Genomic DNA, 53308 nt, shown 5'->3' with positions numbered 1-53308 from the left:
CGGGCGACGGCCACCGCGCCGCCTCTGGTGCCGCGCAGCGCCCGGTGGATGCGCTCCAGCACGGCCACCGCGGGCAGGTCGTGGCCGTCCTGGAAGACCCGCACCGCCTCGCGGGAGGCGGCCGCGGCGGGCTCGCCGTGGCCGAGGCCGTCGCACAGCATCGCGGTCACGGTCGTACCGGACTCGACGTAGGCGAAGGCGTCGCCGCAGACGGCCTCCTCGCCGATCGGGCGGGTCAGCCCGCCGGCCAGCGGCTCCGGGGGCTCGGCAGCGGCGGCGGTGAAGCACATGCTGATCACGGTGCCGCGCCCCGGCAGCGTGTAGACCTCGTGCGCGGAGGCCATCCTGGCGATGCCGCCGAGGCCGAGGCCGAGCGTGCCGGTGGTGGAGTAGCCGTCGCGCGCGGCGCGGGTCAGGTCACGGATGCCGGGGCCCTTGTCCATGGCGATCACCTCGACGGCGGCCTGCGCCTCGGGGTGCGACCTGATCAGCATCGTGCCCTCGGCGGCGTGCTTGACCAGGTTGGACGCGGCCTCGCTGACGGCGACGGCCACCTTGCCGCGCTCGTGCTCGTCGAGACCGCACGACTCGGCCAGCGTGATCGCGATCCTGCGGACCGCGCCGATGGAGCTGGCGTCCTCCACGCGCACCCAGGTCTCGTCCCGCGAACGGATCATCTGGCCCACTTCACCACCGTCACCTGCGTGCCCTCGCCCGGCTTCGACCGCAGGTCGAACTCGTCGACCAGCCGCCGCGAGCCGCTGAGCCCGAGTCCGAGCCCGCCGCCGGTGCTCCAGCCGTCGGTGAGCGCCTGGTCCACGTCGGGGATGCCGGGGCCCTCGTCGGTGAACGACAGCCGCAGGCCGTCGCGCAGGCCGTTGCTGACCACCTCGATGCGCACGTGCCCGCCGCCCGCGTACGTGAGCGCGTTGCGGGCGAGCTCGCTGGCCGCGGTCACCAGCTTGGTCTGGTCCACCAGCGACAGCCCCACCTGCTGGGCGCTGGTGCGGACCTGCTGGCGCACGATGACCACGTCGCTGTTGCCCGCGATGGCGAGCTCGATGGCGGTCGTCACCCGGGCACCGCTGCGGCACTGGTCGCAGGGCCGGTCAGGCTGCTCTCCTTGAGCATCGCGACGCCCTTTTCCAGGTTGAGCGCGGTACGCACGCCGCCGAGCGAGAGCCCCAGCTCGACGAGCGTGATGGCGACCGCGGGGCGCATCCCGACGACGATGGTCTCGGCGTCCAGCATCCGGGAGATGGACGCGATGGTCGCGAGCATGCGGCCGATGAAGGAATCGACGATCTCCACGGCGGTGATGTCGATGATCACGCCGCGGGCCCGGTTCTGCACGATCGCGTCCGCCAGGTCCTCCTGCAGCATCAGGACGCTCTGGTCCTGCAGGTCGATCTGGATGGAGACGATCAGCAGGTCTTCGAGCTTGAGCACGGGGACACGATCCATCAGGCCCGCTCCAGCCCCACGACGACCTGCTTGTCGGCGCCTTGCTTGAGCTGCACGCCGCTGCGCCGCAGCGTGTACGCGAGCGCGTCGGCCAGCGTCGCCTTGGTGACGATGTCGCCGAACTCGATGCCGAGGGTGACGATGGTGTGGGCGATCTGCGGGCGGATGCCGGAGATGACGCACTCCGCGCCCATGAGCCGGGCGGCGACGACGGCCTTGAGCAAGTGCTGCGCGACCTGGGTGTCGACGGCGGGCACGCCGGTGATGTCGATGACGGCGTGCTCGGAGCCGGTGTCGACCAGCCCCTGCAGCAGCTTCTCCATGACGACCTGCGTACGGGCGGAGTCGAGGGTGCCGACCAGCGGCACGGCGAGGATGCCGTCCCACAGCTTGACCACCGGGGTGGACAGCTCCAGCAGCTGCTCGGCCTGATCGGAGATGATCCTCTCGCGGGCGTTGACGAACGTCTCGAACGTGAACAGCCCGAGGTCGTCGATGAGCCGCGACAGCCAGATGTAGCCGCGCAGCGCGGTGAAGTCCTCCTCGGTCTCCAGCGGCTCGTATGCGGCCTCCTTGAGCCCGAAGACGACGGAGGCGGTCTCAGAGGGCGTGAAGCCCTCCCTGGCCTGCGCTCTGGACAGGTCGGCGAGCAGGCCGCGCAGGTCGCTGGTGTCGCCGTCCCCGGCGAGCGAGTCGAGCAGCGCCTGGTAGATGTCGCGCAGCCGGCCGGCGAGCACGCCGCGGTCGGCCCGTCCGCCGACGGTGGTCACCGCGAGGTCGGTCCAGCGTTTGAGAATCGTCCGCTCCTGCTCGCGCAGGAGTTCGGCCATGCGGAGCCGGCCGGTGTCGGCGGAAGTGGTCAAGGTGTACTCCCCAAGGTGGGTGGATGAAGGTGGGGCGTGCGGTGAGCGGGGGCGGTCGGGGGTCATCGGGTTTTCCGCGGTGCACGTACGTGGTGCCGCGTAGAGGCCGTGGTGCCGCGTGGAGGCTCAGTCCAGGGCGGTGACGGCGTCCTCGACGGTGTCGTGGACGGAGAGCAGCCGGTCCAGGCTCATGATCTTGAAGGCGTGTGCGATGTCGGGTGCCAGCCCGGCCAGCGCCGCCTGCGCGCCCGCCTCCCTGGCTCGCTGGTGGGCGGCGACGAGGATCGAGACGCCGGTGGAGTCGCAGAACGCCAGCGCCGACAGATCGACCACCAGCGCGTCGCCGGGAGCGAGCGCCAGGTCGTCGACGGCCGCCTGCAGCCGGGGCGAGGTGTGGTGGTCGAGGTCGCCGGAGACGGTGAGGACGTGGAGGTGAGCCGAACGCGGCTGGTGGGTGACGGTGAGACCGGGCTCGTGCTGCACCAATGCTCCTGGAGGGCGGCGGGGGACGGATGATCCGGACCCGAGTCTCGCGACCCGGCCTGGAGCGATCTGCCCATTCTACGCACGGCCATACATGCCGCGGCCGTTCAAGTAGCACGGACGCAGAAGGGCCGGACCCGAGGGGTCCGGCCCTTTCATGCTCTCGACGAGCCGCGGCGTTCTCGTGGCCTGCTCAGAGGGTGGCCCTGGCGGAGGCCTTCCAGGTGTTGCAGGCGGCGGGGGAGCCGCTGTTGTAGCCACGGGTCATCCAGGCCGCCTGGGTGGGGCCGCGGCCGTGGTCGTTCTGCGGCCAGCCCTTGGCGCCGTTCTTCCTGAACCAGTCCACGGTGTAGTTCCACTCGCGCGAGCCGAAGTTCGGCTGGCCGCGCAGCGTGGACATGAAGACCGCGGAGAAGCACTCGGCCTGCAGCTCGGAGCGGCGGGACAGCGCGAGCTTCTGGGACTTGCTCGCACGGGCGGCGGCCGGCCAGTAGTAGCTCCAGATCCTGGAGATCTGCTGCACGTGGTGCCCGTACTCGTGGGCGATCAGCCGCGTGATGCCCAGCGGGAACGGCTGGCGGAGCTGCTGCTTGCTGATCCACATGTACATGGTGCGGTCAGCGGAGCAGTACACGGCCTCGGCGCCGGTGGTCCAGCGGCCGCAGGGCGTGTTCACCTTCCTGGTGACGATGCGCAGCCGCGGCTTGGAGAAGGGCATGCGCACCTTGCGGAACTGGGCGGCCCACGCCTTGTTCAGGCAGTTGGTCACGCGCGTCAGGAACCGCTTGTAGGCGGCGGTGCTGCCGCGGGGCAGGGACCCGGGCCGGCAGTTCACGTTGACGAAGCGCCCGGAGCGGTAGATCCGGTTGGCGGTCGCCAGCGACTTGTTGGCGAGCGCGGCGCTGCTCTGGGCGGCGCTGCTCTGGCCACCGGCCGGGGCCGGGACGGCCTGCGCGGGCGTCGGCGCCTGGGTCGCGGGGGCTGCGGAGGCCGAGGCGGATCCGGCCGTGACGAACACTTGCGAAGCCGTGGCCACGGTGAAGGCCAGGCCAGCGGCCGCGATGGCCGCGCGTTTGGAATGAGGAAGCTTGTTCATATGTGCCTAAAGACTAGGTCAAGTTTGGGCAGGTTGGGGCGGGATTGACAAAATTGGCACAAACGGATCGCCGAAACGCGTGTGACGGCTGAGGTTCGATCTTGGCCTGGAGCGCCCGCTCGCGTGGCCCCTGACGTGCTCGAAAGGCTCGGGCTTTACGCAAGGCGATAAACCGCTCATTGCGGGGGTGGCGGCGAGGGGGCGGGCTCCGGCCCGTCCCTTTGCCGTGCCCGCCGTTTCACCGCCCCCTTACCGGGCAGTCGGCGGCGGGAGGTGACCGCCATGCGGAAATACGGCGACAAGGGCGATGACGGGCGCGTGCCCGGAGGCGCCCCGCATCTGATCGGCGGCGGGCACCCCGGGACGCCCATGCAGGACGACGGGCCGACGTACGGGGTGGGCGCGGGCGGGCGTCCGCTGTGGAGCGAGCGCGACCGCGACGCCGAGCGCATCCGCGCGCTGCTGCGCAGGGCCGGCTGCGGCGGCTTCATCATCTCATCGGGCGAGGCGGGCCTGTTCCTGGTGACGTGCGTGGACCCGTACCCGGTGGCGGTGGGCAGGATCGGCACCGCCGTACGGGTGCTGACCAGAGCGGGCATGGCCGTCGCGCCGCGCGGGGCGGACACGCGGACGCTGCAGGTGCGGGTGACGACCTGACTTCCGGAGGAGGGATCAGGCTCCGGAGGAGTCGCGCCAGCGGCGCAGGATGGCCTCGTCGTCGCGGTCGCCGTGCCAGGAGGCCTTCTCGTCGATCGCGTGCGGCAGCCACTCCTGATAGTCGGGCGCCTCGGGGGTGATGTCGCGGGTGCCGTCGACGTGGGTGCCGTCGGGCAGCACGGTGGCCGCGGGGACGCGCAGGACGCCGCCGGCCAGCAGGATCGCGGTCATTGCGTCATCCCCTCCGTCCGCTGCGGCGCGTGTCGATCATCACGGTCTCGTACCCCAGCATAGCCGCCGGACTCCTCGCCGCCTCAGGCCGTCGCTCAGCCGATCCCGTACCGGCTGGCGAACCAGGTGTAGGCAAGCCGGGCGGTGTGCTCGTCGTCGAAGAGCTGGATCAGCCGCCGCGCCCGCCGTACCAGCACGCAGGCGAACGCCTCGGCGTACAGCTCGGTCACCGTCTCACGGTACGGCGGCGCCAGCCACCGCGCGCTCCTGGCGTGCAGCCCCATCCAGAACGGGCTCTGCGACGGCATGCCGTCCATGTCGTCGAGCGCGTGCCCCAGCTCGTGCGCCGCCACGCCCGCCGACGGCGACGGCACGCTGCCGACCCCGATGGCGCGCCTGGCCGGGTCGTAGACGCCGGCGCTGCGGTCCCACCAGCCCTGCTGGACCGGCAGCGAGGTGCCGCGTAAGTGCTCGAACCCCGGTAAGTCCGGCACCGACCCCGGCCCCACGATGATGCCGCCGTGCAGGTGATCGGCCAGCCGGTCGCCCAGGACGCGCGGCACCGCCGACAGCGTCATGATCGCCAGCAGCGTCTCGGCGGGCGGGAACGCGCCGGGATCCCAGGCCCGGCGGACGCGATCCTCGAGCGCGCCCACATGGAGCCAACCCGGCCGTCCCCTGCTCTGGCTGGCCACTCACGTCCCTGGTCATCGCTCTTGCACCGGCGCAGGGCGGACCGGCGGGGGAGCGACCCCGCCGGCACACCCGGCATGTGATCAAGAACCTTAGCCGTACGCGGCTCGCGCCGCATCTCCGGCGTCCTGGAACCCCGCCGCTCAGCGGGTGACGGAGCAGGCGTCGCGGTTGAGCGAGATCCGGGCGGGCAGCGAGGTGTCACCCGTGTGGCTGACGAGGTAACCCATGGTGACGCTCTCGCCCGGCTCGATGAGGGCGTTGTGACCGGCGTTCGCCGCGGTCACCATGTCGCCTCCCTGGGTGAGGTCGGTGTTCCAGTCGGAGACGATCGTCTGGCCCTGCGGGAGCGGGAAGCGCAGTGTCCAGCCGTCGATCGGCGTGTCGCCGGTGTTGGTGATCGTGAGGTCCACGGACATGCCGGTGCCCCACGCCCGCTTGGTGTACTCGACGTGGCAGGTCGGCTTCGCGCGCTCGAACGAGACGCGGTGCAGGCCGCCGGGCAGGTCGTTGACCACGTACAGCTCGCCCTCCGGCGTCGCGCCGAACGCGGTCACCTGCGTGGGCGTCTGGCCGATCTCGGCCTGGTCGTAGCCGCCCGAGCCGTCCTCGCGCAGCGCCCACACCGTGGACGAGCAGTAGTCGGTGGCGATATAGGTGCCGCCCACCAGGTCGGCGTACTGCCGGCCGCGGTACACCTGGCCGCCGATGACCGCGCAGCCGCCGGTGTACGGCGAGTACGTGAAGATCGGCTTGGTGTACGTGACGTCGTCGCGGCACTGCGTCTCGTCGAACACCTCCAGGCCCTCGTAGCAGGACCAGCCCAGGTTCGCCCCGGCCTGCGCGCCCGGCTTGATGTGGTTGATCTCCTCCCAGCGGCCCTGGCCGACGTCGGCGATCCACAGCGAGCCGTCCGCCCGGTCCACCGAGAAGCGCCACGGGTTGCGGCCGCCGTACATCCAGATCTCGCCGCGCGCGCCCGGCACGCCGGTGAACGGGTTGTCCTCCGGCACGCAGTAGGGCAGGTCGCCGCAGGTCCGGCTGACGTCGATGCGCAGGATCTTGCCGAGCAGCGTGTCCAGGCGCTGGCCGCTGTCGAACGGGTCGCCCGAGCCGCCGCCGTCGCCGATGCTCATGTAGAGCATGCCGTCGGTGCCGAACGTGATGTTGCCGCCGTTGTGATTGGTGTTCTCGGCGTGCTCCTGGGCCAGGAGGGGGTCGAGGGTGGCGTCGTCCATGTCGTACCTGGCGAGGGTGACCGCGCCGTCCGGCAGCGCCGTGTAGGCCAGGTACAGCTCGTGGCTGTCGGCGAAGTCGGGGGAGAGCGCGATGCCGAGCAGGCCGCGCTCGTTGCCCGACTCGTCAACCGATGAGGTGATGTCGATGATCGGGGTGGCGTCGAGGCCGGTGTCGGGATGGTAGACGCGTACGGTGCCGCGCTTCTCGGTGATGAACAGCCGGCCGGTGCCGTCGTCCGGCGCGACCAGGGCGGTGGGACGGTATAAGCCGAAGGCGACCTGCTCGGTGACGGTGTTGATCTCCTCGAGCGGCACCGTGGCGGCGGCGGCCGAGGCCGGGCGCTCCGGGGCCGAGGAGGCGGCGGTCGCCGGCGGGGCGCCGGCGGCGGTGAGGGACAGGGCGAGCAGCGCGGATGCCGCCCAGCGTTTTCCTGGCATGCGGGCTCCTGAGGCGGTGCTGTCGTGGGGAGCCGGTGGTTCCCCCGGGACCGGGCGCGTGCGGGGCCCGCGACGTCGCCGCACGGCGCGCGATCATGGCGGCAGCCTGGCGGGTCGCGCGCTCCGACGTGCCCTGACGGACCGTACAAGGTCATCGGGTGCCGTTACCAGGGTCGCGATCAAGCGGAACGGGCCCGCGCGGGCTCTGCCCGCTGACCAGCCGCGATGCGGATCGGCTCGGCGCAGGCCGATGAAACTTACATCGCGGCGGGGGGAGCGGTCATGCGGCTCAGGCACGTGCGGCCGGACGGCGGGACCGCGTACGTGCGGGCAGGTCGGCCAGGACCGCGTCCGCCGCTCGCCGTCCGGACACCAGGGCGCCCTGGAGTGAACCGGTGTCGCGGTGGTCGCCGCACACGTACAGGCCGTCGCGCAGGCGTACCGGCTTGCGCAGCGGATAGGGCGGCGGCATCGCGGGCAGCGCCGCCGGGATCCGGTACGTGGCCACGTGCTCCCAGCCGTCCGTACTGCCGTAGATCTCGGCGAGCCGCCGCCGCACGACAGGCTCGTCGGCGTCCAGGCCCAGCACGGAGGTGGACACGAGAGCGCGCCCGTCCATCGAGTACTCCGGGGCCGCGTCGGTGACGACCAGGGTGTCGGTGATGATGCCGGTGGCGTCCACGATCTGGGTCGGCTCGCCCATGGGGGAGCGGGGAGCGGCGTGGTAGAACGTCGTCACCGACCGCATCGGCGGCACCTCGATCTCGTCGAGCAGTCGCCCTGCCGCCTGCGGGTCCGCGGCCACGACCACGGCGGAGCCGCTGATCGTGGTGCCGTCCGCGAGCCGTACCCAGCTGTCCGACACCTCGACGACCTGCGCTCCGAGCGTGATCGTGCCGGGTGGCAGCCGGTCGGCGAGCCGGCGCGGGATCTCGCCCATGCCGAGTGCGGGCAGGCCGATGGTGCCGCGCGCGAACGACCGCCACAACAGGTGGAAGACCCGGCTGGACGTCTCAAGCTCGCGTTCGAGCAGCACGCCCGCGAGGAAGGGGCGCATCAGGCAGTCGATCATCTTCGGCGACATGCCCCAGGCGCGCAGCTCCTCGTCGGTACGCCGCTCGCGCGCGTCGCGCAGCACCTTGCCGGGCATGGCCAGGTCGCGGGCGGTGACGGCGGACAGCACGGCCTTGTCCTTGAGCGTGCCCACTCCCGCCATCAGCGCGCTGAACGCGTGCATGGGGTGCCGCCACGGCAGCATGACCCTGGCGCTCGCCCTGTGACCTCGCACGATCACGCCGGAGGAGAACGCCCGCAGGTCCAGCGCTTTGATGTCGAGCACGCGGCGGGCCTCGGGGTAGGAGCTGATGAACACCTGGTAGCCGCGGTCCAGGCGGAAGCCGTCCTTGACGTCCGTACGCACCCGTCCGCCGACTCCGTCGGACGCCTCCAGCACCCGTACCGGTACGCCCGCCTCGTGCAGGTGTACGGCGCAGGCGAGCCCGGCCATCCCGGCGCCGACGACGATGACGGGCTCGGTCGTTCCCCGTTCGCTGTCCATGCGCAGGCATCTGCCCGGCGAGGACCCGTACTAACGAATCTACAATGTAAAGGCGTCGGGTTGTTTATGCACCCCCTGACCACCGGACAAGAACACTGCACCGAAGGGTAGGGGCTTCCGACCTGCACGATCCTTTCCGCTCCGGCGGACGGGCGGCTCTCAGGGGAGGGGCTCGGCACCAGGCGGTGGCCGGCCCGTGGGAGCGGCCGGTGGGAGTGGCCGGCGCGAAGCGGTGCGGCGCCGAGCCGAGCGGTGCGAGCGAGCCGACCGGTGCGAGCGAGCCGACCGGTGCGAGCGAGCCGACCGGTGCGAGCGAGCCGACCGGTGCGAGCGAGCCGACCGGTGCGAGCGAGCCGACCGGTGCGGGCAGGTCGACCGGTGCGGCCGGAGTCAGCTGGAGCCGGCCGGAGGAGGCTGGAGCCGGCCGGAGCAGGCTGAAGGAGGCGGAGCCGGCAGGAGGCGGCTGGAGCGAGGCGGCTGGAGCGAGGCGGCCGGAGCGAGGCGGTGAGCCGGGGGCCGGTGGTCAGGCGGAGTGGGCGCGCTCGTGGGCCTCTTCGAGTGAGGCGCCTTCGAGGAGGGCCGCGATGCCGCTGGTGAAGCGGGGGCAGCCGGTGATGTCGTCGTGGGAGCAGGCCAGGCCGTGGGCGATGGCGGTGCGGGCGGCCTGGGCCTGGGCGATGCGGTGGTCGAGCTCGGCGAGCTTGCGCTGGTAGAGCTCGCGCCAGCCGGTGCCGTCGGAGGTGCGGGCGGCGAGGAAGGTGGCGATCTCGCGGAGCGTGAAACCGACGCCGCGCAGCAGCAGGACGAGGCCGACCAGCTCGACGGTGGACGGCGGGTAGCGGCGCCGGCCGGAGACGCGGGTGGGGGCGGGGAGCACGCCGAGGTCTTCCCAGTAGCGCAGCGCTGAGGTGGCGACGCCGGTGCGGCGCGCCAGCTCGCCGATCGTCAGGTGCTCGGCCATTTGACTTCAAGCGTACGTGAAGTCGTTGACTGCGGCTCATGAGGATGACGAAGGGTTCTCTGCAGGATCGGGTGGTCGCGGCGCTGGTGAGTCAGGCGCATCGGCCGCGTGGGGCGTTCGGGTGGCTGGAAGGGGCGCTGTTCGCGTACCGGCCGTCCAACAGGAAGCGGAACCGGTGGGCGGTGTCGCTGCTGGAGGTGCGGCCGGCGGATCGGGTGCTGGAGGTCGGGTTCGGGCCGGGGGTGGCGATCGCGGAGTTGGCGCGGCGCGCGGTTCGGGGGCGGGTGTTCGGGGTGGATCACTCGGCGACGATGGTGCGGATGGCGGCGTGGCGGAACGCGGCGGCGGTGCGTGCGGGGCGGGTCCGTCTCGTGGCGGCGTCAGTGGAGCGGTTGCCGGATTTCGGGGGTCCGCTGGATGTGATCCTCGCGGTGAACAGCGTGGGGTTCTGGCCTGAGCCGGTGGATCGGTTGCGTGAGCTGCGTGGGTTGTTGCGGCCTGGCGGGCGGATCGCGCTGGTGAGCCAGCCGCGCTGTCCGGGCGCGAGCCGGGAGACGACCGTGCGTGCGGCGAGGGAGCTGCGGGACCTGCTGGAGCGGGCGGGATTCGCGGGGTTCCGGGTCGAGACGCTTGAGCTGGATCCGCCGGTGGCGTGCGTGCTGGCGGTCAATCCTGGCTCGTCGGTGTCGTAAGCGGGTGTTGTGGATCGCCTGTGTGATCTTGTGGTGTCGTGATCGTGCTGGTCGCGGGCGGTGAGCGACGCAGCTCAGCCGGCCGCTGAGTGGCGGCTGTACCCATGCCAGAGGGCGGCTCCCGCGCAGATGAGGCCGAGCAGGAACGGATGGACGGCGCCGCGTTCGATGAGGCCGACGAGGATGTTGGCCCCGGAGATGAGGTCGGCGAAGTAGGCCACCATCGAGACCAGGCCGATCGCGCCGGCGGTGACCAGCGTCCGCCCGAGTTTCGGGGAGAGCCCGACGCGTTGGTGCATGCTCCCGAGCGCGATGGCCAGGACGTTGCCGCCGACGAAGCCTGCCAGGGCGCCCAAGGCGTGGAAGTCGCCGGTGCCGTCGTTCATCGCCTCGCCGGATCCGGGGAACAGGCCGAGCAGGACGCCGCCGGTGGCCAGCAGCGTCGCGGGGGCAAGCGCTGCCCAGCGGTGCCGGCCGCGTAGACCGCGCAGCACGGCCGCGCCGGCCAGAATCGTGATCCCGAACAGGAAGAAGCCGGTGTTCATCACCCATGCCAGCGGTGAGTACATGTACTGCCCGAACAGTGTCGAGGGCCCGTGGACTCCGAGGTTGCTGATGAAGTGGTAGGTGTAGCTGTAGGGCGGGTCGGTCCATGCCGCGGCGGCGATGAACTCGGCGAGTAAGAAGATCGTCGGCCCCGCGATGAGCAAGGCTCCCGCGGTTCGGTGCTCCCGAGGCCGGTGCGCGTGGGGGGTGAGCACTTCAAGTTTTGTGCCGTTCGCGGGGTCGTTTCGTGCGAGGTTCGAGAACGGGTTGATGTCGCCGGCCATGGTCATGGTCCTTTCGGTGCCGGCGCTGTGCGCCGGGGTCGGGGCGGGTTCGTGCCGAGTCGACGCAGCAGGGGGATCCGAGCCATCCGATAACTTCACTCGCACACTTACTACACCGAGACTACTTTTACTGTCAATGTAGTTGTAGTTCGGCACTAGTAGGATCTGGTCATGGTTGACGGAACGGCCATGGGACGGCGGGAACGCAAGAAGGCGGCGACGCGGGCGGCGATCCTGGACGCGGCAACGGCGCTGTTTCTCGAGCGCGGCTTCGACGGGGTCAGCGTTCGCGAGATCGCCGACAAGGCGGATGTCTCACCCAAGACGGTCTTCACGCATTTCCCGCAGAAGGAGGCGCTTGTCTTCAGCGACGAGGACGAACGGCATGAGCGCCTCGTGGCCGCGGTCAGCGGCCGGCCGCCGGGGACGACGATCTCCGACGCGCTGAAGGCGCACTACCTCTCCGAGATCGCCGCGATGAGGTCCGGGCCCCAACGCCAGATCCTCACCCTCATGGAAGAGACACCGGCCCTGATCGATTACGCGGAGAAGATGTGGTTCCGCCATGAGGGCGCCCTCGCTGCCGCGATCGCCAAGGAGCTCGGGCTCGCGGAGCCGAACGACGAGATCCGGTTCTATGTCCGTTTCGCCCTGCAGATCCAGCTCAGCGCCATCAACGCGGCAGATCCGGAAGCAACCATCGATGCGGGGTTCCGGCTTCTCGATGAAGGCTGGGCACGCTACCACGAGGCCAGAGGCCAGAGCGCATCCGGGTGAAGGTTCGCGAGCGGTGGCCTCGCCGAGGCGGACGGAGGCCACCGGTCACGGGGGCTTTGCCGGGGCCCGCAACACTGAGTGCATCCGTTGCCGACCAGACCCCTGATCGCGTCCACGACGTCGCGTCGGTCGTGCGTCTCGGCAGGCTCGGCACCCGATGGACCTGCTCATCTTCGGGCCGGGTGGCCGCGTGCGGAGCGGCCGTCGCAGACAACCGGCGGCTGGTGCGGGCCGGCTCGGTGCGCAGCCGCCAGCGTTCGCCGGCGATCCGGTCATCAGGCGAGGTCGGGTGCGCTCAACCCGCTCCAGCGGAAGGCCCGCCCCGTGCGAGCGTCAGGTGTGGAGGAGGCGCCAGGCGTTGAGTGCGAGGCGGGCGCGGGTGAGTCCGGCGGGCTGGGTGAGGTCGACGCCGAGGGTCTTGCCGAGCTGGTCGATGCGGCGGGCGACGCTGCTGTGGTGGAGGTGGAGGAGGTCGGCGGCGCGGCGGAGTGAGCCGGTGGTGCAGTAGGCGTCGAGGGTTTCGAGGTCGTCGGGGGTTTCGGCGAGTGCGGCGATGGCGGTGACGTCGGCGTTGTCGCGGATGGCGTCTTCCGGTACGTCGGCGAGGAGTGCGACGACGCCGAGGTCGTCGTAGCGGACGATGGGCTGGCGTGGGGTGGTGAAGCGGAGTGCGGTGCGGGCTTCGCGCCAGGCGCGGCCGGGGCCGGGGGCGGTGCTGAGTCCGGCGCGTACGCCCGGCGGGAAGCGGGCGGGGTCGAGGGTGGTGGCGAGGATGGCGCCGACGCCGGCCAGGGGTGCGGCTTTGACCGGGCGTGCGGGGCAGATGGAGGTGCCGACCTGGTCGAGGGGGAGTGGTGAGTGTACGGCGGCGACATGGAGGCGCAGGTCGGGGGAAAGCCGAGCAGGCGCAGGGCGCGGGCTCTGGCGGCTTCGTCGCTGTCGGCGCTGATGGCGAGTTCGACGAGGGCGGGGTCGGCCATGGTGGTGCGGGCGGGGCCGTAGCGTTCGACGACGGCCGCGGCGGCGATGGCGAGGCGGTCGAGGAGGAGGTCGTCGAGGGTGCGTGGGGTGTCGGGGCGTTCGAGCCAGACGGTGCCGATCTCTTCGTCGTCGAGGAGGATGGGGCTGCTGGTGGACGGCGGGTGGAGTGTGCCGTTCGCGGGGTGGCCGTCGGGGGCGTAGCGGATGGGCTGGCCGGTGCCGTGGAGCCGGATGCCGGCGACGCATTCAGCGAGGCTGGCCGAGGCGCGGGCGAGGGCGGGCAGGTCGACACGGCGGCGCATCAGCGTGTCGTAGAACATGACGACGCGGATGGCGCCGCCTGCTTGGGAATCGAGTTGCGACAGTCGTACGGCGAGTGCCTCCACGCTTGACAGCGTATGCGCGCCGATCGGTGCGTGTGGCGGGATGGATGTGCGACGGTTGGCGGATGATCGGGTGGGGCCGGGTGGCGAGGATGGGGGCATGGATCCCGAACTCGAACCATTTCTCGCGTTGTTCCCCCGTGCGGATCTGAGTGATCCGATCGCGCAGCGGGAGAACTTCGCCAAGCTGGCCACCTCGGTGCCCGCGCCGGATCTGGCGGGCGTGGAGGTGGAGGATCGTACGGTGCCGGCGGATCCGGACGTGCCGGTGCGTGTCTACCGTCCGCGTGATGCGCAGGGCGCGATCGTGTGGCTGCACGGCGGCGGATTCGTCATGGGTGATCTGGAGACGGAGCACCCGTGGGCGGGCCGGCTGGTGCAGGCGTCGGGCGCGGTGGTGATCTCGGTGGGGTACCGGCTGGCGCCGGAGCATCGGTATCCGGCGGCGCTTGAGGATGTGTGGGCGGTGCTGCGGTGGGCTCACGAGCAGGCGTCGGAGCTGGGGTTCGATCCGCAGCGGCTGGCGGTGGGCGGTCACAGCGCGGGTGCGGGTCTGGCGGCGGCGGTGTCGCTGCGGGCGCGTGACGAGCAGGGGCCGCCGATCCGGTTCCAGCTGCTGAACCAGCCGGGGCTGGACGATCGGCAGCAGACGTGGTCGGCGGTGAACTTCACCGACACGCCGTGGATGACCCGGGACAAGGTGACGCAGATCTGGGGTCACTACCTGGGCGGGCGGCCGGCCACTCCGTATGCGGCGCCGAGCCGTGCCGATGACCTGTCGGGTCTGCCGGCTGCGTACATCGCGACGGCGGAGTTCGACCCGAACAGGGACGAGGCGATCGAGTACGGTCTGCGGATGCTGCAGGCGGGGGTGCCGGTGGAGCTGCATCAGTGGGCGGGGACGTTCCACGGTTCGCAGGCGCTGTTGTCGGCGGAGGTGTCGCAGCGGCAGATCGCCGAGATCGGCGCGGTGCTGCGGCGGGCGCTGGCTCCCTGACGGAGGGCTGGGCGGGCGCGCCCTCGAAGGGCCGGTCCGGGGCTTGCGGTGGCACGCCTTGGAGTCCTTGTCGTGGGTTGCCGGGGGCGCGTCCGTGCGGGTCCTCAGGAAGGAGCCGGTCCGTTGCGGGCCGGCTCCTTCGTTTTCCGGCCGCGGAAGGCGCGGCGGTAGGCGCCGGGTGTGGTGCCGAGTGCGGTGCGGAAGCGGCGGCGGAGGTTGGTGGCGGAGGACAGGCCGGTGCGGCGGGCGATGGCGTCGAGCGGCAGGTCGGTGGTCTCCAGGAGGTCTTGGGCGGCGGCGATGCGCTGGGCGAGGAGCCATTGTCCTGGGGTGGTGCCGAGCTGGTCGAGGAAGCGGCGGGTGAGGGTGCGTGAGGAGACGCCGGCGTGGGCGGCCATGGTCTCGACGGTGACGGGTTCGGCGAGGCGGTCGGCGGTCCAGTCGAGGAGCGGGGCGAGGGTGCCGTCGATCTGGGCGGGGCGGGGTGGTGCGGTGTATTGGAGCTGGCCGCCTTCGCGGTGGGGCGGCATGACCATGGCGCGGGCGATGTGGGCGGCGTAGCGTGCGCCCTGGTCGCGGCGTACGAGGTGGATGCACAGGTCGATGCCGGCTCCTGCGCCTGCGCTGGTGGCGAGGTCGCCGTGGTCGACGTAGAGGACGTCGGGGTCGACGCGGACTTTGGGGAAGCGGGTGGCGAGTTCGCCGGTGAGTGCCCAGTGGGTGGTGGCTTCGCGGCCGTCGAGGAGGCCGGCGTGGGCGAGGGCGAAGGCGCCGGAGCAGATGCTGACGAGGCGGGCGCCGCGTTCGTGGGCGCGGCGGAGGGCGTCGGTGACGGCGGGGGAGGGCGGGTCGGCGGGTGGCAGCCAGCCGGGGATGATCACCGTGTCGGCGTGATCGAGTGCGTCGAGTCCGTCGGTGACGAGGATGTCGTAGCCGGCGCGGGTGGGGATGGGGCCGGGGTGTTCGGTGCAGACGCCGAAGGTGTAGGCGGGTGGGAGTTCGGGGCGGTGGATGCCGAAGATGTGGGCGGCGCAGGCGAGTTCGAAGGTGGATTGTCCGGGGCGGACGAGTGCGGTGACGCGCTGCATGTCGGAAAAGTAGCGCATGATGTCTTTTCTGACACTCGGCCGGGGTGGGTGCGGGCTGTCAGGGTGGTGTGCATGACGACGCAGCAGAACATGTCAGGGTACGTGTGGTCTTCCGTTGCGGACGCCCCGGTGCGTGAGGTGTTTCCCGGTATCCGGTTGCGCCCGTTGTGGCGGGGTGAGGGCGGGGCCGGTGCGTACGTGCTGGAGATGGATCCCGGATCCTGCTGGGAGGGGATCGACGTGCACGATCCTGGGCCGGAGGAGGTCTTTGTGGTCTCCGGGGTGTTCAACGACGGCGAGCGCGACTATCCGGCGGGGACGTTCATCCATGCGCCGGCGGGGTCGTCGCATGTGCCGCAGTCGGCGACGGGGTGCACGTTGTTCCTGTTCTATCCGGAGGGCTGAGCCGTCTTGGGGCCGGCGCTGGTCGATGCCTGCGCGTACGGGCCACGCCGCGTTCTCGCCCGAGCTGATCGTCCGCGCGAGCGGCACGTCGGTGTTCACCGAGAGCGGCCGCGAGCTGCTCGACTTCATCTCCGGGCAGATGAGCGCGATCCTCGGCCACTGCCACCCCGAGATCGTCGCCACCGTGGGCGAGCAGATCGCCCTGCTGGACCACCTGCACAGCGGGATGCTCAGCCCACCGGTGGTGGAGCCGGCGGAGCGGCTGGCGGCCACGCTGCCGGAGCCGCTGGAGAAGGTGCTGCTGCCGACCACCGGCGCCGAGTCGAACGAGGCGGCGGTGCGGCGGGCCAAGCTCGTCACCGGCCGCCACGAGATCGTGTCGTTCGGGCGTTCCTGGCACGGCATGACGCAGGCCGCCGCGAACGCCACCTGCAGCGCCGGCCGCAAGGGCTACGGGCCCGCCGCGCCGGGCAACCTCGCGCTGCCGGTGCCCGACCGGTTCATTCCGGCGATCACCGACGCCTCGGGCGAGCTGGACTGGCGCCGCCAGTGGTGACCGGCGCCGAGATCGAGCGGCGCGCCCACGAGCGGGGGTTCCTCTTCCCCACCACGCACGTCAGCGACCCGCTGCCGGCCGCCGTCGGCACCACCGTGCTGCGGGTGGTGGAGCGCGACCGGCTGGAGGAGCGGGCCCGGCGGCTGGGCCGGCCGCTGCGCGGCCATCCTGGACGAGGCGCTCACCGGAGCCGCGCGTACGCTGTGAGCCGGGCGTAACCGGCGACCGTGCACAGTGCATAGTCGCGGCCTTCCGGCTGTGGAGTGTCCACACTGACACGGTGGCCGCCGCTTTCTACCGTAAGCGTCCAACCACTGGTTTCGCTCGGTAAGGGAGGTCGGCATGGCCTCGGCCGTCGGTGTCGACGATTACGCGCTGTCCAGGGTGCCCAGCGGCGCCCGCTACTCCTGGTGGTCGGTGGCCGTGCAGCGGTTCGGCCAGATCTCGGCGCTCAGCCAGTTCCTGCTGGGCGCCACGCTCGGGTTCGGGATGGGGTTCTGGCAGGCGTTCCTTGCGCTGACGCTGGGCGCGGTCATCCTCGAGGTGGTCGCGGTGTTCGTGGGCGTGATCGGCGTGCGCGAGGGGTTGTCGACGTCGATGCTGGCCCGCTGGACGGGGTTCGGCAGGGCCGGGTCAGCGGTGATCGGCCTGGCGATCGGGATCAGCCTCATCGGCTGGTTCGGCATCCAGTCGGCGGTCTCGGCGCAGGGCCTGGCGAGCCTGGTGGGCGTGCTGCCCGAGTGGGGGTGGTCGCTGGTGTTCGGGCTGGTGGTGACCGCGATCGTGCTGTGGGGGTTCGGGTCGATGGCCTGGACCGCGTACGTGACGGTGCCGGCGTTCCTCATCCTGGTCGGCTGGTCGATCATCAGCGAGCTGTCGCGGCACGACGTGGGCGCGCTGGTGGCCTCGGCGCCGCCGGGGCCGCAGCTGAGCCTGCTGGAGGGCACCACGCTGGTGGCGGGCGGTTTCATCGTCGGGGCGATCGTCACCCCGGACATGACCCGGTTCAACCGGGGCGTGGCCGACGTGGTCAAGCAGACGCTGGTGGGCGTCACGCTCGGCGAGTACGTGATCGGCATGGCGGGTGTGCTGCTGGCGCACGCGGTGGGCAGCAGCGAGATCACCACCATCGTCACCTCGTCGGTGGGCTGGGTCGGCATCCTGGTCATCGTCGCCGGCACCATCAAGATCAACGATTGGAACCTGTACTCCTCCGGGCTTGGCCTAGTGAACTTCGTCGGCACCGTGCTGGGCAAGAAGGTGCACCGGGGCGCGGCGACCGCCGTCATCGGCCTGCTGGGCAGCGTGCTGGCCGCGGCCGGCATCCTCGACCGGTTCGTGGACTTCCTGACGCTGCTCGGCGTGGTCTTCCCGCCGATCGCGGGGATCATGGTGGCCGAGTACTTCGTGGTGCGGCGCTGGCGGGGCGATCTGGAGGAGGCCAAGGCGCGCGGCACGGTGCCCGAGCAGGCGCCCGACTGGGTGCCGGCGACGCTGGCGATCTGGCTGGTCTCGGCGCTGGTGGGGCGGTTCGTGGAGGTCGGGCTCGGCAGCATCAACTCGCTGGTGCTCGCGTTCGTGCTGTACGTCGTGGCCGGGAAGCTGGGCTGGGTGCGGGGAGTGGGGGCGCACCGCACGGCCGACGCGGTGCCCCAGCCGGCGAACGCCTGACAGGCGGGCGGCCCGGAATCAAGCCCCCGAGATCAAGCCCGTAATCAAGCCCGTAATCAAGCAAAGACACCTGATAGGGGAGTGGGGGAACTCGTGCGCATCGGCATCGACGTGGGCGGTACCAACACCGACGCCGTCCTGCTGGACGGCAGGCAGGTGCTGGCCGCCGTCAAGACCGGCACCACCGCCGACGTCACCTCCGGCATCGTCAGCGCCCTGCGGGGGCTGCAGGAGCAGCGGGCGTTCGACTCGGCGGACGTGCAAGCCGTGATGATCGGCACCACGCACTTCATCAACGCGCTGGTCGAGGCCCGCCGCCTGGCGCCCACCGCGGCGCTGCGGCTCAGCCTGCCGGCGGGGGCGTCGCTGCCGCCGATGGTGGACTGGCCGCAGCGGCTCATCGACGCCGTCTCCGGGCGTAGTTACCTGGTGCACGGCGGGCACGAGTTCGACGGCCGGCACATCGCCGAGCTGGACGAGGCCGAGGTGCGCAAGGCCGCCGACGACATGGGCCAGGCCGGGGTGCGCAGCGTCGCGATCACGTCGGTGTTCTCGCCGGTCAACGCCGAGTTCGAGGCGCGCGCGGCGGAGATCATCGCTGAGCGGCTGCCGGGCGTGGCGATCTCGCTGTCGCACGAGATCGGCCGGGTGGGGCTGCTGGAGCGGGAGAACGCCACCATCATCAACGCCGCGCTGCGCGAGCTGGCCGCGCACATCGTGGACGGCCTGGCCGCCTCGATCACCGGCGAGGGCATCACCGCGCCGCTCTACCTCAGCCAGAACGACGGCACGCTCATGGACGTCGATTTCGCCCGCCGCTATCCGGTGGCGACGTTCGCCTCGGGGCCGACGAACTCGATGCGCGGCGCGGCCGTGCTGTCGGGGCTCGACACCTGCGCGGTGGTCGACGTGGGTGGCACCACCAGCGATGTGGGGGTGCTGCGGCACGGCTTCCCGCGTGAGGCCACCACCGACGTGACCGTGGCGGGTATCAGGACGAACTTCCGCATGCCGGACGTGCTGTCGATCGGCATCGGCGGCGGCAGCCTGGTCCGCCACGACGGGCCGGTCACGGTCGGCCCCGACAGCGTCGGCTACGAGCTGACCTCGCGGGCGCTGGTGTTCGGCGGTGACACGCTGACCGCCACCGACATCGCGGTGGCCGCGGGCCGCGCCGAGATCGGCGATGTGGCCCGGGTGGCCCATCTGGACAGGGAGCTGGCCGAGGCCGCGCTGCGGCGCATCGCCTCGGATGTGGCCGACGCGGTGGAGCGCATGCGCACCTCCGCCGAGCCGCTGCCGGTGGTCGCGGTCGGCGGCGGCTCGATGCTGCTGCCCGATGAGCTGGCCGGCTCCGGCGAGGTGCACCGGCCGGAGCACTACGCGGTCGCCAACGCCATCGGCGCGGCCATCGCGCAGATCGGCGGCGAGGTGGACCGCGTCTACGCCGTGGAGCCCGGCCGCCGCGACGCGGTGGTGGACGCCGCCAAGCAGGAGGCGGTGGACCGGGCGGTCGCGGCCGGGGCCTCGCCGTCCAGCGTGCGGATCGTGGACTTCGACGAGGTGCCGATCCCGTACCTGCCGGGCAACGCCACCCGCATCAGAGCCAAGGCCGTCGGCGAGCTGCAGCTGACCGACGCGAAGGGACGGTGAGGCGGCGATGACGCGCACGATCACCACCGCCGACCTCGACGACCTCGCCGCCGGCGCCGCCGTGCTCGGCACCGGGGGCGGCGGCGACCCGCACATCGGCCGGCTGCTGGCCTCCGCGGCCGTGGTCGCGCACGGCCCGGTCGAGCTGTGCCCCCTGGAGGAGCTGCCGGACGACGCGGCGGTGCTGCACGTGGCGATGATGGGCGCCCCGACCGTGATGGTGGAGAAGCTGCCCTCGGCCGAGCAGGTATCCATGGCCGTCGAGGCGCTGTCGGGCTACCTCGGCCAAAGGGTGACCCACATCGCCTGCGCCGAGGCCGGCGGCGTCAACTCGCTCATTCCCGTGGTGGCCGCCGCGCAGCTCGGCCTGCCGCTGGTGGACGCCGACGGCATGGGCCGCGCCTTCCCCGAGCTGCAGATGGTGCTGCCCACCCTGTACGGCGCCCGCGCCACCCCCATGTCGATCGCCGACGAGAAGGGCAACAAGGTCGTTTTGGACGCGGTGGACAACCACTGGGCCGAGCGCCTGGCCCGGTCGGCCACCGTCGACATGGGCTGCTCGACGATGATCGCCCTGTACGCGATGACCGGCGCGCAGGCGCGCGAGTCGCTGGTGCCGGGCACGCTGAGCCTGTGCGCCGAGCTGGGCGCGCTGGCGCGCAAGGCCCGCGCCGAGCATGCCGACCCGGTCGAGGCGGTTACGCGGCGGCTGGGCGGAAGGCGGCTGTTCACCGGCAAGGTGACCGACGTCGAGCGGCGCACCACCACCGGGTTCGCGCGCGGCACCGCCCGGCTGGCGGGCATGGACGGCGACGCGGGCCGCGAACTGGTGCTGCGCTTCCAGAACGAGTATCTGGTGGCCGAGCTGGACGGCGAGGTGCGCGGCACCGTACCGGACCTGATCTGCACGCTCGACCGGGAGAGCGGCGAGGCGATCACCACCGAGGCGCTGCGCTTCGGCCAGCGGGTCAGCGTGATCCTCGCGCCGTGCGATCCGCGCTGGCACAGCGCGGAAGGGCTGGCTTTGGCCGGGCCGCGCTACTTCGGCTACGACGTCGACCCGGTGGGGGTGGGCCGATGAGCCGGCTGCTGACCGAGGACGACCTGCCCGACCTGGCGCGCGGCGCGGCGGTGCTGGGCACGGGCGGCGGCGGGGATCCGTACGTGGGGCGCTTGCTGGTGCGGCAGGCGATCCGCGAGCACGGCCCCATCACCGTGCTGGATCCCGGCGAGCTGGACGACGACACGCTCGTCATCCCCACCGCGCAGATGGGCGCGCCGACCGTCGTGCACGAGAAGCTGCCGCGCGGCACCGAGCCGGTCGCCGCGCTGCGCGCCCTGGAACGCCATCTCGGCCGCACGGCCGGCGCCACCATGCCGATCGAGTGCGGCGGTATCAACTCGATGATCCCGCTGGTGGTGGCGGCGGTGACCGGGCTGCCCGTGGTGGACGCCGACGGCATGGGCCGGGCCTTCCCCGAGCTGCAGATGGAGACCTTCGGCGTGTACGGCGTGCCGGGCTCGCCGATGGCGGTGGCGGGGGAGCGGGGCGAGACCACGATCATCGACACCGGTTCCGACAACCGGCGCATGGAGTGGCTGGCGCGCGGGGTGACCGTCAGGTTGGGCGGCGTGGCGCACATCGCCGAGTACGCGATGACCGGGGCCGAGGTCAAGCGGACCGCGGTGCCGCGCACGCTCTCGCTGGCCCTGTCCATCGGCCGCGCGATCAGGCGGGCGCGTGAGGTGGGCGCGGACCCGGTGGCCGCGCTGGCCGAGGCGCTGCGCGGCACCCTGTACGGGCATCTGCGGGTGCTGTTCCGCGGCAAGGTGTCGGACGTGGAGCGGCGCACCGAGGCGGGCTTCGCGCGCGGCCGGGCGAAGGCGGTGTCGTTCGACGGGCGGCATGAGCTGGAGCTGACGTTCCAGAACGAGCACCTGGTGGCGGTGGTGGACGGCGAGGTCCGGTGCGTGGTGCCGGACCTGGTGTGCGTGCTGGAGTCGGAGCTGGCCGAGCCGATCACCACGGAGAACCTGCGCTACGGGCAGCGCGTGACGGTCGTCGGCATCTCCACGCCGGAGCTGATGCGCACGCCGGAGGCGCTGGCGGTGTTCGGGCCGGCCGCGTTCGGGCTGCCGCACCCGTTCACCCCGGTGGAGGAGCGCAACCCGGCGCCGGCCGCCGTCGGCTGATCGCGGCCGGCACGGCGGGCTCCGCGGCGGCCGTGGCCGCCTGGGCGGTGGCGCGGCGGGCGGGGCCGGTGCGGCAAGCTGGGAAGATGCGCATCGAGCTGCCGGACGTGCCGGCGCTGGAGCGGGGCGTGGCCGTGCTCGGCTCCGGCGGCGGCGGGGACACCCGCATCGCCGGGCTGCTGCTGCGCCGGCGCCTGGCCGCGGGTGCGAACGTCGTCGTGCACGCCCTCGATGAGGTGCCGCCGCAGGCGTACGTCGTGCCGGTGGGCGTCGTCGGCGCGACGCCGGTGTTCAATGAGAAGCTGCCGGGCGGGCAGGAGTTCGCCGCCGCCGTGGCCGCCATCGAACGCTGGACCGGCACCCGCGCGGCCGCCGTCGCCTCCTTGGAGATCGGCGGGCTGAACGGCCTGCTGCCGCTGGCCTGGGACCTGGGCCTGCCGGTGGTGGACGCCGACCTGACCGGGCGCGGCGTGCCCAGGCTCGACCAGCTCTCGCTGAACGCCTGCGGCCGGCCGGTCACCCCGGCCGCGCTGGCCGAGCCGGGCGGGCAGGTGCTGGTACAGGCCACCGGCTTCCCCGCCGATCTGGAGCGCACGGTGCGGGCGTTCCTGCCGAGCGCGGGCGGCTGGGCGGCGCTGGCACTGGCCCCGCTGCCGGTGCACGAGCTGGCCTGCTGCAGCGTCGCGGGGTCGGTGTCGGCGGCGCTGCGGCTGGGCCGCCGGATGCTGGAGCTCGGCGAGTCGCCCGGCCCCGGCCCGCTGGCGGAGGCGACCGGCGGGCGGGTGCTCGCGCTCGGGCGGGTGATCGAGGTGGCCCGCAGGCCAGGGCCTCGCCGGCACGGCAGGGCGGGGTTCTCGCGCGGCGGCGTCACGGTGGCCGACCACGCCACGGGCGCGCTGCTGCGGCTGGAGATGGAGAACGAGTACCTGCTCGCGCTGCGCGACGGCCGCCTGGTCGCCTCGACACCCGATGTGCTGGCGGTGCTCGACCGGCGCACGGTGACGCCGATCTCCGGCGATGCGGTGCGGGCGGGCATGGAGGTGATCGTGCTGCAGGTGCCGATCGCGGCGTTCTGGACGGATCCGGGGCGGATCGAGCTGGTCGCGCCGCGGGCGTACGGGATCGACTGCGACCCCGTGCTGCTGGGAGGCGGGCGATGACCACCGTGCGCAGGCTGCTGGCGCTGCCGGAGTGGAGCGGCGCGGTGCGCGTGCTCGCCGGGGCGGCCGGGCTGGACGAGCCGGTGTCGGCCGTGCGGCCGCTCTCCGACCCCGCCGCCTACCCTCCCGGCTCCGGCGGGGCTGGGGAGGTGGTCATGGTGACCGGGCCGGTCGAGGCAGGGGACTGGCGGCTGGACGCGCTGCTGCGCCGCGTGGTGGACGCCGGCGGCGCGGCGGTGCTGCTGGCCGCGCGGGAGGTGGCGTACGGGACGCTGCGGCTGGCCGACCGGCTCAGGCTGCCGCTGCTGGGTGCGTCGGCCGACGTGCTGGATCTGCTGGTGGCGGCGCGGCTCTTCCTGGCCGAGCCGGAGACCGACCGGGCCAGGCTGGTGCTGGCCGCCCACCGGGCCTTCGACGAGCGCACGCTCGCGCCCGAGGACGTCGTCGCCCGCCTGGGGGAGCTGCTGGAGGCGCCCGCGGCGCTGCTGGACGAGCGCGGGCAGCCGCTGGCGGGGGAGGTGCGCGAGCCCGGCGCGGTGCGGGTGCGGGAGGTGGTGCGGCAGCGCGTTCCGCTGGACGACGGGGTGCTGCTGGCGCATCCGGCGCTGCTGCCGGGAGCGCCGGGGCCGTCGTTCTGGCTGGTGGTGGAGCTGCGGGGGACGGCGGCGGGGCGGGCCGACGCGGTGCCGGTGGCGCTGTCGGTGGCGGCCACGGCGGTGCAGCGCTGGCTGCTCAGCCACCGGCTTGAGCTGGAACGGGACGCGCGCTCGCGTACGGCGCTGCTCGGCGACCTGCTCAGGCTGGACGGCGAGCCGTCGGCGCAGCTGCGCAGGCGGGCCGCCGATGCGGGCTGGCAGCTGACCGGCTGGCACGTGGGCCTGCGCATCGGCGCGCCGCCCGCGCTCGACACCGTCGCCTGGACGGCGCAGGTCGTGCGGGTGCTGCGCAGCGAGGGCGTGGACGCGGTGGTCGTGGAGCACGGCGACGGCTGGACGGGGTGGACGACGTTCGCGCAGGAGCCCACCGCCGCCCGGGTGCGGGCGCTGGCCGACACCCTGCGTACGGCGAACCGGGCGCTGCACGGCTCGGTCGGCGCGCACATGGGGGTGGGCCGCCCGCATCCGGGCACCAGCGGCCTGATCAGCACGGTGGCCGAGGCCGCCGACGCCGCCCGGCTGGCCGCCACCCGGCCGGAGGCGGGCTTCTTTCTGCAGGTGGACCAGCTCGGGATGGCGCAGCTGCTGCTGGAGTGGGCGCGTACCGACACCTTCGAACCCGCCGCCCGCGCGCTGCTCGCGCCGTTGCAGGACCAGCCGGGCGACCTCATCCGGACGCTGTCGGCCTACCTGGACGCCGAGTCGTCGATCGCGGAGACGGCGGCGGTGCTGGGGGTGCATCGCAACACGGTGGCCGCGCGCATCCAGCGGGTGGAGCGGCTGCTGGGCGTCGACCTGCGCCACCGTGACGAGCGCCTGGCGTTGCACCTGGCCTGCCGCACGGTCAGCCGGCCGCAGGAGGGCTTCCAGGGGTCGTGAGCCCGGCCTGTCAGGCGTCGCCGAACATGCGCCGGGCGTCCCTCTCCGGGGCGTCGAAGGCGTGCAGCGCCCGGGTGAGCGAGCCTTCCTCGAAGCCGAAGTGGGCCTTCATCGTGGCCTTGACCTCGTTGATCTGCTGGAAGAGCCGCCGCGGTGAGGTGCGCGGACCGTCGAGCGCGTGCTGGAAGCCGGCCAGCAGGCGCGCGAGGACCTCGTGCTCGCGGCGCAGGCGGGCGATCGCGGGCGCCAGCTCGGGTGCCTGCCGGAGCAGGGCGGGGAAGAAGTGGTCGTCCTCGCTGCGGTGGTGGCTGCCCAGCGCGGAGCAGAACGTGTAGCAGAAGATCCGCAGCTCGGGCTTGAGCGCCTGGGCGCGCTCACCGCGGCGAATGGCCTTACGGGCGTCCTCCAGGGTCTTCTCCAGGCGGTGGTGGACGTCTTGGAGCTCGCGATGCCAGGCGAAGAGGCGCGTGCGCAGCATGGTCCGGCCCTTTCAGGACGGTCGGGTGGGGGAGTGGCTCACGTGTGGTCCTTTCGCTGGGTCATCGCCGGTGGCGCGCGGCTTCGGTAGCTGCTCCAGCAGGCTCTCGTGCCAGGCGATCTCCGCCTTCAGCCGCGCCGTGGTGTGGTCGAACGTCATCGGCTCCAGCCCGCGCAGGTACGGCTCGGCCTGCTCGCGCCGGTGCCGCCAGGCCGTCAGCCGGGCCTTGAGCGCGTCCAGCCGGTCGCCGATCACGGCGCGGAGGTCCTCGTCGGCGAGGTCGTCGGCGTAGTGGAGGGCGAGGTCCATCGGGTCGGGCCGCAGCCGGACCTCGCGCAGCGTCCGGTCGCGCAGCGCGATGAACTCCGGACTGGTCAAACGCGAGTAGTTGCCACTTATTGATCTACAACGTAAAGGCGCCGGGTTCTGAGGCTCTACTCTTCCCCCTTTTTCGAAGCGGGCTTCGCCCGCACGCCCCGACGAACAACCAAGGCCGGGCGGGCCTATCGGCGGGTGATGGCCTGTTCGAGCAGGTGGTGGAGGGTGCGTTGCTGCTCGGGGGTGAGGGCGGCCAGAGGTGAGTCCTCGACGAGGAGCTGGAGGAGGCGCTCGCGCAGGGCGTTGCCTTCGGGGGTCAGGACGAGGTGTTTGGCGCGGCGGTCGGTGGGGTGGGGGCGGCGTTCGATGAGGCCCTGCTTTTCCAGCTTGTCGACGATGAAGGTGGCGTTGGAGGGCTCGCAGCTCATGCGTTCCGCCAGCTCTCGCATGGTCATGGGGCCGGTCATCTCCCGGAGGGCGGTGGCCTGGGCGGCGGTGAGGCCCAGGGTGGTGGCGCGCCGGCGTACGTGGTCGGCGATCTGCTGGGCCAGGCCGTTGACCAGGCCGCAGAGCTCGCGTTCGGCGGTGGCTTGCGGTTCTGGGGAGATGGTCATGGCGTTCATGCTAGCAACGTGCTTCAAGACAGCATTTTTCTAGCTTCACTGTTTCAAGTCAGGATATTTCAAGCTTGACTGATTCACGCTGGATGCTTACGGTGGCGCTGGTCGCCGCGTTGGGACGCGGTGCGTGGATCTGCGGCCTTGTCGAGGAGGGTGTGTGGCATGGCGATCGGTGCGGTTGGTTCGGGTGAGCGGTTGCGGCGGCCGGGTGAGGCCCGGTCGTTGTGGCTGGGTGAGACGCGGGTGTCGTTCGTTCCTGATGGGGTGATTCAGGGGGTGCCGCGTGCGTGGCTGCCGGACTCGACGGAGGAGTTCTGGGCCGCTCATCCCGAGTATGTGGACGGTTCGGGGTATCTGGTGGCGAGCATCGGCGGTCTGCTGGTGGAGAGCGGTGGCCGGGCGTTGCTGATCGATGCGGGGTGGGGGCCGGTGTCGTTGCCGGCCGTGCCGGGGCGGCCGAATGGTGCCGTGCGTGGTGGTGCGTTGCTGGACGGTTTGCGGGCGCTGGGGCGTGGGCCGGAGGAGATCGAGGCGGTGGCGTTCACGCACCTGCATGTTGATCATTTCGGCTGGGCCTGGGGTCAGGGTGGTGTGGGGCCGGTGTTCGCGCGGGCGGAGTATCTGGTGGCGGAGCCGGAGTGGGCGGGGTCTGATCTGTCCGCGCAGGGGGTGCTTGAGGGGGTGCGGGTGCGGACGGTGGCCGATGGGGAGGAGGTTTTCCCGGGTGTGCGGGTGCGGGTCACCGGTGGTCACACGGCCGGGCATGCGGAGTATGTCATCAGCGGTGGTGGGAGGCGGCTGATCGCGTTCGGGGATGCCATGCATTCGCCGGTGCAGGCCGATCATCCTGAGTGGTCTTGCGTGTACGACCATGATCGGGTGCGGTCGGCTGAGCATCGTCGCCGGCTGATCGCCGAGCTTGAGCGGCCGGACACGATCGGCTTCGGGGTGCATTTCGCCGATGTGGTCTTCGGTCGGGTCGTCCGGGACGGTGCGGGTTCTGTGTGGCGGCCGTTGGACGCGTGATCGGGTGAGGGGGTCCGGTGATCGCAGCGTGATCGTCGGGTTTCTCGTCGGTGGCGTGGACGCGGTGTACGGGAGGCTAGGCGCGGTTGGCCGGCCGTCAGGGGCGGGTGGCGAGGCGGCGGGCGGCGTGGACGACGGCGGCGCGGCGGCGGGCGGCTTCGTCTGTGTCGCCGTCGTGGTGGCCGGTGAGCATGCGGGCGATCTGGGGTGCGGCCGACCAGTAGCTGGACAGGGAGATGATGAGGAACATCAGGTGGGCGGGGTCGAGGGTGTCGTCGATATGGCCGGCCTGCTGGGCGGCGGCGATGGTGGCGGCTTTGGCCTTGTAGAGGTCGGTGCGGGTGAGTTCGTCGGGGACGGCGTCCTTGCCGGTGAGTCCTTCCCAGAGGACGAGGCGGGCGAGGTCGGGGTGGGTGCGCTGGTAGTCGAAGGCGCGGCCGGCGAAGTCGCCGATGTCGTCGGGGCCGGTGATGTGGAGGGGGACGGCGGCGGCGAGGGCGTCGACTTCGGTGCGGATGACGGTGGAGAAGAGGGCGGTTTTGTCGCCGTAGTAGTTGTAGACGCGTTCGCGGTTGACTTTGGCGCGTTTGGCGATGCGGTCGATGGTGGTGCCGTCGGGGCCGTGGGCGGCGAATTCGGTGAGTGCCGCTTGGTAGATGCGCTTTTTGGTGCCTTCGACGTCCCATGCCATGGCGGTCATCATATTCCAACACGCGTGTTGCATTTGGTGGCGGGGCGGGGTTATGGTCGGCCTGTCGCCAACACGAGTGTTGGAATTTCATCCTCTCAGGGGCAGGACCATGACCGTGAAGACCGTACTGATCACCGGCGCCACCAGCGGCGTCGGCGCCGAGGCCGCGCGGCTGCTGCTGGAGCGCGGCCACCAGGTGGCCGTCACCGGCCGCAACGAGGCGCGGCTGAAGGCGTTCGTGGAGGAGGCCGGGCATCCGGACCGGCTGCTCGGTGTGATCGCCGACGCCGCCGATTGGCAGGACACCCAGCGGGCGGTGGCGCAGACCGTGGAGCGGTTCGGGGCGCTGCATGCGGCGGTGGCCAACGCCGGGTTCACCTCCCGCGACCATGTGCAGACCGCGGGCACGACGCTGGCCGACGGCGATCCTGAGCTGTGGCCGTCGATGGTGCTGACCAACGTGCTCGGCCCGGCGCTGCTGGCCAGGGCGACGCTCGCGCATCTGGAGGCGACCGGCGGGCGGCTGGTGTTCGTCGGCAGCGTGGTCGGGGTGAAGAACAGCCCCGGCAACCTGTACTCGGCGACGAAGTGGGCGGTGACCGGGCTGGCGGAGAACCTGCGCATGCTCGCCACCGGCCGCGGGGTCGGTGTGACGCTGGTCAATCCGGGCGTCATCGACACGCCGTTCTGGTGGGACGCGGGCGCGCCGCCGGTGTCGCTGCAGCCGGGTGCGATCGCCGAGGCGATCTGCTACGCGCTCGACCAGCCGGCCGGGGTGGACCTCAACACGATCACGATCCGGCCGATCGGCCAGCAGAACTGACGAGGCTCGCCCCAGGCGTCTTCGGCGTCAGAAGACGAGGTCGCGCCTGGTTTTCACCTCCTCGGCGGTCAGGGCGCGGGCGATGATGGCGGGCCGGTCCAGGCCGCCGGTCGGGCGCTGATCGCCGTTCTGGTCGGCGCCGAAGCGCAGCGGCCGGGTGGCGCGGCCGGCGATGCCGTCGGGCCCGGTGCGGCCGGTGGCGTGGCGGCCGCCTCGTTGCGCAGTGTGTAGCTGTGGCCGGTGCGGGCGGCGGCGTCGACGGCCGCGGTGACGCGGTCGTGGGGTCGTCGCGGCGGTAGGTGGGGTAGGTGTCGGCGTAGTCGGTGCCGGCCGACAGCAGCAGGACGGCGCTGTCGGCGCCCTCGACGCGGACGCTCTGGCCTTCGTCGGTACGCCGGCCGCCTTGGGTGATGACCTGGAGCTGGGCTTCGAAGCGCAGGCCGTTGTCGGCCAGGCGGCCGCGGATGGTGAGCCTGCCGTTGTGCGCGGTGACGGTCTTGTCGTCGCGGGGCGAGGTGTGGCGGAGGGTGAAGGACACATCGGGGGTCAGTCGTCGTCGGTGAAGACGGCCTCGCGGCGGCGGCGGATCGCCGGCAGCACGGCCACCACCAGCGCCAGCACGGCCAGCGCCAGCAGCACGGCCGAGATGGGGCGGGTCACGAACACCGACGCGTCGCCGCGCGAGATGATCATCGCGCGGCGCAGGTTCTCCTCCAGCAGGGGGCCGAGCGCGAAGCCGAGCAGCAGCGGTGCCGGCTCGCAGCCGCACGTGATGAGGATGTAGCCGAGCAGCCCGAACGCCACGATCGCGTAGACGTCGAAGGCGTTGAAGCTGAGCGAGTAGGTGCCGATCGCGGCGAACAGCACGATCATCGGGAACAGCACCTGGTAGGGGATGCGCAGCATGCGCACCCACATGCCGATGAGCGGCAGGTTGAGCAGCACCAGCAGCACGTTGCCGATCCACATCGAGGCGATCAGCCCCCAGAACAGGGCCGGTTCCTCGACGATGACGTTGGGGCCTGGGGTGATGCCGTGCACGATGAACGCCCCGACCATGAGGGCCATCACCGGGTGGGCGGGCAGGCCGAGCGTGAGCAGCGGGATGAAGGAGGTCTGGGCGGCGGCGTTGTTGGCCGACTCCGGTCCGGCGACGCCTTCGATGGCGCCGTGGCCGAACTGCTGCGGCCGGCGGGAGATGCGCTTCTCGACGGCGTAGGAGGTGAAGGAGGCCAGGACGTGGCCGCCGCCGGGCAGCACGCCGAGCGCGGCGCCCAGGCCGGTGCCGCGCAGGATGGGGCCGGCGATGCGGCGCCAGTCGTCGCGGGTGGGCCACAGGTGGCGCACCCGGGAGACGATCGCGGTGCGGGTGTGGCCGGCCTCCAGGTTGCGCAGGATCTCGGCGACGCCGAACATGCCGACGGCGACCGAGACGAAGTCGATTCCCCCGTACAGCTCGCGCTGTCCGAAGACGAAGCGGGGGGTGCCGGTGTAGATGTCCTGGCCGATGGTGCCGAGCAGGACGCCGAGCGCGATCATGGCGAGGGCTTTGAGCGCGGTGCCGCGGGCGAGCGCGATGGAGACGATGAGGCCGAGCAGCACCAGGGAGAAGTACTCGGCGGGCCCGAACTGCAGCGCCACGCGGGCCAGGGGCGGTGCGGCGAGGGCGAGGACGACGGTGGCGATGGTGCCGGCGATGAACGAGCCGATGGCGGCGGTGGCCAGGGCGGGTCCGGCGCGGCCTTGGCGGGCCATCTCGTGGCCGTCGAGGGCGGTGACGGCGGCGGAGGATTCGCCGGGCAGGTTGATGAGGATGGCGGTGGTCGAGCCGCCGTATTGGGCGCCGTAGTAGATGCCGGCCAGCATGATGAGGGCGGTGACCGGTTCGAAGGTGAAGGTGATGGGCAGCAGCATCGCGACCGTCGCGGTCGGTCCGATGCCGGGCAGCACGCCGACGGCGGTGCCGAGCAGCACGCCGACGAAGCAGTACAGGACGTTCTGGATGAGCAGGGCGGTGGAGAAGCCCAGGGCGAGGTTGTCGAGAAGGTCCATACCTCAAGATCCGGTCGCGTGTCAGGCTCCGAGCCACGGGCCCAGGAGGGGGATGCGCAGCTGGAGTCCGACGACGAAGATGAGGGTGGCGGCCGCGGTGAGGCCGGCGGTGACGGCCAGGGCCGTGATGAGCCGTACGCGGGCGGCGAGCGTGGTGAGCAGGGCGGTCACCGCCGAGGCCGGGACGAACCCGAGGCCCCGTACGGTGAAGCCGAAGAACACCAGGGCGGCGGTGATGACGGCGGCGGCCCGCCACGGGATGCGGCCGAAGGTGATCGCCTCACCCGCGATGAGGCCCTTGACGACGATGGCCAGGCCGAGTGCGGCGACGATGGCGCCGACCAGCAGCGGGAAGGCGCCGGGCCCCAGCCGCAGCGGGGTGCCCAGGTCGTAGCCGAGCGCGCCGGCGGCGAACGCGGCGCCGATGACGATGAAGATGGCGCCGGCCAGGACGTCCGGCCAGGAGCGGCGTGCCCGCATGTTCAGGAGGCCTTCACGCCGGCGTCGGCGATGACCTTGCCCCAGGTGCCGAGCTGTTCTTGCAGCTTGGTCTTGTGGGCCTCGGGGGTGGCCTGGTCGGCGGGGACGGGGGCGGTGCCGAGTTTGGCCATCTGGTCGATGACCTTCTGGTCGGCCAGGGCCGTCTTCAGCGCCTCCGACAGTTTGGTCACCACGTCGGGCGGGGTGCCTTTGGGGACGTAGAGGCCGTGCCAGACGCTGACCTGCAGTTGCGGGAGCCCGGCTTCGCTGGTGGTGGGCACGTCGGGGAGGCTTGTGACGCGTTCGGGGGTGGTGACGGCGTAGACCTTGACCTCTTTGGCGGCGATCTGGCCGCTGGTGTTGGTGGTCTGGTCGCACATGAAGTCGACCTGGCCGCCGACGAGGTCGGTCAGGGCGGGTCCGGTGCCTTCGTAGGGGACCTCCTGGAGTTTGACGCCGGTGGCGGTCTGGAACAGCAGGCCGCACAGGTGGGAGGCGGCGCCGATGCCGGCGTTGGCGAGGGTGACCTTGTCGGCGTTGGCCTTGACGTAGGAGACGAGGTCCTGCAGCGTGGCGGGGCCGAAGTCCTTGCGCGCCACGATCGTCATGGGCACCTCGGTGACCAGGCCGACGGTCTCGAAGCTCTCCAGCGGCTGGTAGCCGAGGTCCTTGTACAGGGCGGGGGCGGTGGACATGCCGATGTGGTGCATGAGCACGGTGTAGCCGTCGGGCTGGGCGCGGGCGACCTCGCCTGCGCCGACGGTGCCGCCGGCGCCTTCGACGTTCTGCACGACGATCTTGCCGCCGAGTGTCGCGGCCATCGGGTCTGCGATCATGCGGGTGACGGTGTCGGTGGGGCCGCCCGCGCTGAACGGTACGACGAAGGTGATGGTGCGGTCGGGGTAGCCGCCGCCGGTGCCGGCTGTGGTGCCGCCGGTGCCGCCGGTGCCGGAGCAGGCGGCCACCAGCGCCGTCGCGCCGATGACGGCGATCATGCGGGCGGCGGCCCGGTACCTGCTGGTCAGTGTCATATCGCGACCTCCTCGTCAGCGCGTGCCCGTGGGGCGTGCGTGCGCGGCCTCGATCCGTTGGTGCGAAGACGCGTTCAGGGGGTGGTGAGGAATGGTGTCGTGAATGCGGCCGGTTGGGGAAAGAATCGCAAGATTAACGGGGCAACACAAGCGTTGATTTGGTGCGGGCCGCGGAGGTGCGGTCAGGGCCGGACGGCGTCATCATCCCCGGCGCCGCCGGGGCGGGCAAGACAGAGCGGGAAACGATACGGAAACGACGTCCGGCGTGCCGCAGGCGTCTTTTCGCCGACCGGTCCGGCGTTTCGGCTGTTTCCCGTGCGGGGGATGTGCGGCTGCTTTTCCGGGCCGCCCGGCGTGTCCCGTGCGCGGGAAAATGCGTTGCTGCCGGTCAGGGGCCCGACGTAGGCTGCTGCGCTCGTGGTCTCGGTGATGGAACGCGTGCTGCCCGCCCGGCTGGGGACGGGTTTCCGGTGGTTGCTGGCCTCGAGCTGGCTGACGAACCTCGGCGACGGGCTGGCTGCGGCGGCGGGGCCGCTGCTGATCGCCACCCTGACCCGCGACCCGTTGCTGATCTCGCTGTCGGCCCTGGTGGGCTGGGCGCCGCCGCTGATGTTCGGCCTGTATGCGGGCGTGCTGTCCGACCGGCACAACCGGCGCACGATCGTGCTGGTGGCCAACGCCGCCCGCGCGGTGGTGCTGGCGGCGCTGACGGTGATGCTGCTGACCGGCACGCTGACGGTGGCCATGGCGCTGGTGGCGCTGACGCTGCGGTCGGTGGCGGAGGTGTTCGCCGACAACGCCACCTCCACGCTGACGCCCATGCTGGTCGGCCGTGAGGATCTGATGGTGGCCAACGCCCGCCTGGGCACCGGGTTCATCACGCTCAACCAGCTCGCCGGGCCGCCGGTGGGAGCGGCGCTGATCGGGCTCGGCCTCCTGTGGCCGTTCGCGGCGCAGTTGCTGCTGGTGCTGGCGGGGATGGTGCTGGTGTCGCGGATCGCGCTGCCGCCGCACGGCCGCCGCGCCGCGCAGGCCGCCTCCGCCGGGCGGGGCGGCTCCGCCGGACGAGGCGGCTCCGGGGCGGTGCACGAGCTGCTGGACGCCTTCCGCTGGACGATCAGGCACGCGGCCGTCCGCACGCTGGTCCTCACCATCTTGATCTTCAACTTCACGTTCGGCGCCGCCTGGTCGGTGCTCGTGCTCTACACCCAGGAGCAGCTCGGCCTGGGCGCCGTCGGGTTCGGCCTGGTCACCACCATCCAAGGCGTCGGCGGCCTGGTCGGCACCGGCCTGTACGGGGCGATCACCCGGAAGGTGAGCCTGGGGGTGCTGATGCGGATCGGGCTCATCATCGAGACGTTCACCCACCTGGGGCTGGCGCTGACGCACTCGCCATGGGTGGCCGGCGGTATCTTCCTGGTCTTCGGCGCGCACGCCTTCATCTGGGGCACCACGTCGGTGACGGTGCGGCAGCGGGCGGTCCCGCACGAGCTGCAGGGCCGGGTCGGCAGCGTCAACACCATCTGCGTCTACGCCGGGCTGGTGGTCGGCTCGGTCATCGGCGGGCTGCTGGCCACGCATTGGGGGGTGGCGGCGCCGTTCTGGTTCGCCTTCGCCGGGTCGGCGGCGTTCGTGGTGCTGCTGTGGCGGCAGCTGCTGCACATCGCCCACGACGAGTGAGCACGACGCACGACGACTGACCTCGTGCGGGCCGCGTCAGGCGGGGATGCGGAACAGCGCGACCGCGCGGGTGCCGATCTTGAAGGAGGCGTCGGGGCGGCGGTCGCCGTCCACGACGACCTTGCGGCCGCGTACGGTGACCGCCAGCACGCCGCCCTGCGGCAGCACCGCCGTCACCGCCTCGACCATGCCGGTGACGCCTTCGGCGGCCGAGGGGCCGTGCCAGTGGGCCTGCTCGCCGTAGGGGACGTCGGTGATCGCGATGTCCGGTATGCGGCCGGCGACGGCCTGCCGGAGCTGGGCGGGGTCGAACACATCGGCCTGGCGTGCGGCGTGGGGGAGGTCGCCGCCGGCCGCCTGCAGCGCGTCCGCCAGGCGGCCGGCGGCCTGGGCGGCCTTGGTGTAGGCGGGTTTTCCGAAGCGTCCGGCGCGCTCGCGCAGGTCGGCGGCGCGGGCGTTGAGTCCGGCCCGGCTGAGCAGGGCGAGGTTGCGCCCGGCCAGGGCGACCGCCTCGGGGTCGAGGTCGGTGGCCAGCACCGAGGCGATGCGGGAGCGGTGCAGCAGCGCCGTCACGGTCAGCAGGTAGCCGCTGCCGCAGCACGGATCCCACAGCGCGGCCGGCTCGTCTCCGCCGCGCAGGGCCAGGGCGCGCTGGAAGATCTCGCTGGCCAGCCGGACGGGAAAGGCGGGGAACCCGGGCGCGGAGTGCAGCACCGAGCCGCTGGCCAGGTCCTGGTGGTCGCGGGGCTCGACGGCGTGGCGGTAGGTCATGCGGGGCCGCTCGTGGCCGCGCGGCGCTGGCGGGCGGCCTCGTACAGGGTGACGGTGGCCGCGCTGGCGGCGTTGAGCGAGCTGGCCGAGCCGGCCATGGGGATGCGGGCCATGACGTCGCAGGACTGCCGCCATGCGGCGCTCATGCCGGTGGTCTCGTTGCCGATGACCAGCAGGGTCGGGCCGGTCAGGTCGAGCTCGGAGATGTCGCGGTCGCCTTTTTCGTCGGTGCCGACGACCGTCAGCGGCACCCCCTGGGCGCGCAGGCCGTCCACCCAGGCGAGGACCTCGCGGTGTGAGGGGCAGCGCACCACCGGCAACGCCAGCAGCGAGCCGGTCGAGGCGCGCACCGAGCGGGGGTCGTAGGGGTCGGCGGCGTGGCCGGTGACGATGAGGCCGGTGCCGCCGAAGGCGTCCAGCGAGCGGGCCATGGTGCCGATGTTGCCGGGCATGTTGGGCCGGTCGAACACCGCGCCCAGAAACCGCGGCCCTGCCTGGATGCGGGACAGGTCGTCCTCGGGCAGCTCGGCGACCGCGACCAGCTCGGGCACGTCCTCGTCTTTCTCGCCGAGCTGCCGCAGCAGGTCGGGGGCGAGGGCCACGGGCTCGGCCCCGGAGACCTCCAGCATCTGCCGGGCCCAGCTCGACAGCGTGCGCTCGGCGTCGTAGAGCATGGCCCGGATGGGGTGGCCGAACTCCACTGCGAGGCTGATCGGGCGTACGCCCTGGACGATGAACTCCTTGGCGCGCTGCCGCTTGGTGCGGTTGCCCAGCAGGGCCTGCCACTGCTGGAAGCGGGCGTTGGCCCGCGTGATGCGCATGTGCGCCGTTGCCGGTCGCCCCCGATGAATCACGCCGTACAGGATAGGAGGGGATCGGCCGGTGACCACAATCGAATAACGGGCCTCACCGCAGGAGGGCGCGCAGCTCGTCGAGCACGTCCTTGATGATGACGGTGAGCGGGCGCTGCTCGCCGTCGGCGATCCAGCGCAGGAACGCGACCTCGAACGCGGCGATGCCCGAGCGCGCGGCCAGCGTGGCCGTGGGCGCGGCGACGCCGCGTGCGGCCATGGCCTCGGCGATCGTGGCGGCCAGTATCGACAGCTTGTGCTGCTCGCGTTCCTGCAGGGCGGGGTTGCGGTCGATGACCTGCTGGCGGGTACGTGACCAGGGGCGGCGCTCGTCGGAGAAGGCCGAGGTGATCGCCTGCAGGGCGGAGGTGAGCACCTCCATCGGCGTGGCCTGCTCGGGCGCGGCGTTCACGCCCTGGAGGGCGGCCTTGACCAGGTGGTCCTGGCCGCGGAAGAGGACCTCGCGCTTGTCCTTGAAGTGGCGGAAGAAGGTGCGCTCGGTCAGCCCGACCGCTTGGGCGATCTCCGCGGCGGTCGTCTCCTCGTAGCCGCGGGTGGCGAACAGCTCTAGGGCCGCCTGCTGCAGCCGATCGGGGGCTCCGGGTTCCCAACGCACCATGGCCTCGAGTCTAGTGATGACAGCAACTGACATGCGAGCTACGCTATGTCAGCGACTGACGTTAGTTGCTGTCATCACTTGGAATCCGCCCCGGAAGGGGCGCGTGAGGAGATCCCGCCATGCACGTGTTCGTCACCGGAGCCTCCGGATGGATCGGCTCCGCCGTCGTCGACGACCTGCTCGCCGCCGGCCACAAGGTCACCGGCCTGGCCCGCTCCGACGCCTCCGCCGCCAAACTGGAGGCCAAGGGCGCCGCCGTCCACCGCGGCGACCTCGACGACCTGGCCGGCATCCGCGCCGCCGCCTCGACGGCCGAGGCCGTCATCCACCTGGCCAACAAGCACAACTGGGACGACCTGGCCGGCACCAACGCCGCCGAACGCGCCGCCGTCCAGGCCATCGGCGACGCCCTCGCCGGCAGCGACCGGCCGTTCCTGCTCGCCTCCGGCATCGCCGGTTTCGGCGAGGCGATCGTCACCGAGGCCGCCCCCTCGCCCTTCCACGGCCCCGACGCCCCGCGCGGCGGCAGCGAGAACCTCGCCCTGTCGTACGCCGAGCGCGGCGTGCGCGCCGTCGCCCTGCGCTTCCCGCCCACCGTGCACGGCACCGACGACCACGGCTTCATCTCCGTCATCGCCGGGATCGCCCGCGACAAGGGCGCCTCCGGCTACCCCGGCGACGGCGCCAACCGCTGGTCGGCCGTGCACATCTCCGACGCCGCCCGCCTGGTCACCCTCGCCCTCGACAAGGCGCCCGCGGGCAGCCGCGTGCACGCCGTCGCCGAGCAGGGCGTGCCGACCCGCGAGATCGCCGAGGCCATCGGCCGGGTGTTCGGCCTGCCCACCGCCTCGATCGACCCCGCCGAGGTGGCCGGCCACTTCGGCTGGATCGGGCACTTCTTCTCCTCCGGCTGCCACGCGAGCAGCACGGTCACCCAGGAGCTGCTCGGCTGGAAGCCCACCGGGCCCACCCTCATCGCCGACATCGAAGCCGGCGCCTACGGTCGCCGCTGACCCTCTTCGCGAGGGGTCAGGTGCGGCGGCGGAACACGACGCAGGCCCTCGCGTCAGGCCGGGCGGCGGAGCACCACGTACGCCGCCCCGACCGGCGCCGCCGGCACCAGGCACGCGGGCGCCCAGCGTCGCCGCCCCGGCACCGGGCACGCTGCGCGGACGAGAGGCCGGACGCCCCGACCTGGGGTGCGGCGACGAGGTCGCGGAGGTGGCCCTGTCCGTTACCACGGAGGTGGCCCCGTCCAGAATCGGGGTGGCGTGTCTCAGCCCGGTCTGGCCCACTGCGACGGCCGAAACGCCGAGTCGGCTCGCCGAGTCGGCTCGCCCGTGCCGCCGGCTGCCCGGCGCTCACCAGCGGCACCGGCAGCGGCATCGCGACGCGGGTGTGCCGGGTGGCCGCACCCAGCGCCACCCCGGCCGCCTGCGCCGCACCGACCGGCCGAACGGCACCGCGCCGCGGCTCTCGTAGTACGGCCACGCCATCACCGCACCCCCAACCTGCGATGGCAGCCAAGCCACCACCCCGGCCCGCACGGCCGTCACCGAACCCCGACCCCCGGTGGCAGCCAGGCCACCGCTCTGGGCCGGCACGGTCACCGCCGGCGCTGTGCCTCCCGCTCGCTCGGCTTCTGGTCGCCGGCCATCTCGCCCTCCCATCACCCCGCGCAGTCGGGTGAGGGGCCGGAACGGTCGAGTGAGAGGCCGGAACAGTCGGGGACAGGCCGGAACGGTTCACGCCCCTTCCTTGACCAGCCATGCCGGGAGCGGGTTGGGATCCGTGCCGGCCGGATCATGAGCCGTCCGGTGCTCCCTGGCGGGCGGCGGCTTCCGAGGGGGCGTCCGGGGCGCTCTCGCGGGCGGCAGCGTCCGAGGCGGCGTCCGGGGCGTCCTGGCGGGTCGCGGCCGGTCTGACGGCCCAGAGGCCCGCGCCGTACATGGCCAGGCCGAGCAGCATGAAGCCGCCGGCCACCGGATAGCGCAGCCCCTCCGGCATGTACGTGGCCAGGAACCAGGTGTGGCGCAGCATGTCGTTGGCCACGAAGACGGCGGCCACGATGCCCTGCGGCACCAGCGGGATCGCGCCGAAGCCGAAGCAGTACCAGGCGACGGTCTTGCGGCGCCGCGACAGCCGGTCGAAGCGGGAGGTCACGGTCGTCTCCGGCTTGCGGCCGGTCCGCATGACGTCCAGCAGCTCCGGCCCGCGCGAGCGCAGCCGCCGCTCGGCCAGCAGGCCGAACCACCACCAGCACGCGGCCCCGCTCACCACGCCGGCCGCGACGCCGGCCCAGCCCCACAAGAGCGCCGCCAGCGCCGCGGGCGCGCCGGTGAGGATGACCAGGACGAGCATCAGGTAGGCGAGCCCGGTCAGGCCGCCGTCGTCCTCGCTGGTGCGCAGCGGGTTGCCGGCGCGGCGGTGCGGATCGGTGCCGGGCACCAGCAGGTGCACCGACACCCACGGCACCAGCCCGGCCGCGCCGCCCAGCAGCGCGGCCGTCAACGCCAGCACCAGCGGCCACGGCCCGCCCGTCACGGCCGTGCACGCCACGGCGAGGACGATCGCCACCGGCGCGTGCGCCGCCAGCCAGGCGAGCTGGCGGCCGCGCACGTCGCTCGTGCCGGGCATCATCAACGTCAGCCACAGCGCGGTGCCGTCGAAACCGTAGACGTTGGCGCTCATCGCCGCCGCCATCACGATGAAGATCGGGCCCGTGTACGGCAGCATGCCGTTCCAGCCGAGCAGCAGCGGGCTGGTGGTGAAGCAGGCGGCATACGCCAGGGCGAAGGTGAGCTGATGGTTGCGTACGAGGTCGCGTGACCAGGTGCGCAGCTCTTTGGCGACGATCGCGCCGTTGGCGGTGGCGGCGGTCATCGGCCGCCTGGCCCGGCCGGAGCGGCGGGTGGTGCCGGAGCGTTCGCCGAGCAGCGCCGCCCACACCGCCAGCAGGAGCACCACCAGGGCGGCCAGCGCCGCCAGCGCCCACCACCGGCCCTGCACGGCCAGCAGTCCCCAGCCGGAGGGCAGGTAGTACACCACGGCGGGCACGCCGGTCTGCTCGAAGGCCACCAGGAACACCCAGATCTGCGCGAGCCCGGCCAGGAGCGCGCCGTTCAGCAGGCCGGAGGCGACCGCACCGGGCCGGGTGCGTACGGCCAGGCCGACCAGCGCCACCGCCACCTTCGACAGCAGCACGAACACGGCCAGCTGCAGCACCATCGCCGGCACCGCCACCAGCGCGGCCGCCGCGCCCTGCCGCGCCCCCGCCACCACGAGCCCGCCCAGCGCGACCAGGCTGGCCAGCGGCGCCAGACCCACGAAGGCGGCCACCAGCAGGCCGCCCGCCAGGCGGCGCGGCGGCAGGCCGAGCAGCGCGAAGTACTCCGGGCGCAGTGTCTCGTCGCCGCCGCCCATGAAGATCGGGCCGAGGACCCAGCCCAGCAGCCACACCGCGTACGCGGCGGCCAGCAGGTCGAGGTCGGTGAAGGCCAGATAGAGCGTGGCCGCCGCGCACAGCAGGCCGAGCGTCGCGCCCGTGCCGGCCGTCTGCGCCCGCCTGCCGTGCAGGGCGTGCCGCAGCAGCGCGATCTTCATCCGGGCCATGGTCAGCTCGACAGCCACGACAACTCCTTGATGCCGTCGTCCGGGTCGCCGACGAGCTCGACGAAGGCGTCCTCCAGCGAGCGGGCGCCGCGTACCTCCTGCAGCGTGCCGGCCGCCGCCACGCGCCCCTTGTCGATCACGGCGACGCGGTCGCACAGCTGCTCGACCAGCGCCATCACGTGGCTGGACAGCACGATCGAGCCGCCGCCGGCCACGAAGCCGCGCAGGATCGTCTTGATCGTGGCGGCCGAGACCGGGTCGACGGCCTCGAACGGCTCATCCAGCGCCAGCAGGCGGGGCGCGTGCAGCAGCGCGGTGGCCAGCCCGATCTTCTTGCGCATGCCGGTCGAGTACTCGATGACGAGCGTCTTGTCGGCGCCGTCCAGCTCCAGCACGCCCAGCAGGTCGTCGGTCCTTTGCGCCACCACGTCCTTGTCCAGCCCGCGCAGCAGGCCGAGATAGGTGAGCACTTCCCGTCCGGTGAGCCGTTCGGGCATGGCCAGCCCGTCGGGCAGCACCCCGACCAGCGTCTTGGCGCGTTCGGGCGCGGACCAGACGTCCTGGCCGAAGATGCGCGCGGTGCCCGCGTCGGGGCGCAGCAGGCCGACCGCCATGGACAGGGTGGTGGTCTTGCCCGCGCCGTTCTGGCCGACGAGCCCGAAGAACGAGCCCGGCGGGACGGTGAGGTGGATGCCGTCGACGGCGAGGGTGTCGCCGAAGCGCTTGGTCAGCTCGTCGATCTCGAGAGCCGGCGTCATAAGGAAATCTCCGGGGGCGAGGGGAACGCGACCCGCTTCAGGCCACGTGCTGGACTCGGCCATCGACGCCCGCCGGCGGCCCGGGGCATCGCAAGCGCACGTGATGCCCGCGCGTCCTTCTCTCTTCGCGAACGCGCAGTCACCCGATGGCACCAACAGGATCTTATGCGGTCGAACCCGGCGAACTCGATGACGTTCCGGCCGCCAACCCTCCCCGGCGACCCGTTTCCGGAGCGGATGAAAGCGGCGGCAGGGATCGGACCATACCCACTGACAACCGACCCACCTCGACGTCGCACCATGAATGAGCCCGTGCAGGCTCGTCGGTGCGCGGGCCTGTCCCTTCGGACATTCGGCCGAAGGGACGGGCCGGGATCCGCCATTGGGCCGATGCGCACGGCCAGCCGCTGGCCGCAGGATCAGGCTCCATGTCCCCTTTTGAACGGCCCCGCATCGCGGCGCTCGACGTCGTGCGCGGTTTCGCGTTGTGCGGCGTGTTGCTGGCCAACGTGCAGCCGATCGCCGCCGCCGGCGCCCCGCCCGTCGCACCGCCGCAGGACGGCATCTCCTGGCACGGCCTGCTCGTCGACCAGCGTTTCTACCCGATCTTCTCGGTGCTGTTCGGCATCGGGTTCGCGCTGCTGTTGCGCTCGGCGGGGGAGCGGGCCGCCCGGCCCCGGCTCGTGCTGCTGCGCCGGCTGCTGGCGCTGCTGGCGATCGGCCTGGCCCACCACTTCCTGCTGTGGCAGGGTGACATCCTCGCCGTCTACGCCGTGGCCGGGCTCGTGGTGCTGCTGCCGTCCACCTGGCTGCCCGCCAAAGCGGTGGCCTGGCTGGCGGCGGCGTTCCTGCTCGCGGCGCTCGCCCTGGGCGGCGGGCCGTTCGCGGTCGTGCCCGGCCTGTTCCTGCTCGGCGCGGCGCTCACCCGGTACGGCGTCATCGACCGCATCGAGGACTCCGCCCGCCTCCCCGCGCTGATCGGCCTGACCTGTGCCGCGCTGGCGGTGCCCGTGGGCGCGCTGCAGGCCCAGCAGGTGCAGCCCGGTCTGACCATGCCGCTGGGCGGGCTGCTGATCGCGGGCGCGTACATCTGCCTGCTGCTCATCCTGCTCCGGACCCCGCTGCGGCCGGTGTTGCAGGCCGTCTTCGCGCCGTTGGGGCGGATGGCGCTGACCAACTACCTGACCGCCACCGTCCTCGTGCTGGCCGTCGCGCCCGTGATGGACGGGCCGCCGCACGCCTGGCCCACCGTCGCGGTGCTCGCGATCACGGGCGGCATCCTGCTCGTGCAGTGGTGCTGGTCGGTGCTGTGGCTGCGCCGCTTCCGCCAGGGGCCGCTGGAGTGGGTGTGGCGCTGGGCCACGTGGGCCCGCCGCCCCGCGCTCGCCGCGTGAGCAGAGCACGCGCCTGCGGGTTCGGCCATCGTCGCTTGGACGTCTCCGGCGCGCTCACCGCGCGCCCCGGCCTATCCGGCCTTGCCGGCCAACGGCGGCGGGCGGCGCGTGAGGCGGCCGCCGGGCAGCAGCGGGGCTTCGCCCAGGAGCCAGTCGGCGAGGTGGTCGCGTTCGACGACGATGAGCGGATCCCGCGCGCCCTGAGCCTCCTGGCGGGCCTGCCGGGTGAGCCGGCTGGAGGTGATCAGCACGCCGGTGTGACCGGCGAAGGAGTTGGCCAGCGCTCCCAGGAACTCGCGCACCTCGGCCGCGCCCACCGGACGGCTGTAGCGCTTGCACTGGACGGCCAGGCGGCCCGGCCCGGGAGCGACGGCGACGATGTCGACCCCGCCGTCGCCGGCGCCGCCGCGCTCGCGGACCTGCCGGAACCCGTCGGCCCGCATCCGCTCGGCCACCAGATGCTCGAACGCGCTGCCCGAGAGGCGATCGATGCGCTCCAGCTCGGCGTTGGCGGCCAGGAAACGCCGCCGTCCCGCCTCGATCACGCGTCGCCGCAGCAGCAGCGCTGCGGCCAGCAGCAGCACGAGCAGGCCGCCTGCCGCAGCCGCCCAGCCGGGATGCTCGGCGGCGAACCACACGGCCGCGACGCCGATCGCGCCCGCCGCCACGATCGGCGTCTGCCGCCTGCTCCGCTTGGATCCCCTCGCCATGGCGCCTCCTCACGGTGTCCAAGGCGATGGTGCACGGCGGGACCGACAAAAACGGCCGTTCGAGCGGTCAGCGCCAGCCGAGCTCCGGGGCGACGTACTTCAGGACCGAGGAGATCAGGTGGGCGTTGTAGTCCACGCCGAGCTGGCTGGGCACCGTCAGCAGGAGCGTGTCGGCGGCGGCGATAGCCTCGTCGGCGGCCAGCTCCTTGACCAGCACCTCGGGCTCGGCGGCGTACGTGCGGCCGAAGATGGCCCTGGTGGTGGCGTCGATGAAGCCGATCTGGTCGGTGCTGGTGCGCTCGTGACCGAAGTAGGCGCGGTCGGTGTCGTTGACGATCGGCATGATCGAGCGGCTCACCGACACGCGGGGCTCGCCCTCGTGCCCGGCCTCCTTCCACGCCTCGCGGTAGGCGGCGATCTGCTCGGCCTGCTGCACGTGGAACGGCTTGCCGTTCTCGTCGTCCTTGAGCGTGGAGCTCATCAGGTGCATGCCGAGCCCGGCGGCCCAGCGTGCGGTGGCGTTGGAGCTGGAGCCCCACCAGATGCGCTTGCGCAGGCCGTCCGAGTGCGGCTCGATGCGCAGCAGGCCCGGCGGGTTGGGGAACATCGGGCGCGGGTTCGGCTCGGCGAAGCCCTCGCCCTCCAGCACCTTGAGGAAGACCTCGGCGTGCCAGGCGCGCCATGTCGGCGTCGCTCTCGCCTTCGGCGGGCGCGTAGCCGAAGTAGCGCCAGCCGTCGATGACCTGCTCGGGTGAGCCGCGGCTGATGCCGAGCTGTCGCCGGCCGCCTGCGATGAGGTCGGCCGCGCCGGCGTCCTCGGCCATGTAGAGGGGGTTCTCGTAGCGCATGTCGATGACGCCCGTGCCGATCTCGATGCGGCTGGTCCGCGCTCCGACGGCGGCCAGCAGCGGGAACGGGCTGGCGAGCTGGCGGGCGAAGTGGTGCACCCGGAAGTAGGCGCCGTCGGCACCGAGCTCCTCGGCGGCCACCGCCAGCTCGATGGACTGCAGCAGGGTGTCGGACGCGCTGCGCGCCTTCGAATAGGGCGACGACGACCAATGCCCGAAGCTCAGGAAACCGATCTTTTTCATGCAGGCTTCAACCTTCCTCCAGTCAAGAACATTCCAGCACGCCAGAGGCTCAGGATCGCGATTTTTGAACGTTCGATCCAGATAGGGTACGGTCAGTGCCATGGCAAGGACCAGGGGGTTCGACACCGAGGCGGTCGTGGCCCGCGCGATGGAGCTGTTCTGGGTGCGCGGATACGAGGCCACCTCCATCCGTGACCTCACCCACCACCTCGGGCTCGGGCAGGGCTCGCTGTACGCCGCGTTCGGCGACAAGGACGGCCTCTACCGGGCCGCGCTGGAGCACTACCGCACCACGTACGCGACCGCCGCCCTGCGCACCCTCGAACGCGAGGGCGACGCCCGCGCGGCCATCCGCGCGCTGCTGCTGGAGCGGGTCCGCATCGCCGCCGAGGGCGGCCGCGGCTGTCTGCTGATCAACGCCGCGACCGAGCGCCTGCCGCAGGACCGGCCGACCCGGCGCATCGTGCGCGACGTACTGGACGCCAACCAAGAGGCGCTGGCCGGCCTGCTGCGGGCGGCGGCCGAGCGCGGCGAGCTGTCGCCGCGGCACGATCCCGAGACGCTCGCGGCCTTCCTGGTGACGTTCCTCAACGGGCTGCTCGTCTCCGCCAAGGTGACGCCGGACGTCCGCGCCCTGGAGCCGCTCGTGGAGGTCGCCGTGGCCGCCATCGAGTGAGCTTTTCCTGCCCGCAATCTGTATCGAACGATCCAGTTACTTATCGGAAGGCTGATCCACGCGATGATGATCGACCACCGCGGCGCCCCCGTACGCACCGGCCGCGCCGCCGCCAACGGAACGAGCCTGCACTACCGCACCGCCGGGTCGGGGTCCGCCGTGGTGCTGCTGCACGGCGTGCCCAAGACCGGCTACCACTGGCGCCACCTGGTGCCGAAGCTGACGCCCCGCTACACCGTCGTCGTGCCGGACCTGCGCGGGCTCGGCGACTCCGCCCGCCCCGCCGGCGGCTACGACTCCGCCACCATGGCCGACGACGTCGCCGCCCTCATGGCCCGCCTCGGCCACGACGCCTACGCCGTGATCGGCGAGGACTGGGGAGCGGTGATCGGCTACCAGCTCGCCGCCCGCCACCGCGACCGCGTCACCTCCCTGGTCTTCGCCGAAGCGCTCTTTCCCGGCTACGGCTTCGAAGACCACGCCGCGCTCACCCCGGAGAACGTCGCAGGCGGCCTGCACCTGTGGCACCTCGGCTTCTACTTCCAGCCCGACGTGCCCGAGATGCTCATCGCCGGGCACGAGCGCGAGCTCATCACGTACATGATCAAGAACGAGCGCAGCCGCCCTGACAGCGCCACCCCCGACGTCATCGAGGAGTACGTGCGCTGCTACTCCATGCCCGGCGGCATCCGCGCGATGCTGTCGATCTATCGGGCCATGCTCGTCGACGCCGAGCAGAACCGGCAGGCGGCGCGGCGCAGACTCGGCATCCCCGTGCTGGCGCTCGGCGGCTCCGCCTTCATCGGCGAGCGCAACGAGACCCAGATGCGGATGTTCGCCGACGACGTCACCGGCCACGTCTTCGACGCCGGGCACGACCTGGCCGAGGAGGTCCCCGACGAGATGGCCGAGGTCGTGCTGCCGTTCCTGGCCGCACACGCCGCCGCGCGGCCGCGCGCAGGAAGCCGCTGAGGGGCCGTGCGGGTGGTGAGCGGTGTCACCGCTGCAGGATCGCCGCGAGCCTGCCCAGCGCCTGCGTGATCTGCCGCGGGCTGAGGTCGAGCACCGTGCGCTGGTGGTCGTACACCTCGGGGGCGAGCGGTGCGAGCAGGATCTCGACCAGGGCGTCGGGGTCCGGGACGGCGGCGGCGACCAACAGGGAGCGCACGTGCGCGCGCCAGAAGCCGTACGCGCCGGTCTCGAAACGCGAGCGGCCCAGCTCCGAGCCGAGCACCAGGTGGGAGTGGCCCTCCAGCAGATCGACCATGGCGGCGTAGAAGGCGGCCAGCCGGTCGGCGGGCGGCGCCCCCGGCCCCAGGGGCGGCTCGCCGCGCAGCAGACGTTCCTGCAGGTCCCGCTCGTGCTCGTCGAGCAGCGCGACGGCAATCGACGCCCGGTCGGGGTAGCGGCGGTAGAGGGTGCCCCGGCCCACGCCGGCTCTCTTGGCGATGTCGTCCATCGTCACCTCGTGCGGCGGCCGCTCGGCGAACAGCTGCGCGGCCGCCTCGAGGATCCGTGCCCGGTTGCGTGCGGCGTCGGCTCTCTCCATGCCACCGATTGTATGTGGACGCGATGTCCGCTTATAGTCAAGTGGACACCGTGTCCGCATAGCTGTGGTGAGGAGAGACCATGCTGCTGCACCTGGACGCCAGCGCCCGCCGCACGTCGTTCTCGCGCAGGCTGTCCCGCCTGTACGCCGAGACCTGGCGCACGGCGCACCCCCAGGCCGGGTACGCCTACCGCGACCTGGCCGCGAACCCCGTACCGCACATCGGCGAGGCGTGGACCGAGATCTGCGACCACATCCTCGAGCGCGAGATCACCGACATCGCGCGCTACCGCGAGGCCGTGCGCACCCCGGCGCAGCGCGCGGCGTGGGCCATCGTGGAGCCGCTGCTGCAGGAGGTGGTCGCGGCCGAGGTGATCCTGATCGGCACGCCGATGTACAACTACTCGATCCCGTCGTCGCTCAAGGCCTGGCTCGACCAGATCACCTTCCCCAAGATGTCCCTGCGCGGGCGCTCGTTCGTGGTGACCAGCGCGCGCGGCGGCGCCTACGGGCCGGGCACGCCGCGCGAGCCCTACGACCACCAGGAGCGCTACCTGCGCGACTTCTTCAAGGGCCACTTCGGCGTGGACGACGTCACCTTCATCCACGCCGAGCTGGCCAACGCCCGCCTCGACCCCGCGCTCGCCCACCTGCGCGAGCAGCACGAGCGGTCGCTGTCGGCGGCGGTGGAGGCCGTGGCCAAGGAGGCGGCCCGATGAGCTGGCTGACCCTGCTGCTGGCCGGGCTCGTCGAGGTGGCCTGGTCGCAGAGCATCAAACCGACGCACAACTTCACCCGGCCGCTGCCCACGCTGATCTGCCTGGCCCTGATGGCCGCCGCCGTCTGGCTGCTGTCGCAGGCCATGAACACGCTGCCGGTCGGCACCGCCTACGCGGTCTTCACCGGCATCGGCGCCATCGGCGCGATCACGCTGGGCATCGTGCTCAACGACGACCCCGTCTCGGTGGGCAGGATCGCCGCGCTCGGCCTCATCGTCGGCGGCATCGTGCTGGCCAGGGTCACCACCTGACACCCGGCCGTGGCCTCGGGACGGCTCCGGCGCCGGGGAGGTCTGCGGCGAGACGGCGAAGGCCGCGCCCTTGTCGGCCTGGGATGTGGGGGAGCGTGTCAGCGCCAGTGCGCGTCGCCGATCAGCGTGGCCTCCGCGCCTCCGTCGGCGAAGATCACCTGCCCGGTGACGAACCGGTTGCCCGCCCCGGCCAGCCAGCAGATCAGCTCGGCCACCCACTCCGGCCGTCCGGGGAAGCCGCCGAACGGCTGCGGCGAGACCGACTCCACCGCGCGGCGCACCTCGTCGTCCTCGATGATGTACGCGGCGGCGGGCGTGTCCACGACGCCGGGCGCGACCGCGTTGAGCGCGATGCCGGACCCCGCCCACTCCGGCGTCGGCGCGGCCCTGCGCACCCAGCGGTTCAGCGCCCGCTTGGCCAGGCCGTAACCGCCGGTGGCGCCGCCGATGCCCGGCTCGGCGCGCATGAGGGCGAGCGCGGCTTCCTCGTCGCCGTCCAGGCACGCCTTGATGACCCGTGCGTCGGCGGGTTCCAGCGAGGAGGTCGACGATACGGCCACGGCGCGGGGCGCGCCGCTGCGCGCCAGCAGCGGGCGCAGCCCTTCGAGGGTGGCGACCGCGCCGAAGAAGTTCGTCTCCAGCATCCCCGTCTTGCCGCCGCCCGCCACGGCGAGCACCGCGTCGATGGGGCCGTGCCCGGCCACCTGCTCGACCAGCGACCGCCGCCCCTCAGGGGTGGACAGGTCTGCCTGGACGTCGGCGCCGGCGAGGTCGCAGCCGATGACCGTGCCGCCGCGCTCGCGGAGCATGGCCGCGGTCGCCGCGCCGATACCCGAGGCCGAGCCGGTCACCACGTAGGTGCGCCCGGCGTGGTCGGTGCTGCTCATCGCTCGTCCCCTCCCGTTCGCCGCGGTACCTCGCGGGTGCTGCGGTCGAAGTGCTCCACCAGCTCCTCGGCGCAGAGCTCGGGATCGACGCCGGCCGCGATGAGCGGGGCCACGGCGTCGATCGAGGCCCGCAGCGCCGCCGCCATGATCCGCTCGTCGAACGGGCGGAAGTCGCCGGCGCGCTGCCCCTCGTCGAGCAGGCGGGCCAGCCGCTCGCGCGAGTCGATGTCGTAGCGCTCGTAGTCGCGCAGTCCGCCGTTGATGAGGATCTGCCGCAGCGCCGCCACCTCGCGCGGGTGCTCGGCGATGAACCGCACGTTCGCCCGGATGACGGCCGCGAGCAGCTCGCGCGGGCCGGTCACGCCGCTGAGCGCGGCCTGCATGTACTGCTCGCTGTCGGCGACGATCTGCTCGGCCACGGCCGCGAACAGCTCGTCCTTGCCGGAGAAGTGGTAGGTGATCAGCCGCTTGCTGCTGAGCCCGGCCTCGGTGCGGATGGCCTCGAACGTCGTGGCCTGGTAGCCGCGCTCGGCCAGCAGGGCGATGGCGGTGCGGGTGATCTGCTCCCTGCGGGCCGCCGTCGCCGCCTCGCGCGTGGTCACGGCGCATCCCCTTCGTTATCCATGTGGATAAACATTATCCGTACGGATAATGTTCGTCAAACGGGCGGGCAGTCCCCGGGATCCACGCGCGGCTCGGCGCCGGCGACCGTGATGTCCTGGGCGGCGCCCGGCAGCATGGCCGCCACCGTGCACACGATCTGCCCGACGGCCCGCTCCGGCAGCTCGCCGGGCGGGCCCGACGGGATGATCACCAGGCGGCCGCCCTGCTCGGAGGCCACCGTGAACGGTTCCGCCTCGCGCGGCACGTCCGAGGTGTAGCCCTGCTGCCGTTCCTGCGCCGTCGGCCCGGCCGCCAGCAGCGCCAGCGCGTCCGCCGGGTACAACCGGCCGCGCGGGCGCGGCACCGGATGCAGCCTGCCGTCCTTGATCAAGTAGATGGCGGTCGCCCTGGCCGAGGCGACGGGGCCGCTCGGCGGCGGGCCGACCGGGATCACGTCGCTCGGCCGCACCCCGCAGCCCGCCACCACGACCAGCGCCAGCCCCACACCCACCAGAGCCCGCCAGGCCCGCCCCGCGCTCATGAGGAGCCCCCGTCCGCGTCGCGGGGCGCGGGGGAGGCGTCCCGGCGCGGGGCGCCCGGCTGGGACGGGGTGCTTCCATCCTGAGGGGTGCTTGCATCCTGAGCGGAAAGCGCGGGCGCGGCGGCCGTGTCCGGGGCGCCCGGCGGTGGCGCGCTGTTCTGGTCCTGGGTGCGGGGGAGGCGGAGGGTGAAGACGGCGCCGCCGTCCGGCGCGTTGGCGACGGTCAGGTCGCCCCCGTGCAGGCGGGCGTTCTCCCGGGCGATGGCCAGGCCGAGACCGCTGCCCTCGGACCTCGCCCGGGCCGCGCTTGCCTTGTAGAAGCGGTCGAACACGTGCGGCAGCACCTCCTCATCCAGGCCGGGACCGTGGTCGCGGACGTCGACGGTGATCGAGTCGCCGTCGGCGGACAGGCGTACCGACACCGGAGGCTCGCCGTGCCGCAGGGCGTTGCCGACCAGGTTGGCGAGGACGACGTCCACCCGGCGCGGATCCAGCCGCGCGCTCACCCCGGCGGGCAGCTCGGTCTCCACCGCCTCCGACCAGCCCCGCGTCCGCAGCGTCGCGCGGACCAGCTCGGCCACGTCCACGTCGTTCACAGCGAGCGCCGCCACACCGGAGTCGAACCGGCTGATCTCGATGAGGTCGTTGACGAGCTGGGTCAGGTTGAGCGTCTCCTGGCTGACCAGCCGCGCCGCCCGTCCGGCGGGCTCGGGCAGGTCGGCCGCCTCCTCGTCCAGCACGTCGGCGACCGCCGCCAGCGCGGCGAGCGGGGTGCGCAGCTCGTGGGAGACGTCGGCCACGAACCGGCGTGCGTCGGCCTCCATCGCACGCAGCTGCGCGACGTGCCGTTCCAGCTCGGCGGCGGTGTCGTTGAACGTCCGGGCCACGTCGGCCAGCTCGTCGGAGCCGCGTACCTCGATCCTGGTGTGCAGCCGGCCCTCGCCCAGCAGCCGCGCCGCCCGCCCCAGCTCGCGCACCGGACGCAGGACCCCACGGGTGGCCGCCAGGCCGAGGAGCACCGCGAACACCAGCGCCGCGCCTCCGTACAGCCAGGCCCACAGCGCGAGCTCGTCGATGCTGCGCTGCTCGGGCAGCAGGCTGTGCACGGTGTAGACCTCGATGCCGGAGTTGCGGGTCGTGCCGTCCGGCTCGGCGATCATCAGCGGCGCGCCGATGATGAGGACGGGCAGGTCCTGCCAGGTCACGCGCTGCCAGGCCATGGTGCCGCCGGCGACGGTCTCGCGCAGCCTCGGGGGGATGGCGGCCCTGTCCAGGTCCGGCGTGAGCGGGGGACGGCCGGGCCGCCACTGTCCCGGCGGGCGGGCGGGACGGCCCGGCGCGCGCCGCCCGCGGAAGAACGCGACCGCCGTGGAGTTGGTGTCGTTCAGGCCGGCGGCGATCCTTTCGAGCTCGTCCTGGCCCGGCGTGTCGGTGCGCAGCGGATACAGCGCCGCCAGCCGCTCGCGCATCGCCTCCACCGCGGCGTCCTGGGCCCGCTGCAGGATCTCGTTGCGCGCCTTGCCGTAGGAGACGCCGGCCACCGCCGCCGCCGTGACCACGCACAGCAGCACGAACGCCGACAGCAGCCTGCCGCGCAACCCCAGGGACGCCGCCGGAGGCTTCACACCGGCCCGAACCGGTAGCCGAACCCGCGGACCGTCTGCACGTAGACGGGCGATGCCGAGTCGTCCTCGATCTTGGCGCGCAGCCGCTGCACGCACGCGTCCACCAGCCGCGAGTCGCCGAAGTAGCCGTGCTCCCACACCGACTCCAGCAGCTGCTGGCGGGTGTGCACCCGGCCGGGCGTGCCGGACAGCTCCAGCAGCATGCGCAGCTCGGTCGGGGCGAGACTGACCGGCTCGCCCCGCTTGGTGACCACCAGGCTCGCCCGGTCGATGGTCAGATCGCGGTAGTGCTCCAGCTCCGCCTGTTCGCGGCCGACGCGCCGCAGCACCGCCCGCATGCGGGCCTCCAGCACCCGGGGCTGCACCGGCTTGACCACGTAGTCGTCAGCGCCCGCCTCCAGCCCGGCCACCACGTCGAAGTCGTCGCCGCGCGCGGTCAGCATGATGATCGGCACGTCGCCGGCGGCGCGGATGCGGCGGCACACCTCGAAACCGTCGATGCCGGGCAGCATCAAGTCGAGCACGACGACGTCGGGCGGGTCCGCGCGCAGCTGCTCGAGCCCCTGCTCGCCGGACTCCACCGCGCGCACGCGGTGGCCGTGGCGGCTCAGGGCCAGCTCCAGGCCCTCGCGCACGGCGGGATCATCCTCGATCAACAACACTCGCGATACGCCGCCGAGTTTCACTGGCTCGCTCCGTCACATCACACCTGCCGGTCAACCGCTCCACTATCGGCCGGCCGTGTCCGCATGCGGTGCCCGCAATGTCATGGTCGTGTCACGATCGAGCCGTCGACGAACCATGACATACGGCGCACAGCGCGCGCACATTCGCCGCCCATGGTAAGTCGCCATGGACGAACCACACACCATTCCACCCAGGCTGCGCGACCGGGTGTACGCCCTGGTCACGATGGTGCTGGCGGTGCTGCTGCTGCCGGTGGCCTTCGCCCGCCGTCCCGGCCGGGCCCGGGAGCTGGCCTGTACCTGGGCCCTGGGGCTGCGCTTTCCCGCCGAGGACCTGACGGGGCTCACCGACGGTGCCAGGGCGGCGTTCACGGCGGCGCGCACCGAGGCGCTGTGGCGGCACGGCCGGCTCATCGGCCTGACGTCCGGATACCGTGACCCGGCCACGCAGCAGCGGTTATTCGACGAGGAGGCACGCCGCTGCGGCTCCCCGGCCGTCGCGCGCATGCTGGTGCTGCCGCCGGAGGAGTCACGCCACGTCCAGGGCGTCGCCCTCGACATCCGCCCGCGCGAGGGCGCACGCTGGCTGGAGGAGCACGGCGCCCGCTACGACCTCTACCGCATCTACGACAACGAGTGGTGGCACTTCGAGTACCGCCCGGAGGCCGGCGGCGTCCCGCCGCGCCGCCTGCCGCACTCGGGCGTGCCCCAGGCCACGGCCGACGATCACCCAGGGGCGTCCCGATAGGGTGAGCGGCATGCCGTTGCAACTCCCTCAGGTGAACCTCAAGGCGCGCGACGAGGTCGAGCTCGGCCGCTTCTGGGCCGGCGCGCTCGGCTGGGAGATGGACAGCGAGGCCCCCGGGGTGACGAACCTCACGCCGGCGGGCTTCCCCTGGCCGGACCCCTCCGCCGTCTGCATCGACCTCGTCCGGGTCCCCGACCCCGAGACGGTGCGCTACCGCGTCCACCTCGATCTGGCCACCACCTCCGCCGAGCACCAGGCCGAGCTGGTCGCCCGCCTGACGGAGCTCGGCGCGACCCCCGCCGACATCGGGCAGGGCGACGTGCCGTGGACGGTGATGGCCGACCCGGAAGGCAACGTCTTCTGCGTCCTGGAGCCGCGCGAGATCTACCGCGACACCGGGCCGATCGCCGCCGTGGTCGTCGACTGCGCCGACCCCGGGGCCATGGCCGGCTTCTGGGGCGAGGCGCTCGACTGGACCGTGCACGAGGTGACCGGCGACCACGCCAGGCTGCGCTCGTCCCAGGGCGTCGGGCCGTACCTGGAGTTGATCCGGGTCTCCGGCGAGCCGGCGGTGTGGCACCGCTTCCACCTCGACGTGCTGCCCGACCCGGCCGACGACAAGCCGGCGCAGGTGGCCCGGCTGCAGGAGCTCGGCGCGCGCTTCGCCGACGTGGGGCAGGGCGAGGTGTCGTGGACGGTGATGGCCGACATCGAGGGCAACGAGTTCTGCGTGCTCGGCCGCTCCACCTCCTGAGGAGATCATGAGGAGCGGAGCCTGGCCGCCTGCCGGATGAGGTGGTCGCGCTCGGGCAGGCTCGGCGCCGACCGGGCGGCCTCGGCGTACAGCCGGGCCGCCGTCTCCCGGTCGCCGTCACGTTCGTGCAGGTACGCCGCGACGGCGGCGTACCTGGGCAGGGCGGGGTCCAGCTCCGCCAAAGCGGCCAGACCGGCGCGCGGCCCGTCGGCCTCCCCGACCGCGACGGCCCGGTTGAGCCGGGCCACCGGGCTGCCGGTGAGGCGGACCAGCTCGTCGTACCACTCGACGATCTGCACCCAGTCGGTCTCCTCGGCCGTCTGCGCGTCGGCGTGCAGCGCGGCGATGGCCGCCTGCGCCTGGTACTCGCCCAGCCGGTCTCGGGCCAGCGCCGCCTGCAGCACCTTCACGCCCTCGGCGATCATGCGGGTGTCCCACAGGCTGCGGTCCTGCTCGGCGAGGGGGATGAGCCGGCCGTCGGGGCCGGTCCTGGCCGCGCGCCGCGCGTGGTGCAGCAGCATGAGCGCGAGCAGGCCCGCCACCTCCTCGTGGTCGATCATCGCGGCGAGCTGCCGGGTGAGCCTGATCGCCTCCTCGGCGA

General features: G+C 72.5%; 61 protein-coding genes and 1 pseudogene (2 of these 62 only partly in view). 25 read left to right on the top strand and 37 right to left on the bottom strand.

Features of this window, described 5'->3' with window-relative positions; genetic code table 11:
- From ACFMQL_RS35545 to ACFMQL_RS35520, 6 genes are all read right to left on the bottom strand, one after another.
- Positions 1-677: the 5' portion of an ATP-binding protein gene (locus tag ACFMQL_RS35545; protein WP_378789175.1), read on the bottom strand. 2002 nt of this gene lie to the left of the window's left edge; 677 of the gene's 2679 nt are visible here — the first part of the coding sequence; it begins with the start codon at positions 675-677; the stop codon falls past the left edge of the window.
- Positions 674-1075 carry an anti-sigma regulatory factor gene (locus ACFMQL_RS35540; RefSeq protein WP_378789174.1) on the bottom strand — a complete coding sequence of 134 codons (402 nt, stop codon included), beginning with the start codon at positions 1073-1075 and terminating at the stop codon, positions 674-676. The genes ACFMQL_RS35545 and ACFMQL_RS35540 overlap by 4 nt, the downstream gene beginning before the upstream one ends.
- On the bottom strand, positions 1072-1464 hold the full coding sequence (locus ACFMQL_RS35535; protein ID WP_364050592.1) for an STAS domain-containing protein: 393 nt from the start codon (positions 1462-1464) through the stop codon (positions 1072-1074). The genes ACFMQL_RS35540 and ACFMQL_RS35535 overlap by 4 nt, the downstream gene beginning before the upstream one ends.
- A complete protein-coding gene (locus ACFMQL_RS35530) occupies positions 1464-2327 on the bottom strand; it encodes an STAS domain-containing protein (RefSeq protein WP_364050595.1) in 864 nt (287 codons plus the stop codon). Before ACFMQL_RS35530 ends, ACFMQL_RS35535 begins: the two co-directional genes overlap by 1 nt.
- Before the next feature lie 126 nt (positions 2328-2453).
- A complete protein-coding gene (locus tag ACFMQL_RS35525; protein ID WP_364050598.1) occupies positions 2454-2810 on the bottom strand; it encodes an STAS domain-containing protein in 357 nt (118 codons plus the stop codon).
- A 193-nt stretch (positions 2811-3003) separates the two neighbouring features.
- Positions 3004-3906, bottom strand: coding sequence for a neutral zinc metallopeptidase (locus tag ACFMQL_RS35520; RefSeq protein ID WP_378789171.1), 903 nt, complete (start codon positions 3904-3906; stop codon positions 3004-3006).
- 282 nt (positions 3907-4188) lie between these two features.
- Here ACFMQL_RS35520 and ACFMQL_RS35515 point away from each other — a divergent pair, with 282 nt between their 5' ends.
- Complete coding sequence (locus ACFMQL_RS35515; protein ID WP_364050604.1) at positions 4189-4563, top strand: hypothetical protein; 375 nt, start codon at positions 4189-4191, stop codon at positions 4561-4563.
- A gap of 15 nt (positions 4564-4578) precedes the next feature.
- Here ACFMQL_RS35515 and ACFMQL_RS35510 read toward each other — a convergent pair whose 3' ends face one another.
- The 5 genes from ACFMQL_RS35510 to ACFMQL_RS35490 form a co-directional block, all read right to left on the bottom strand.
- Complete coding sequence (locus tag ACFMQL_RS35510) at positions 4579-4794, bottom strand: hypothetical protein (protein ID WP_378789169.1); 216 nt, start codon at positions 4792-4794, stop codon at positions 4579-4581.
- A 95-nt stretch (positions 4795-4889) separates the two neighbouring features.
- Positions 4890-5450 (bottom strand): hypothetical protein, encoded by a 561-nt coding sequence (locus ACFMQL_RS35505; protein WP_364050610.1) that lies wholly within the window; start codon positions 5448-5450, stop codon positions 4890-4892.
- Between the two features lie 180 nt (positions 5451-5630).
- Positions 5631-7163, bottom strand: coding sequence for a PQQ-dependent sugar dehydrogenase (locus ACFMQL_RS35500; RefSeq protein WP_378789167.1), 1533 nt, complete (start codon positions 7161-7163; stop codon positions 5631-5633).
- 289 nt (positions 7164-7452) lie between these two features.
- Positions 7453-8721 (bottom strand): NAD(P)/FAD-dependent oxidoreductase, encoded by a 1269-nt coding sequence (locus ACFMQL_RS35495; protein ID WP_378789165.1) that lies wholly within the window; start codon positions 8719-8721, stop codon positions 7453-7455.
- Between the two features lie 523 nt (positions 8722-9244).
- Positions 9245-9682 carry a MerR family transcriptional regulator gene (locus ACFMQL_RS35490; RefSeq protein WP_364050619.1) on the bottom strand — a complete coding sequence of 146 codons (438 nt, stop codon included), beginning with the start codon at positions 9680-9682 and terminating at the stop codon, positions 9245-9247.
- Between the two features lie 38 nt (positions 9683-9720).
- On the opposite strand from ACFMQL_RS35490, the gene ACFMQL_RS35485 reads away from it, so the two are divergent.
- A complete protein-coding gene (locus ACFMQL_RS35485) occupies positions 9721-10374 on the top strand; it encodes a class I SAM-dependent methyltransferase (RefSeq protein WP_378789163.1) in 654 nt (217 codons plus the stop codon).
- A gap of 74 nt (positions 10375-10448) precedes the next feature.
- Here ACFMQL_RS35485 and ACFMQL_RS35480 read toward each other — a convergent pair whose 3' ends face one another.
- Positions 10449-11204, bottom strand: coding sequence for a DUF998 domain-containing protein (locus tag ACFMQL_RS35480; protein WP_378789162.1), 756 nt, complete (start codon positions 11202-11204; stop codon positions 10449-10451).
- A 171-nt stretch (positions 11205-11375) separates the two neighbouring features.
- On the opposite strand from ACFMQL_RS35480, the gene ACFMQL_RS35475 reads away from it, so the two are divergent.
- A complete protein-coding gene (locus ACFMQL_RS35475) occupies positions 11376-11981 on the top strand; it encodes a helix-turn-helix domain-containing protein (protein ID WP_364050628.1) in 606 nt (201 codons plus the stop codon).
- 333 nt (positions 11982-12314) lie between these two features.
- On the opposite strand, the gene ACFMQL_RS35470 is transcribed toward ACFMQL_RS35475, so the two are convergent.
- Positions 12315-12536: a helix-turn-helix domain-containing protein gene (locus ACFMQL_RS35470; RefSeq protein WP_378790247.1), complete on the bottom strand. Its 222-nt coding sequence runs from the start codon at positions 12534-12536 to the stop codon at positions 12315-12317.
- Positions 12537-12835: 299 nt separating this feature from the next.
- Between ACFMQL_RS35470 and ACFMQL_RS35465 the strand changes: the two genes are divergently transcribed.
- Positions 12836-13354, top strand: a complete 519-nt coding sequence (locus ACFMQL_RS35465) for a hypothetical protein (protein WP_378790291.1) — start codon at positions 12836-12838, stop codon at positions 13352-13354.
- Positions 13355-13445: 91 nt separating this feature from the next.
- A complete protein-coding gene (locus tag ACFMQL_RS35460; protein ID WP_364050634.1) occupies positions 13446-14342 on the top strand; it encodes an alpha/beta hydrolase in 897 nt (298 codons plus the stop codon).
- A 104-nt stretch (positions 14343-14446) separates the two neighbouring features.
- Here ACFMQL_RS35460 and ACFMQL_RS35455 read toward each other — a convergent pair whose 3' ends face one another.
- The gene (locus ACFMQL_RS35455; RefSeq protein WP_378789159.1) at positions 14447-15448 is read right to left on the bottom strand and encodes a GlxA family transcriptional regulator; all 1002 of its coding nucleotides are present in this window, start codon (positions 15446-15448) and stop codon (positions 14447-14449) included.
- A gap of 54 nt (positions 15449-15502) precedes the next feature.
- On the opposite strand from ACFMQL_RS35455, the gene ACFMQL_RS35450 reads away from it, so the two are divergent.
- From ACFMQL_RS35450 to ACFMQL_RS35410, 9 genes are all read left to right on the top strand, one after another.
- Positions 15503-15835: a cupin domain-containing protein gene (locus tag ACFMQL_RS35450; protein ID WP_364050640.1), complete on the top strand. Its 333-nt coding sequence runs from the start codon at positions 15503-15505 to the stop codon at positions 15833-15835.
- A gap of 25 nt (positions 15836-15860) precedes the next feature.
- Entirely contained in the window at positions 15861-16391 is a 531-nt protein-coding gene (locus ACFMQL_RS35445; RefSeq protein WP_378789157.1) for an aminotransferase class III-fold pyridoxal phosphate-dependent enzyme, read from the top strand.
- Complete coding sequence (locus ACFMQL_RS35440) at positions 16388-16609, top strand: hypothetical protein (protein WP_378789155.1); 222 nt, start codon at positions 16388-16390, stop codon at positions 16607-16609. Before ACFMQL_RS35445 ends, ACFMQL_RS35440 begins: the two co-directional genes overlap by 4 nt.
- 124 nt (positions 16610-16733) lie before the next feature.
- Positions 16734-18062, top strand: a complete 1329-nt coding sequence (locus ACFMQL_RS35435) for a cytosine permease (RefSeq protein ID WP_364050643.1) — start codon at positions 16734-16736, stop codon at positions 18060-18062.
- 93 nt (positions 18063-18155) lie between these two features.
- Positions 18156-19715, top strand: coding sequence for a hydantoinase/oxoprolinase N-terminal domain-containing protein (locus tag ACFMQL_RS35430; protein ID WP_378790246.1), 1560 nt, complete (start codon positions 18156-18158; stop codon positions 19713-19715).
- A 7-nt stretch (positions 19716-19722) separates the two neighbouring features.
- A complete protein-coding gene (locus ACFMQL_RS35425) occupies positions 19723-20796 on the top strand; it encodes a DUF917 domain-containing protein (protein ID WP_364050645.1) in 1074 nt (357 codons plus the stop codon).
- Positions 20793-21908, top strand: coding sequence for a DUF917 domain-containing protein (locus ACFMQL_RS35420; RefSeq protein WP_364050647.1), 1116 nt, complete (start codon positions 20793-20795; stop codon positions 21906-21908). Before ACFMQL_RS35425 ends, ACFMQL_RS35420 begins: the two co-directional genes overlap by 4 nt.
- An 86-nt stretch (positions 21909-21994) precedes the next feature.
- Positions 21995-23068 carry a DUF917 domain-containing protein gene (locus tag ACFMQL_RS35415; RefSeq protein ID WP_364050649.1) on the top strand — a complete coding sequence of 358 codons (1074 nt, stop codon included), beginning with the start codon at positions 21995-21997 and terminating at the stop codon, positions 23066-23068.
- Positions 23065-24603 (top strand): helix-turn-helix domain-containing protein, encoded by a 1539-nt coding sequence (locus ACFMQL_RS35410; protein WP_364050651.1) that lies wholly within the window; start codon positions 23065-23067, stop codon positions 24601-24603. The genes ACFMQL_RS35415 and ACFMQL_RS35410 overlap by 4 nt, the downstream gene beginning before the upstream one ends.
- A gap of 10 nt (positions 24604-24613) precedes the next feature.
- Here the strand turns inward: ACFMQL_RS35410 and ACFMQL_RS35405 are convergent, their stop codons facing one another.
- The 3 genes from ACFMQL_RS35405 to ACFMQL_RS35395 form a co-directional block, all read right to left on the bottom strand.
- A complete protein-coding gene (locus ACFMQL_RS35405; RefSeq protein WP_378789152.1) occupies positions 24614-25081 on the bottom strand; it encodes a hemerythrin domain-containing protein in 468 nt (155 codons plus the stop codon).
- 12 nt (positions 25082-25093) lie between these two features.
- Complete coding sequence (locus ACFMQL_RS35400; RefSeq protein WP_378789150.1) at positions 25094-25459, bottom strand: hypothetical protein; 366 nt, start codon at positions 25457-25459, stop codon at positions 25094-25096.
- Between the two features lie 125 nt (positions 25460-25584).
- Positions 25585-26013 (bottom strand): MarR family transcriptional regulator, encoded by a 429-nt coding sequence (locus ACFMQL_RS35395; RefSeq protein ID WP_364050656.1) that lies wholly within the window; start codon positions 26011-26013, stop codon positions 25585-25587.
- 168 nt (positions 26014-26181) lie between these two features.
- Between ACFMQL_RS35395 and ACFMQL_RS35390 the strand changes: the two genes are divergently transcribed.
- Positions 26182-27045, top strand: coding sequence for an MBL fold metallo-hydrolase (locus tag ACFMQL_RS35390; RefSeq protein WP_378789148.1), 864 nt, complete (start codon positions 26182-26184; stop codon positions 27043-27045).
- A gap of 97 nt (positions 27046-27142) precedes the next feature.
- Here the strand turns inward: ACFMQL_RS35390 and ACFMQL_RS35385 are convergent, their stop codons facing one another.
- Positions 27143-27736: a TetR family transcriptional regulator gene (locus ACFMQL_RS35385; protein WP_364050662.1), complete on the bottom strand. Its 594-nt coding sequence runs from the start codon at positions 27734-27736 to the stop codon at positions 27143-27145.
- 109 nt (positions 27737-27845) lie between these two features.
- On the opposite strand from ACFMQL_RS35385, the gene ACFMQL_RS35380 reads away from it, so the two are divergent.
- Positions 27846-28559, top strand: a complete 714-nt coding sequence (locus ACFMQL_RS35380; protein ID WP_364050665.1) for an SDR family NAD(P)-dependent oxidoreductase — start codon at positions 27846-27848, stop codon at positions 28557-28559.
- On the opposite strand, the gene ACFMQL_RS35375 is transcribed toward ACFMQL_RS35380, so the two are convergent.
- The 4 genes from ACFMQL_RS35375 to ACFMQL_RS35360 are packed head-to-tail and all read right to left on the bottom strand — an operon-like array spanning position 28528 to position 32122.
- Entirely contained in the window at positions 28528-29097 is a 570-nt protein-coding gene (locus ACFMQL_RS35375) for a glycoside hydrolase N-terminal domain-containing protein (RefSeq protein ID WP_378789146.1), read from the bottom strand. The two genes, ACFMQL_RS35380 and ACFMQL_RS35375, sit on opposite strands and share 32 nt — an antisense overlap.
- Positions 29098-29105: 8 nt before the next feature.
- Positions 29106-30611: a tripartite tricarboxylate transporter permease gene (locus ACFMQL_RS35370; protein WP_378789144.1), complete on the bottom strand. Its 1506-nt coding sequence runs from the start codon at positions 30609-30611 to the stop codon at positions 29106-29108.
- A gap of 21 nt (positions 30612-30632) precedes the next feature.
- Entirely contained in the window at positions 30633-31091 is a 459-nt protein-coding gene (locus tag ACFMQL_RS35365) for a tripartite tricarboxylate transporter TctB family protein (RefSeq protein ID WP_364050674.1), read from the bottom strand.
- 2 nt (positions 31092-31093) lie between these two features.
- The gene (locus ACFMQL_RS35360) at positions 31094-32122 is read right to left on the bottom strand and encodes a tripartite tricarboxylate transporter substrate-binding protein (protein WP_364050677.1); all 1029 of its coding nucleotides are present in this window, start codon (positions 32120-32122) and stop codon (positions 31094-31096) included.
- A 429-nt stretch (positions 32123-32551) separates the two neighbouring features.
- On the opposite strand from ACFMQL_RS35360, the gene ACFMQL_RS35355 reads away from it, so the two are divergent.
- Positions 32552-33802, top strand: coding sequence for an MFS transporter (locus ACFMQL_RS35355; RefSeq protein ID WP_378789142.1), 1251 nt, complete (start codon positions 32552-32554; stop codon positions 33800-33802).
- A 36-nt stretch (positions 33803-33838) separates the two neighbouring features.
- Here ACFMQL_RS35355 and ACFMQL_RS35350 read toward each other — a convergent pair whose 3' ends face one another.
- The 3 genes from ACFMQL_RS35350 to ACFMQL_RS35340 form a co-directional block, all read right to left on the bottom strand.
- The gene (locus tag ACFMQL_RS35350) at positions 33839-34573 is read right to left on the bottom strand and encodes an rRNA methyltransferase (protein WP_364050683.1); all 735 of its coding nucleotides are present in this window, start codon (positions 34571-34573) and stop codon (positions 33839-33841) included.
- Positions 34570-35394: a TrmH family RNA methyltransferase gene (locus tag ACFMQL_RS35345; protein WP_364050686.1), complete on the bottom strand. Its 825-nt coding sequence runs from the start codon at positions 35392-35394 to the stop codon at positions 34570-34572. Before ACFMQL_RS35345 ends, ACFMQL_RS35350 begins: the two co-directional genes overlap by 4 nt.
- 85 nt (positions 35395-35479) lie before the next feature.
- Positions 35480-36043: a helix-turn-helix domain-containing protein gene (locus tag ACFMQL_RS35340; RefSeq protein WP_364050689.1), complete on the bottom strand. Its 564-nt coding sequence runs from the start codon at positions 36041-36043 to the stop codon at positions 35480-35482.
- Positions 36044-36162: 119 nt separating this feature from the next.
- Here ACFMQL_RS35340 and ACFMQL_RS35335 point away from each other — a divergent pair, with 119 nt between their 5' ends.
- A complete protein-coding gene (locus tag ACFMQL_RS35335) occupies positions 36163-37056 on the top strand; it encodes an SDR family oxidoreductase (RefSeq protein ID WP_378789139.1) in 894 nt (297 codons plus the stop codon).
- A 790-nt stretch (positions 37057-37846) separates the two neighbouring features.
- On the opposite strand, the gene ACFMQL_RS35330 is transcribed toward ACFMQL_RS35335, so the two are convergent.
- The gene (locus tag ACFMQL_RS35330; protein ID WP_378789138.1) at positions 37847-39673 is read right to left on the bottom strand and encodes a hypothetical protein; all 1827 of its coding nucleotides are present in this window, start codon (positions 39671-39673) and stop codon (positions 37847-37849) included.
- Positions 39658-40413 carry an ABC transporter ATP-binding protein gene (locus tag ACFMQL_RS35325; protein ID WP_364050698.1) on the bottom strand — a complete coding sequence of 252 codons (756 nt, stop codon included), beginning with the start codon at positions 40411-40413 and terminating at the stop codon, positions 39658-39660. Before ACFMQL_RS35325 ends, ACFMQL_RS35330 begins: the two co-directional genes overlap by 16 nt.
- Positions 40414-40841: 428 nt before the next feature.
- Here ACFMQL_RS35325 and ACFMQL_RS35320 point away from each other — a divergent pair, with 428 nt between their 5' ends.
- Positions 40842-41807, top strand: coding sequence for a DUF418 domain-containing protein (locus ACFMQL_RS35320; RefSeq protein ID WP_378789136.1), 966 nt, complete (start codon positions 40842-40844; stop codon positions 41805-41807).
- Positions 41808-41878: 71 nt separating this feature from the next.
- On the opposite strand, the gene ACFMQL_RS35315 is transcribed toward ACFMQL_RS35320, so the two are convergent.
- The 3 genes and pseudogenes from ACFMQL_RS35315 to ACFMQL_RS35305 form a co-directional block, all read right to left on the bottom strand.
- Positions 41879-42517, bottom strand: a complete 639-nt coding sequence (locus ACFMQL_RS35315; protein ID WP_364050704.1) for a restriction endonuclease — start codon at positions 42515-42517, stop codon at positions 41879-41881.
- 67 nt (positions 42518-42584) lie between these two features.
- Positions 42585-43166 carry a hypothetical protein gene (locus ACFMQL_RS35310; RefSeq protein ID WP_378789135.1) on the bottom strand — a complete coding sequence of 194 codons (582 nt, stop codon included), beginning with the start codon at positions 43164-43166 and terminating at the stop codon, positions 42585-42587.
- Positions 43167-43233: 67 nt separating this feature from the next.
- Positions 43234-43608, bottom strand: a pseudogene (locus tag ACFMQL_RS35305) (LLM class flavin-dependent oxidoreductase); the annotation flags it as partial.
- 100 nt (positions 43609-43708) lie between these two features.
- Here ACFMQL_RS35305 and ACFMQL_RS35300 point away from each other — a divergent pair.
- Together ACFMQL_RS35300 and ACFMQL_RS35295 are read left to right on the top strand one after the other, a co-directional pair.
- Positions 43709-44284: a TetR/AcrR family transcriptional regulator gene (locus ACFMQL_RS35300; RefSeq protein ID WP_378789133.1), complete on the top strand. Its 576-nt coding sequence runs from the start codon at positions 43709-43711 to the stop codon at positions 44282-44284.
- Positions 44285-44347: 63 nt separating this feature from the next.
- The gene (locus ACFMQL_RS35295) at positions 44348-45256 is read left to right on the top strand and encodes an alpha/beta fold hydrolase (RefSeq protein ID WP_378789132.1); all 909 of its coding nucleotides are present in this window, start codon (positions 44348-44350) and stop codon (positions 45254-45256) included.
- A 25-nt stretch (positions 45257-45281) separates the two neighbouring features.
- Here ACFMQL_RS35295 and ACFMQL_RS35290 read toward each other — a convergent pair whose 3' ends face one another.
- Positions 45282-45833: a TetR/AcrR family transcriptional regulator gene (locus ACFMQL_RS35290; protein WP_378789130.1), complete on the bottom strand. Its 552-nt coding sequence runs from the start codon at positions 45831-45833 to the stop codon at positions 45282-45284.
- 80 nt (positions 45834-45913) lie between these two features.
- Here ACFMQL_RS35290 and ACFMQL_RS35285 point away from each other — a divergent pair, with 80 nt between their 5' ends.
- Together ACFMQL_RS35285 and ACFMQL_RS35280 are read left to right on the top strand one after the other, a co-directional pair.
- The gene (locus ACFMQL_RS35285) at positions 45914-46552 is read left to right on the top strand and encodes an FMN-dependent NADH-azoreductase (RefSeq protein WP_378789129.1); all 639 of its coding nucleotides are present in this window, start codon (positions 45914-45916) and stop codon (positions 46550-46552) included.
- Entirely contained in the window at positions 46549-46863 is a 315-nt protein-coding gene (locus tag ACFMQL_RS35280) for a multidrug efflux SMR transporter (protein WP_364050720.1), read from the top strand. The genes ACFMQL_RS35285 and ACFMQL_RS35280 overlap by 4 nt, the downstream gene beginning before the upstream one ends.
- 98 nt (positions 46864-46961) lie before the next feature.
- Here the strand turns inward: ACFMQL_RS35280 and ACFMQL_RS35275 are convergent, their stop codons facing one another.
- From ACFMQL_RS35275 to ACFMQL_RS35255, 5 genes are read right to left on the bottom strand one after another with little or no spacing between them, the layout of a single operon-like run.
- On the bottom strand, positions 46962-47750 hold the full coding sequence (locus tag ACFMQL_RS35275) for an SDR family oxidoreductase (RefSeq protein ID WP_364050723.1): 789 nt from the start codon (positions 47748-47750) through the stop codon (positions 46962-46964).
- The gene (locus ACFMQL_RS35270) at positions 47747-48352 is read right to left on the bottom strand and encodes a TetR/AcrR family transcriptional regulator (protein WP_378789126.1); all 606 of its coding nucleotides are present in this window, start codon (positions 48350-48352) and stop codon (positions 47747-47749) included. Before ACFMQL_RS35270 ends, ACFMQL_RS35275 begins: the two co-directional genes overlap by 4 nt.
- Positions 48353-48408: 56 nt before the next feature.
- Positions 48409-48894 (bottom strand): hypothetical protein, encoded by a 486-nt coding sequence (locus tag ACFMQL_RS35265; protein WP_378789124.1) that lies wholly within the window; start codon positions 48892-48894, stop codon positions 48409-48411.
- On the bottom strand, positions 48891-50519 hold the full coding sequence (locus ACFMQL_RS35260) for a HAMP domain-containing sensor histidine kinase (protein WP_364050732.1): 1629 nt from the start codon (positions 50517-50519) through the stop codon (positions 48891-48893). The genes ACFMQL_RS35265 and ACFMQL_RS35260 overlap by 4 nt, the downstream gene beginning before the upstream one ends.
- Positions 50516-51181, bottom strand: a complete 666-nt coding sequence (locus ACFMQL_RS35255; RefSeq protein WP_364050735.1) for a response regulator transcription factor — start codon at positions 51179-51181, stop codon at positions 50516-50518. Before ACFMQL_RS35255 ends, ACFMQL_RS35260 begins: the two co-directional genes overlap by 4 nt.
- A gap of 190 nt (positions 51182-51371) precedes the next feature.
- Between ACFMQL_RS35255 and vanY-N the strand changes: the two genes are divergently transcribed.
- Entirely contained in the window at positions 51372-51953 is a 582-nt protein-coding gene (gene vanY-N / locus ACFMQL_RS35250; RefSeq protein ID WP_378789122.1) for a D,D-peptidase/D,D-carboxypeptidase VanY-N, read from the top strand.
- Positions 51954-51963: 10 nt separating this feature from the next.
- The gene (locus ACFMQL_RS35245) at positions 51964-52707 is read left to right on the top strand and encodes a VOC family protein (RefSeq protein ID WP_378789120.1); all 744 of its coding nucleotides are present in this window, start codon (positions 51964-51966) and stop codon (positions 52705-52707) included.
- A 5-nt stretch (positions 52708-52712) separates the two neighbouring features.
- Here ACFMQL_RS35245 and ACFMQL_RS35240 read toward each other — a convergent pair whose 3' ends face one another.
- On the bottom strand, positions 52713-53308 hold the 3' portion of the coding sequence (locus ACFMQL_RS35240) for a DUF6596 domain-containing protein (protein ID WP_364057373.1). 541 nt of this gene lie beyond the right edge of the window; 596 of the gene's 1137 nt are visible here — the last part of the coding sequence; the start codon falls outside the window, past its right edge; the stop codon is at positions 52713-52715.

The sequence above is a fragment of the Nonomuraea fastidiosa genome (genome assembly GCF_042751225.1).
GTDB classification, from domain to species: Bacteria; Actinomycetota; Actinomycetes; order Streptosporangiales; family Streptosporangiaceae; genus Nonomuraea; species Nonomuraea fastidiosa.
Note: the sequence above shows the minus strand (reverse complement) of the source record. Positions and strands in the feature narration are given on the sequence as shown.

Bases quoted from the DNA above. Each gene is read 5' to 3' on its own strand.
- ACFMQL_RS35300 (WP_378789133.1), top strand. From the start codon at position 43,709: ATGGCAAGGACCAGGGGGTTCGACACCGAGGCGGTCGTGGCCCGCGCG.
- ACFMQL_RS35460 (WP_364050634.1), top strand. From the start codon at position 13,446: ATGGATCCCGAACTCGAACCATTTCTCGCGTTGTTCCCCCGTGCGGAT.
- ACFMQL_RS35485 (WP_378789163.1), top strand. From the start codon at position 9,721: ATGAGGATGACGAAGGGTTCTCTGCAGGATCGGGTGGTCGCGGCGCTG.
- ACFMQL_RS35495 (WP_378789165.1), bottom strand. From the start codon at position 8,721: ATGGACAGCGAACGGGGAACGACCGAGCCCGTCATCGTCGTCGGCGCC.
- ACFMQL_RS35420 (WP_364050647.1), top strand. From the start codon at position 20,793: ATGAGCCGGCTGCTGACCGAGGACGACCTGCCCGACCTGGCGCGCGGC.
- ACFMQL_RS35290 (WP_378789130.1), bottom strand. From the start codon at position 45,833: ATGGAGAGAGCCGACGCCGCACGCAACCGGGCACGGATCCTCGAGGCG.
- ACFMQL_RS35280 (WP_364050720.1), top strand. From the start codon at position 46,549: ATGAGCTGGCTGACCCTGCTGCTGGCCGGGCTCGTCGAGGTGGCCTGG.
- ACFMQL_RS35320 (WP_378789136.1), top strand. From the start codon at position 40,842: ATGTCCCCTTTTGAACGGCCCCGCATCGCGGCGCTCGACGTCGTGCGC.
- ACFMQL_RS35325 (WP_364050698.1), bottom strand. From the start codon at position 40,413: ATGACGCCGGCTCTCGAGATCGACGAGCTGACCAAGCGCTTCGGCGAC.
- ACFMQL_RS35350 (WP_364050683.1), bottom strand. From the start codon at position 34,573: ATGACCTACCGCCACGCCGTCGAGCCCCGCGACCACCAGGACCTGGCC.
- ACFMQL_RS35370 (WP_378789144.1), bottom strand. From the start codon at position 30,611: ATGGACCTTCTCGACAACCTCGCCCTGGGCTTCTCCACCGCCCTGCTC.
- vanY-N (WP_378789122.1), top strand. From the start codon at position 51,372: ATGGACGAACCACACACCATTCCACCCAGGCTGCGCGACCGGGTGTAC.
- ACFMQL_RS35535 (WP_364050592.1), bottom strand. From the start codon at position 1,464: ATGGATCGTGTCCCCGTGCTCAAGCTCGAAGACCTGCTGATCGTCTCC.
- ACFMQL_RS35500 (WP_378789167.1), bottom strand. From the start codon at position 7,163: ATGCCAGGAAAACGCTGGGCGGCATCCGCGCTGCTCGCCCTGTCCCTC.
- ACFMQL_RS35415 (WP_364050649.1), top strand. From the start codon at position 21,995: ATGCGCATCGAGCTGCCGGACGTGCCGGCGCTGGAGCGGGGCGTGGCC.
- ACFMQL_RS35510 (WP_378789169.1), bottom strand. From the start codon at position 4,794: ATGACCGCGATCCTGCTGGCCGGCGGCGTCCTGCGCGTCCCCGCGGCC.
- ACFMQL_RS35410 (WP_364050651.1), top strand. From the start codon at position 23,065: ATGACCACCGTGCGCAGGCTGCTGGCGCTGCCGGAGTGGAGCGGCGCG.
- ACFMQL_RS35480 (WP_378789162.1), bottom strand. From the start codon at position 11,204: ATGGCCGGCGACATCAACCCGTTCTCGAACCTCGCACGAAACGACCCC.
- ACFMQL_RS35380 (WP_364050665.1), top strand. From the start codon at position 27,846: ATGACCGTGAAGACCGTACTGATCACCGGCGCCACCAGCGGCGTCGGC.
- ACFMQL_RS35425 (WP_364050645.1), top strand. From the start codon at position 19,723: ATGACGCGCACGATCACCACCGCCGACCTCGACGACCTCGCCGCCGGC.
- ACFMQL_RS35475 (WP_364050628.1), top strand. From the start codon at position 11,376: ATGGTTGACGGAACGGCCATGGGACGGCGGGAACGCAAGAAGGCGGCG.
- ACFMQL_RS35355 (WP_378789142.1), top strand. From the start codon at position 32,552: ATGGAACGCGTGCTGCCCGCCCGGCTGGGGACGGGTTTCCGGTGGTTG.
- ACFMQL_RS35315 (WP_364050704.1), bottom strand. From the start codon at position 42,517: ATGGCGAGGGGATCCAAGCGGAGCAGGCGGCAGACGCCGATCGTGGCG.
- ACFMQL_RS35335 (WP_378789139.1), top strand. From the start codon at position 36,163: ATGCACGTGTTCGTCACCGGAGCCTCCGGATGGATCGGCTCCGCCGTC.
- ACFMQL_RS35285 (WP_378789129.1), top strand. From the start codon at position 45,914: ATGCTGCTGCACCTGGACGCCAGCGCCCGCCGCACGTCGTTCTCGCGC.
- ACFMQL_RS35275 (WP_364050723.1), bottom strand. From the start codon at position 47,750: ATGAGCAGCACCGACCACGCCGGGCGCACCTACGTGGTGACCGGCTCG.
- ACFMQL_RS35520 (WP_378789171.1), bottom strand. From the start codon at position 3,906: ATGAACAAGCTTCCTCATTCCAAACGCGCGGCCATCGCGGCCGCTGGC.
- ACFMQL_RS35450 (WP_364050640.1), top strand. From the start codon at position 15,503: ATGACGACGCAGCAGAACATGTCAGGGTACGTGTGGTCTTCCGTTGCG.
- ACFMQL_RS35435 (WP_364050643.1), top strand. From the start codon at position 16,734: ATGGCCTCGGCCGTCGGTGTCGACGATTACGCGCTGTCCAGGGTGCCC.
- ACFMQL_RS35490 (WP_364050619.1), bottom strand. From the start codon at position 9,682: ATGGCCGAGCACCTGACGATCGGCGAGCTGGCGCGCCGCACCGGCGTC.
- ACFMQL_RS35515 (WP_364050604.1), top strand. From the start codon at position 4,189: ATGCGGAAATACGGCGACAAGGGCGATGACGGGCGCGTGCCCGGAGGC.
- ACFMQL_RS35395 (WP_364050656.1), bottom strand. From the start codon at position 26,013: ATGACCATCTCCCCAGAACCGCAAGCCACCGCCGAACGCGAGCTCTGC.
- ACFMQL_RS35385 (WP_364050662.1), bottom strand. From the start codon at position 27,736: ATGGCATGGGACGTCGAAGGCACCAAAAAGCGCATCTACCAAGCGGCA.
- ACFMQL_RS35445 (WP_378789157.1), top strand. From the start codon at position 15,861: ATGCCTGCGCGTACGGGCCACGCCGCGTTCTCGCCCGAGCTGATCGTC.
- ACFMQL_RS35295 (WP_378789132.1), top strand. From the start codon at position 44,348: ATGATGATCGACCACCGCGGCGCCCCCGTACGCACCGGCCGCGCCGCC.
- ACFMQL_RS35245 (WP_378789120.1), top strand. From the start codon at position 51,964: ATGCCGTTGCAACTCCCTCAGGTGAACCTCAAGGCGCGCGACGAGGTC.
- ACFMQL_RS35340 (WP_364050689.1), bottom strand. From the start codon at position 36,043: ATGGTGCGTTGGGAACCCGGAGCCCCCGATCGGCTGCAGCAGGCGGCC.
- ACFMQL_RS35265 (WP_378789124.1), bottom strand. From the start codon at position 48,894: ATGAGCGCGGGGCGGGCCTGGCGGGCTCTGGTGGGTGTGGGGCTGGCG.
- ACFMQL_RS35345 (WP_364050686.1), bottom strand. From the start codon at position 35,394: ATGCGCATCACGCGGGCCAACGCCCGCTTCCAGCAGTGGCAGGCCCTG.
- ACFMQL_RS35360 (WP_364050677.1), bottom strand. From the start codon at position 32,122: ATGACACTGACCAGCAGGTACCGGGCCGCCGCCCGCATGATCGCCGTC.
- ACFMQL_RS35405 (WP_378789152.1), bottom strand. From the start codon at position 25,081: ATGCTGCGCACGCGCCTCTTCGCCTGGCATCGCGAGCTCCAAGACGTC.
- ACFMQL_RS35390 (WP_378789148.1), top strand. From the start codon at position 26,182: ATGGCGATCGGTGCGGTTGGTTCGGGTGAGCGGTTGCGGCGGCCGGGT.
- ACFMQL_RS35455 (WP_378789159.1), bottom strand. From the start codon at position 15,448: ATGCGCTACTTTTCCGACATGCAGCGCGTCACCGCACTCGTCCGCCCC.
- ACFMQL_RS35365 (WP_364050674.1), bottom strand. From the start codon at position 31,091: ATGCGGGCACGCCGCTCCTGGCCGGACGTCCTGGCCGGCGCCATCTTC.